Origin of the sequence: Pseudoalteromonas peptidolytica (assembly GCF_012641745.1) — a bacterium.
Lineage (GTDB): Bacteria > Pseudomonadota > Gammaproteobacteria > Enterobacterales > Alteromonadaceae > Pseudoalteromonas > Pseudoalteromonas peptidolytica.
The window spans coordinates 173,014-214,255 of record NZ_WEHZ01000004.1; the positions used below are offsets into that span (position 1 = coordinate 173,014).

The 41,242-nt window shown below is 39.4% G+C and carries 36 protein-coding genes (1 of these 36 cut by a window edge); 33 read left to right on the forward strand and 3 right to left on the reverse strand.

Annotated elements, in window-relative coordinates:
- Together F9Y84_RS04330 and F9Y84_RS04335 are read left to right on the forward strand one after the other, a co-directional pair.
- A protein-coding gene (locus tag F9Y84_RS04330) for a lipopolysaccharide biosynthesis protein (RefSeq protein ID WP_147389403.1) crosses the window boundary here: on the forward strand, nucleotides 1–731 show its 3' portion. Its footprint begins 553 nt before the window's first position; only the last 731 of its 1,284 coding nucleotides appear in the window; the start codon falls outside the window, past its left edge; its stop codon occupies nucleotides 729–731.
- On the forward strand, nucleotides 706–1,860 hold the full coding sequence (locus F9Y84_RS04335; protein ID WP_147389402.1) for a glycosyltransferase: 1,155 nt from the start codon (nucleotides 706–708) through the stop codon (nucleotides 1,858–1,860). Before F9Y84_RS04330 ends, F9Y84_RS04335 begins: the two co-directional genes overlap by 26 nt.
- 11 nt (nucleotides 1,861–1,871) lie before the next feature.
- Here the strand turns inward: F9Y84_RS04335 and pssE are convergent, their stop codons facing one another.
- The 3 genes from pssE to wecA are packed head-to-tail and all read right to left on the reverse strand — an operon-like array spanning nucleotide 1,872 to nucleotide 3,867.
- Complete coding sequence (gene pssE, locus F9Y84_RS04340; RefSeq protein WP_128731069.1) at nucleotides 1,872–2,318, reverse strand: PssE/Cps14G family polysaccharide biosynthesis glycosyltransferase; 447 nt, start codon at nucleotides 2,316–2,318, stop codon at nucleotides 1,872–1,874.
- The gene (gene pssD / locus F9Y84_RS04345) at nucleotides 2,315–2,791 is read right to left on the reverse strand and encodes a PssD/Cps14F family polysaccharide biosynthesis glycosyltransferase (RefSeq protein ID WP_147389401.1); all 477 of its coding nucleotides are present in this window, start codon (nucleotides 2,789–2,791) and stop codon (nucleotides 2,315–2,317) included. Before pssD ends, pssE begins: the two co-directional genes overlap by 4 nt.
- Nucleotides 2,792–2,793: 2 nt before the next feature.
- A complete protein-coding gene (wecA, locus tag F9Y84_RS04350) occupies nucleotides 2,794–3,867 on the reverse strand; it encodes a UDP-N-acetylglucosamine--undecaprenyl-phosphate N-acetylglucosaminephosphotransferase (RefSeq protein WP_208723405.1) in 1,074 nt (357 codons plus the stop codon).
- Between the two features lie 545 nt (nucleotides 3,868–4,412).
- Between wecA and F9Y84_RS04355 the strand changes: the two genes are divergently transcribed.
- The 31 genes from F9Y84_RS04355 (at nucleotide 4,413) to F9Y84_RS04505 (ending at nucleotide 40,839) form a co-directional block, all read left to right on the forward strand.
- Nucleotides 4,413–5,330, forward strand: coding sequence for a Wzz/FepE/Etk N-terminal domain-containing protein (locus tag F9Y84_RS04355; RefSeq protein WP_147389400.1), 918 nt, complete (start codon nucleotides 4,413–4,415; stop codon nucleotides 5,328–5,330).
- Between the two features lie 6 nt (nucleotides 5,331–5,336).
- Nucleotides 5,337–6,539 (forward strand): glycosyltransferase family 4 protein, encoded by a 1,203-nt coding sequence (locus F9Y84_RS04360; protein ID WP_147389399.1) that lies wholly within the window; start codon nucleotides 5,337–5,339, stop codon nucleotides 6,537–6,539.
- Complete coding sequence (locus F9Y84_RS21975) at nucleotides 6,529–7,077, forward strand: DapH/DapD/GlmU-related protein (protein ID WP_244297236.1); 549 nt, start codon at nucleotides 6,529–6,531, stop codon at nucleotides 7,075–7,077. Before F9Y84_RS04360 ends, F9Y84_RS21975 begins: the two co-directional genes overlap by 11 nt.
- Entirely contained in the window at nucleotides 7,077–8,351 is a 1,275-nt protein-coding gene (locus tag F9Y84_RS04370) for an O-antigen ligase family protein (protein WP_147389398.1), read from the forward strand. The genes F9Y84_RS21975 and F9Y84_RS04370 overlap by 1 nt, the downstream gene beginning before the upstream one ends.
- Entirely contained in the window at nucleotides 8,348–9,226 is an 879-nt protein-coding gene (locus F9Y84_RS04375; RefSeq protein WP_147389397.1) for a glycosyltransferase family 2 protein, read from the forward strand. The genes F9Y84_RS04370 and F9Y84_RS04375 overlap by 4 nt, the downstream gene beginning before the upstream one ends.
- 1 nt (nucleotide 9,227) lies before the next feature.
- Nucleotides 9,228–10,313 carry a glycosyltransferase family 4 protein gene (locus tag F9Y84_RS04380; RefSeq protein WP_147389396.1) on the forward strand — a complete coding sequence of 362 codons (1,086 nt, stop codon included), beginning with the start codon at nucleotides 9,228–9,230 and terminating at the stop codon, nucleotides 10,311–10,313.
- Between the two features lie 9 nt (nucleotides 10,314–10,322).
- The gene (locus F9Y84_RS04385; protein WP_147389395.1) at nucleotides 10,323–11,489 is read left to right on the forward strand and encodes a nucleotide sugar dehydrogenase; all 1,167 of its coding nucleotides are present in this window, start codon (nucleotides 10,323–10,325) and stop codon (nucleotides 11,487–11,489) included.
- Between the two features lie 75 nt (nucleotides 11,490–11,564).
- Nucleotides 11,565–12,044, forward strand: a complete 480-nt coding sequence (gene rfaH, locus F9Y84_RS04390) for a transcription/translation regulatory transformer protein RfaH (RefSeq protein ID WP_147389394.1) — start codon at nucleotides 11,565–11,567, stop codon at nucleotides 12,042–12,044.
- 2,295 nt (nucleotides 12,045–14,339) lie between these two features.
- The gene (locus F9Y84_RS04395) at nucleotides 14,340–15,455 is read left to right on the forward strand and encodes a polysaccharide export protein (protein ID WP_147390215.1); all 1,116 of its coding nucleotides are present in this window, start codon (nucleotides 14,340–14,342) and stop codon (nucleotides 15,453–15,455) included.
- An 11-nt stretch (nucleotides 15,456–15,466) separates the two neighbouring features.
- Nucleotides 15,467–15,901 carry a low molecular weight protein-tyrosine-phosphatase gene (locus tag F9Y84_RS04400; RefSeq protein WP_125254061.1) on the forward strand — a complete coding sequence of 145 codons (435 nt, stop codon included), beginning with the start codon at nucleotides 15,467–15,469 and terminating at the stop codon, nucleotides 15,899–15,901.
- A 14-nt stretch (nucleotides 15,902–15,915) separates the two neighbouring features.
- Nucleotides 15,916–18,147: a polysaccharide biosynthesis tyrosine autokinase gene (locus F9Y84_RS04405; RefSeq protein WP_147390214.1), complete on the forward strand. Its 2,232-nt coding sequence runs from the start codon at nucleotides 15,916–15,918 to the stop codon at nucleotides 18,145–18,147.
- 71 nt (nucleotides 18,148–18,218) lie between these two features.
- Nucleotides 18,219–19,133: a sulfate adenylyltransferase subunit CysD gene (cysD, locus tag F9Y84_RS04410; RefSeq protein WP_147390213.1), complete on the forward strand. Its 915-nt coding sequence runs from the start codon at nucleotides 18,219–18,221 to the stop codon at nucleotides 19,131–19,133.
- A 100-nt stretch (nucleotides 19,134–19,233) separates the two neighbouring features.
- On the forward strand, nucleotides 19,234–19,581 hold the full coding sequence (locus F9Y84_RS04415; RefSeq protein WP_147390212.1) for a four helix bundle protein: 348 nt from the start codon (nucleotides 19,234–19,236) through the stop codon (nucleotides 19,579–19,581).
- Nucleotides 19,582–19,655: 74 nt separating this feature from the next.
- Nucleotides 19,656–21,092 (forward strand): sulfate adenylyltransferase subunit CysN, encoded by a 1,437-nt coding sequence (gene cysN / locus F9Y84_RS04420; protein WP_147390211.1) that lies wholly within the window; start codon nucleotides 19,656–19,658, stop codon nucleotides 21,090–21,092.
- Nucleotide 21,093: 1 nt separating this feature from the next.
- Nucleotides 21,094–22,125: an acyltransferase family protein gene (locus tag F9Y84_RS04425; protein WP_147390210.1), complete on the forward strand. Its 1,032-nt coding sequence runs from the start codon at nucleotides 21,094–21,096 to the stop codon at nucleotides 22,123–22,125.
- A 45-nt stretch (nucleotides 22,126–22,170) separates the two neighbouring features.
- Complete coding sequence (gene glf, locus F9Y84_RS04430; RefSeq protein ID WP_147390209.1) at nucleotides 22,171–23,286, forward strand: UDP-galactopyranose mutase; 1,116 nt, start codon at nucleotides 22,171–22,173, stop codon at nucleotides 23,284–23,286.
- On the forward strand, nucleotides 23,279–24,586 hold the full coding sequence (locus F9Y84_RS04435; RefSeq protein ID WP_147390208.1) for a capsular polysaccharide export protein, LipB/KpsS family: 1,308 nt from the start codon (nucleotides 23,279–23,281) through the stop codon (nucleotides 24,584–24,586). The genes glf and F9Y84_RS04435 overlap by 8 nt, the downstream gene beginning before the upstream one ends.
- A gap of 19 nt (nucleotides 24,587–24,605) precedes the next feature.
- The gene (locus F9Y84_RS04440) at nucleotides 24,606–25,664 is read left to right on the forward strand and encodes an EpsG family protein (protein WP_225740770.1); all 1,059 of its coding nucleotides are present in this window, start codon (nucleotides 24,606–24,608) and stop codon (nucleotides 25,662–25,664) included.
- Nucleotides 25,664–26,404 carry a sulfotransferase family 2 domain-containing protein gene (locus tag F9Y84_RS04445; protein ID WP_147390206.1) on the forward strand — a complete coding sequence of 247 codons (741 nt, stop codon included), beginning with the start codon at nucleotides 25,664–25,666 and terminating at the stop codon, nucleotides 26,402–26,404. Before F9Y84_RS04440 ends, F9Y84_RS04445 begins: the two co-directional genes overlap by 1 nt.
- A 1-nt stretch (nucleotide 26,405) precedes the next feature.
- A complete protein-coding gene (locus F9Y84_RS22370) occupies nucleotides 26,406–26,651 on the forward strand; it encodes a DUF4422 domain-containing protein (RefSeq protein WP_147390205.1) in 246 nt (81 codons plus the stop codon).
- The gene (locus F9Y84_RS04455; RefSeq protein ID WP_208723415.1) at nucleotides 26,617–27,159 is read left to right on the forward strand and encodes a DUF4422 domain-containing protein; all 543 of its coding nucleotides are present in this window, start codon (nucleotides 26,617–26,619) and stop codon (nucleotides 27,157–27,159) included. Before F9Y84_RS22370 ends, F9Y84_RS04455 begins: the two co-directional genes overlap by 35 nt.
- Before the next feature lie 518 nt (nucleotides 27,160–27,677).
- The gene (gene kdsA / locus F9Y84_RS04460; RefSeq protein WP_280177908.1) at nucleotides 27,678–28,493 is read left to right on the forward strand and encodes a 3-deoxy-8-phosphooctulonate synthase; all 816 of its coding nucleotides are present in this window, start codon (nucleotides 27,678–27,680) and stop codon (nucleotides 28,491–28,493) included.
- A gap of 17 nt (nucleotides 28,494–28,510) precedes the next feature.
- The gene (gene kdsB, locus F9Y84_RS04465) at nucleotides 28,511–29,266 is read left to right on the forward strand and encodes a 3-deoxy-manno-octulosonate cytidylyltransferase (RefSeq protein ID WP_147390202.1); all 756 of its coding nucleotides are present in this window, start codon (nucleotides 28,511–28,513) and stop codon (nucleotides 29,264–29,266) included.
- 23 nt (nucleotides 29,267–29,289) lie between these two features.
- Complete coding sequence (locus F9Y84_RS04470) at nucleotides 29,290–30,192, forward strand: KpsF/GutQ family sugar-phosphate isomerase (protein WP_244297275.1); 903 nt, start codon at nucleotides 29,290–29,292, stop codon at nucleotides 30,190–30,192.
- Nucleotides 30,193–30,224: 32 nt separating this feature from the next.
- The gene (locus F9Y84_RS04475; RefSeq protein WP_208723414.1) at nucleotides 30,225–31,604 is read left to right on the forward strand and encodes an undecaprenyl-phosphate glucose phosphotransferase; all 1,380 of its coding nucleotides are present in this window, start codon (nucleotides 30,225–30,227) and stop codon (nucleotides 31,602–31,604) included.
- Nucleotides 31,605–31,655: 51 nt separating this feature from the next.
- Nucleotides 31,656–32,954: an oligosaccharide flippase family protein gene (locus F9Y84_RS04480; protein ID WP_147390200.1), complete on the forward strand. Its 1,299-nt coding sequence runs from the start codon at nucleotides 31,656–31,658 to the stop codon at nucleotides 32,952–32,954.
- A gap of 21 nt (nucleotides 32,955–32,975) precedes the next feature.
- A complete protein-coding gene (locus F9Y84_RS04485; protein ID WP_147390199.1) occupies nucleotides 32,976–34,703 on the forward strand; it encodes an SLC13 family permease in 1,728 nt (575 codons plus the stop codon).
- Nucleotides 34,704–34,790: 87 nt separating this feature from the next.
- Complete coding sequence (gene cysC, locus F9Y84_RS04490; RefSeq protein WP_147390198.1) at nucleotides 34,791–35,387, forward strand: adenylyl-sulfate kinase; 597 nt, start codon at nucleotides 34,791–34,793, stop codon at nucleotides 35,385–35,387.
- Between the two features lie 22 nt (nucleotides 35,388–35,409).
- Nucleotides 35,410–36,369: a DHH family phosphoesterase gene (locus tag F9Y84_RS04495; RefSeq protein ID WP_147390197.1), complete on the forward strand. Its 960-nt coding sequence runs from the start codon at nucleotides 35,410–35,412 to the stop codon at nucleotides 36,367–36,369.
- Nucleotides 36,370–36,476: 107 nt separating this feature from the next.
- A complete protein-coding gene (locus F9Y84_RS04500) occupies nucleotides 36,477–38,591 on the forward strand; it encodes a YjbH domain-containing protein (protein ID WP_147390196.1) in 2,115 nt (704 codons plus the stop codon).
- Between the two features lie 637 nt (nucleotides 38,592–39,228).
- The gene (locus F9Y84_RS04505; protein ID WP_147390195.1) at nucleotides 39,229–40,839 is read left to right on the forward strand and encodes a hypothetical protein; all 1,611 of its coding nucleotides are present in this window, start codon (nucleotides 39,229–39,231) and stop codon (nucleotides 40,837–40,839) included.
- Nucleotides 40,840–41,242: the final 403 nt, after the last annotated feature.

Below are 41,242 nucleotides of genomic sequence, written 5' to 3' on the forward strand. Positions count from 1 at the left end.
TATTTATTCAATGGCTATGTTTGCCTTATACACTTTCGTTGTTTAAGGCGCGTAAAGACAACAAGGTTATGCTTTCAAATGCCCGTAAAAAAGAGTTTAACAAGTTTAATTTTACAGTGCATATGACAGCACTTGCCGACATACCGGTCAAGCAATTAGATAATATCCTAGTTGGTGCGGTGGTATCTGTGAGTGCAGCAGGTGCGTATCGAGTGATCAAACAAATTGCCACTATTTCAACAAAGGTAACAGCTCCGCTTAATCAAGTTTTATACCCCGAAGTTAATACACTGCTAGCAAGCAAAGAGTACAGCAAGGTTAAGGGCGCGATGCTAAAAATTATCACCTTGTTGTTGGTTCCTTCATTAGTCGTAGTGGTGCTGGCAAGTGTTTCTACAGAATACTGGATCCCGGTGATGTTCTCTGAGGAGTTATTAGCGTATAAATGGCACATCATCACATTTTTGCTTATTCACGCTATTGCCACCGCATTTACCCCCGTACACCCAATATTTTTGGCATTAGGTTATGTGAAACGCTTATTTATAATTACGCTATTTTCCAATTTGGTATTGTGTGCAGGTATTCTTCTGCTAGGGCCGCAAATTGGACTGTGGGGCATCGTAATCGCAATATTTATACAATATGTATTGACCATTATATGCAAATTACCGCTCATTTTAACCAGACTTGCACGAGAAATGGATGAAAGTACTACATTACATACCTAGCTTTTCTGTTACTACAGAGACTTTTATTTATGATCAAGTCGTTGCACTAGAACGCGGTGGGGTTGAGTCTGCGGTACTGACAGCCAAGCGCTTGAATGTACACAGCCGACCTTTTGATAAGGTATATACCGCTCCTATCAAGTCTATTATTAATCCACGTATTACACAGGCCTTTGCTTTACGTTTGCAGTTACTTCCCTTTATGATTGACTATAAAACATGGGCACGTGTCATAGAAGAATTTAAACCTGATGTGATCCATTGTCATACGGGTAATGCTGTGAAGACATGGATGCATGTTAATGACAAACTGGGTTTTAATATTCCCACTTTGGCATCCTTACATGGTTCAGATGTTAACAGTGAACCCTTGATCCGTCCTAAGTATCGCGCAGTGCTTGAAGAGGCGGGTAAAAAGCCTTTTATCAAATGGACTGTGCCATCTGCATTCTTAAAGCAAAAATGTATGCTTAACTTAGGCACGCCAGAGAATAAGATAAGCGTAGTACACAACGCATTTAATCCTATATTTTTGGCGGAGCAGCAAAAAAAAGCGCTTGATGAGTTAAGGATTATTTCTGTTGGGCGCTTTATTGGTTGTAAAGGGCATACTTTTTTAATTGATGCCTTTTCTTTATTACTAAATCGCTACCCTAATGCAACGCTTACGCTTGTGGGGGGCGGTGAGCTTGAAAGCCAGTTAAAAGCCCAGGCAGAAGCGCTCAATATCGACCAAAAAATTACATTTATAGAGCAAGTTCAGCACGCTCAGCTACCAAAATTACTGGGCTCACATAATGTATATGTGCAGCCCTCAATTAGAGATGAAATTACGTTTCAAGAGGAATCATTTGGTGTTGCTGCGCTAGAGGCGATGGCAGTGGGGTTGGCTACTGTGGTGTCTGAATGTGGTGGGCTTACCGAGCTTGCGTCACTTACAGACACAGATGCCGTTGCCGTGGTACCACAAAAAGACGCCAGCGCGATAGCAACAGCGGTTGGGCAATTATTTGACCGTCAAGCTTGTCTTTCTCCTTCTGAGCGTGACAAAGTTGGTGCGCTATTTTCATCTCAGACGAATACATCAGCTATCTTAACGCTGTTTAACCAGCTTTTATCTGAGAAGTAGCATCACTCGCGCTAGAAAAGCTGAATTAATTCATCAGCCAGTAAGAATGGCTCTTTTCTATAGGTGTTAGGCTGGTAGTTAGGAGCTTGTTCGATCAGTTGTGCAATATGTCTGGTATTATGGCAAACCAAGGCAAAGTTATGCTCGGTAATATACTGTGCCAAGTCTGACTGATGTTTATCAACTCTTTCTACATTGGGTACTACGATACATTTTTTCCCCATCTCCAGCAGCTCAAATACCGTACCTGCACCTGCGTGGGTAATAATAAGATCTGCATTAGCTAAGCATTCTGAAAAACGCTCAGCAAAGCTAAAATATTCACCATTAACTGGGGTATAGCTACCACTACCTATTTGAAATGTTGCGTGACAGTGTGGATATGATTTCACTGTATTATCAACGTCTTTTATTAGGCTATCGAACGAAGAAGAGCCAACGGTTACTAAAATATTCATAATCTACCGCAGTATCTTGCATTTTTGTATAGACGGAGCTGCTCTTTATTTTGTACCCAAAATTCATTACTCAGCTTAGACATTAATTTTCCGGTGAAAGAGCGGGTATAGAAGCGGCAAAAGGTTTCAATAAATACAACTTTTTTACCTTGTAGCCGAAGTAGTAGAGAAGGCAGTATAGCTATGCCTGGACCTGTCGAAATGATCCCGCTTACGCGATATTGACGACAGACTTTTAAGGTCGTAACTATCGCTTTCATCGCTCCATACATGGCCATGCTGATAGATTTAATACGGTTTTGTTTGTGGCGTACATCACCGAGGGTATAATGTTCTACACCTTGGTGAAGAGCAGAAGGGCCCAAAGAGATAAAAGTTAGGTTGGAGTCAATAAGGTGTTGGAAAAGTAGACTCATTTCTTTTTTATGCCCACCTTCACCATAGGCAAGGATGACAACCTTTTGTTTCGACATAGTTACTGCTTTTTACTTAATTTTGTAGTGATCCCAAAATACTTACGTATTTTTACGGTGATCCGCCAAATGCGGCTCATCACATAGAAGTATACGAGATTTGCAGCAATAAAGCTCCAAAACATCACATAATCTGGAATATCAAGTGACTCAGCGATGACCCCAACTGCGGCAAATAGTAAGGCAATGCTACAGATTGTCAGTAGCGCTTGCCTAGATGAAAGCCCTAAACGCATCATGATATGGTGAAGGTGCTCCCTGTCAGGCATAAAGGGAGATTGCCCCTTCTTGATCCGTCTCATTATAGTAGAGAGCGCATCCATGATAGGGATTGCCGCTATCCATAATCCGGTTACAGCACTAAATGAACGCTGCTCACCTTGAGAGCCTTCAATTAACATCCAGACTACAGAAAAGCCTATAACTGTACTGCCTGCATCACCCATAAAAACTTTAAAGCGTTGGCCAAATGGCACACCAACGTTCATCAATATATAAGGAATAGTTGCTATTACAACAACAAAGCAAAAAGACAATAGCTGGGTGTGCCCAGACATAAAAAACAGTACAGACATTGCGCCGAATGTCACTGTTGCCATTCCTCCTAATAAACCATCAATACCATCTACCATGTTAAAAGCGTTGATTGCACCAATTACAGCGATAAAAGTCAGTAAATAGCCAAGATACGGGATGTTGAGCTCAATAGGAGCGATAAGTTGCCCAAGATCAATTAAGATTAGCTCTGCACTTAACATCATCACAAGAGACATTATGGCTTGTATGAGTAACCTGAGTTTGAAACTTAAGTCTTTTAAGTCATCCCACACACCAATTAGCAATAAAAAGCCAGCGCAGCCAAGATAAATATAGGAATGAGAGAGGGTAGTTGGAAACACATATAAATAGCTAAAAACAACAACAAATATTGATAAGCCACCGACCAAAGGGATGGTGCCGGAGTGTACTTTTCTTTCATTGGGGGTGTCTACAAGATTAATCACCTTTGCTAGTTTTCTAAAGAAAAACAAGCTGATGAATGTAGCAAAGAAAACGCTTAAATTATTTATTATCACTTGTAACAGCGCCTAAAGTTAAATTGAGCCAGTTAGTAAAAGTAGTCAAAGCTACTTTGTGGTTCGCTTTAAGTTCTAATATCGCAACAGCTCGGTTAGAACCATTACTGCATTACTAGTAGGTTACCAGTAATAAGTTAGTAAAAAAACTGCTTCCCCAGCGCATGATGGGCTACTTAATTAAGCGAACGGTTATTTTTGCCCTTGATAACACAGCCTACTTATCTCAGGCACCTTGAAAAACGAGTTAACAAGGTATAGTAGCGCATTGTGCTTTGTTAGTCACACTGGTTAGCTGTACTTAATGAGCAAATAGCATACACGAATAATCTAACCGCTTTCGTTTCTTTTTGTAAACAAACTTCAAAAATATGAGCTAACGGTAAGTACATATCGAGTAAAAGAAAAGCGTTAGCATAAATACAAGTCAGCGGCTTTGGCGGTTGCATTTGGCTACACTTAAACACCAAAAATGCTATTTTAATAAATCTTCCGTTTGTTATAATGCCCGCCTTTTAGTTAGCTAAAGTTGGTTGAGAAATTCCATGGAAAGTAATGTTGTAGCCACAGAACAAACGATAAACTTCACATTTGCAAAATTAATGCGATACAAATGGGTTGTGATTATTGGAACACTGCTTTCAGCCGCGCTCTCTGTATTGGTAGCGATGGAACAACCCAATAAATATACCGCTAAAGTTTATTTAGTACCATCTAACGCCAAAGAGGGCGGAGGGCTATCTAAGCTGGCTGGTCAGTTCGGTGGTCTTGCTAGTATGGCGGGAATTTCTCTTGGCGGCTCAGAGGGAAATGATGTTGATGCGGCGATTGAGTTTATGAAAAGTCGTGGCTTTTTGCAGCCATTTATTGACAAGCGCACCTTGCTTCCTGAAATACTCGCACTTGAGAAATGGGATTCAAATAATAACGGCTATATCTACAACCCGGAGCTTTATGATGTTGAGACAAAAACTTGGGTAAGAAGTGCTCCTCCTGGCAAGCAAGTTATTCCATCAGCATGGGAAGGTTATATTTCTCTGTTAGGTAGCATAGATGTTTTATATATGAAGAAAAAGGGTCTTGTAGAGCTAAAAGTCACTACGCTAGCACCTGAATTATCAGTGAATATAACCAACTGGCTGGTTGAAGACATAAATGAATTTTGGCGCACAAAAGATAAACACGAAGCTGAAGAAGCGATAGAGTATTTAAAACAAAAAGCCGCAGAAACCAGTGTTGCAGAGTTACGTACTGTATTTTACGAGTTAATAGCAGAGCAAACCCGTTCAAAATTATTATCGTCTATTGGTGACTACCACTTGGTAAAACCTTTGTCTCCTGTTATCTATCCGGAAGAAAAGTCGGGGCCATCACGTGCTCTGATCTGTTTAGGAATTACCTTTATCGGTGGCTTATTGTCTTTGATTGTTGCATTTATTCTAGCGCTTAGATCAAAGGCATAGTTGGTTATGACAATTACCTCATCCAGAAAACCGTGTGTACTGCTGACAAGCAACCAATATAAGCCAAATATAGGTGGGATTGAAAACTCGCTTTACCATCTTTCTCAAGAATATATCCAATTAGGATATGAGGTTATTATCGTTGCCAGCGATTTAAATCCTGAGAACAAGTCACTGCCGGACGTCGAAGTTGAAGATGGCGTAACTATTTATCGTTATAAAACTGGTCGTGATCAAGGAATTGGACGAGGGATAAAGCATATTCGCAATGCTATTTCACTTTATAAAACCGTACTAAAAAAACATGACCCTGTGCTTGCAGTTTGTCGTTTTCATTTCAATGTAGTGTACCTAAAGGCGTTGGGGTATCAAAACCTTGTATATTTAGTGCCAGGTGTGGTGGAAAATGAAACCAAGGCTAGTTTACGACAGCAAAGTACTATTCTAGGAAAAGTGAAAGGTTCGTTGTCTTTTTCTTTGCATAAATTAATGCAGCGCTGGGCATTTTCTTGCTCTGACAAGCTATTTGTATTTAGTGAAAATATGTTGCAGCAAGTCAGAAAAATTAACAAGGATAAAGCCATTAGAACGTGTAAACCTGGGGTAAGCTTATCACGCTTTAGCCTGGTTTCTCGAAGCGAAAAGCACCAATTAAGAGAACAATTAGGCGTTGCTGATAATGGTAAAGTGTTTTTATGTATTGGCCGGTTTGTAAAAGCCAAAGGCTTTGATACGGCAATTGAAGCATTACAGTTGCTAGACGGTGATGCAACGCTGTGGTTATTGGGGGAGGGAGCTGAAGAGAAGGAGCTTCGCGCCTTATGTAACCGCCTTAATGTGGACGACAAAGTTAAGTTTTTAGGACGTCAAAGTTGCCCCGAGGAGTATTATAAGGCCGCTGACTTTTTTATTATGTCATCAACTTATGAGCCGCTTGGGCAAACCATTCTAGAAGCCTTATCTTGCGGTTTACCGATAGTTGGAGCTTGTGCTAGTGACAAGGTGATCACAGCCACAAGCGAGATCCTATCAGATACTAACAATATACTACTCGACGCACATTCTGCGGAGTCATTTGCCGAAGGGATGAATACCTTTATGGCGCTTGAGGATAGTGATTACGCCGAGCTACAACAGCAAAATAGAGCATTAGCAGAGCAAAAATTTAGTTGGAATAAACTGGCTAGGGAGTTAGCAAGTGAAGACTAAATTACAATACCTCATACTGAAAATTGCGAATCGCTTTATTAGGTCAGCGCTGTTGCAGGAGAAAGTTGATAAGTTAGGTTATACGCTGGTTATGGATAAGTACCGTGCTCAAGGTGCTGAAATTGGTGAAAATACCATCATTATTGATACCAAACTATCCTCATCTAGTAAGGGGGATCGTTTTTTTATTGGTAGAGACTGTACTATTACAGGGGCAACGTTACTCGGTCATGATGCTTCTCCAACGCTTTTTATTAAAGAGCTTGTTATTCATCCTGAAAGTTATAAAAAAGGTTCAAGACGCTCGTATCGGTCGCCAATCACAATAGGCGATAATGTATTTATTGGTTGGGGGAGTATCATTTTACCCGGTGTGAACATTGGCAATAACTGTGTTATTGGTGCTGGCAGTGTTGTAACGAAAGATATTCCTGAGGGGATGGTAGCAGCAGGCAACCCTGCTAAAGTGATAAAAACCACAGCAGAATATGTGAGCACATATAAAGCTACGTTCGAAAAAGAACCCGGTAATTTCTGATGTTGAAGCAGTTTTTTGTCAGTAATGAAGCCCCATCTCTTGCGCATAAGTTGTGCTTGCTGATGATGAGCGTCTACTTACTTGCGGATATTGCTGCGGGCTTTACGGTGATCCAGCTTGGCGTCAACCTTAAGTTGTCGTTACTATATAAACTACCATTAACGGTGTTGATTCTAGTGCTCGTGTTACTGCTGGACGCCAGGTATTTTGTTGCTTTACTCTCTTTGCTGGCAATACTCCTTATTGGCCCTATTTTTCAGCTTGCCAATGAAGCAGATGGTGGAGCGTTCATTAATGATTTTTCAAATGTATACAAGATGCTTATGCCGATATCCATTTTTGTATACTTTGGTCTGTTATCAATACGCTGGAAGTCATTCACTGCCAAGTGGTTAGAAAAGATCCTACTTACCAACTTTGCAATATTATGCTTTAACCTATTACTCGGTGCACTTGGTTTTGGCCGCTCTAGTTATGAACTCAGAGATGGTGAAACAGCAGGTTCCAATGGCTATATTTATGCTGCAAATGAGTTAGGTGCAACAATGGTGGTACTGTTTTCTTTTGTGCTGCATATTTGTTGGAACAACCATCGTCGCTGGTATCCTGTACTTTCGTTGTTTACTGTGCTTTGTGGTTTACTGGTAGCAACCAAAACAGCCATGCTTGCAGCGGCATTACTGGTTTTTGTTATTCCGTTGGCCAATGAAAGAGAGCGCTTTTTTCAGATGACAAAGCTTAAGCTCTACACGCTGGTTCCGATGACAATAGGTGTTGTTATTATTGCACTGGTTATTACCGACTTACTTGAAGCGTTAGGCTTGTATGATCGCTTTATGTGGGTGCTCAGTCAAAAGGGAATATTAGGCATAGTGTTATCCGGCCGAGATGAATATGCACGAGACTTGTTGGTGGTCTATGTTGACTACTTAGCGTTTTGGCAACAGGCCATTGGAGTCGGAACTGCTGGTATTGCTGAGTATCTTCCGATTAAATATGCCGCCGAAATTGATGCGGTGGACGTGCTGGCCTATTTTGGCTTTTTTGGGTTATTAATTTGCTTTGCCTTTTATATATTAACGTTCGTTAAGGCAGCCTCACAGTTTGTTAAATGTGAGGCTGTTTACAGTCCAAGTGTTGTTGTCGGTACATTTATTTTGCTATTTTTAGCACAATTAAGTGGCCACGTTTGGATTTCTGGTACGCTAGGGATATCATTTGGGTGTTTTGTTTCATTATTATGGGTTGATAATGAGAAAAGGAGTAACTCGTGAGTTCATCTTTACCCCTAGTTACCGTATGGATCCCAACTTGTAATCGACTGTCATTGCTGAAACGGGCGGTAAAGTCGGTACAAAATCAAACATACAAAAATGTAGAGCTGTTTATAGTTGATAATGGTTCTACGGATGGAACCGTAGAGTACCTAAAACAATTAGCTACTGATGATCAACGAGTTCGTTATCATTGTTTTGAAACCAATCAAGGGGCATGTTCTGCAAGAAACTATGCCATTCAACATGCACAAGGTGAGTATGCCACTGGACTAGACGACGATGATGAGTTTTTACCGTCGAGAGTTGAAACATTACTCAATGCGTTTGATGAACGGTATGCTTTTGTTTGTAGTGGTTATATTTGGGATTATGGCAAAATTCAGCGAGCGTTATTAGATTCAGATTTGGTAATTAATATCAAAACTCAGCTCAACTTCAATCAAGCATCTAATCAGGTATTAGCAAAGCGAACGCGTTTAATTGAGGCTGGTTTGTTTGATGAGTCTATGGTGTCATCTCAGGATTGGGAACTTTGGACCAGAATGATCTTAAAATATGGTGCGGCTATTCGTATTAGTACACCGACATATATAGTGCATACGGCGCATGATAAGCCAAGAATTACAGACAGTTTAAATAACCGAGTTGTTGGCTTTGAACAGTTTTATGAACGTTATGGGCATTTGATGTCTAACACCAACAAAAAGTGCTTTAATTTTTTGGTGCACTACAGTAAAGGGCAAAGGGTGAGCTTTGGCACTGTAATAAAGTTTTTTACCCCTGCAATTGCAACAAAATTATTAAGAGCTTGGCTTGCCTCTTTGTTTCCCAAGTTGGCAAGAAAGCGCTTAGAGCTGTTTAAAAGGGATTAGAGTGAGTAAAATCTGTTTTATTGCCAATTTATTTCCTTCTGAAAAAGATCCTTCGTTTGGCAGCTTTGTTGGTAAAAACTACGAACAATTGAAAAGCCAAGGAAATGATATCGTAAGTAAAGTCGTGATTGATTATCGTGCTTCGGGTATGGATAAATTACGTTGTTATCTGCGCTTTATTGGCCGTGGTATAAGAGCGATTGCTAAGCGAGATTATGATTATATCTACTTTCACTATCTTACTTACTCCACGCTTTGCTTATTGCCTTTCTTGCTCGTTAATAGACCTAGATATGTGGTCAATATTCATGGTGATGACCTAGTTGGTGATACACCAATACATAAGGTAATGGGATCTACCTCCAAGCTGGTATTGAAATATAGTGCTGCTGTGATTGTGCCTTCTTCTTTTTTTAAAGCGACACTTTTAGAACTACACCCATGGTACGACAAAGACAAAATTATCGTCTCGCCATCTGGCGGTGTGGATTTTTCGCTGTTTAAACCTGAAGCTGTTGCCCCTAAGTCAGGGTTTACACTTGGCTATGTGTCAAGAGTCGATGAGGGTAAAGGCTGGCAAGAGCTATTAGAGGCATTGGCCATATTAAAACGATCGCGACCTGAGATATTAGAGGGCTTTAAGCTAAAGATGTTTGGTACAGGGGCTCAGGTGGATGCACTAAATACTCAAATTGAAGCACTTGAATTAACGTCACTCGTTACTTATTTTGGCGCGTTAAAACCACAAGAGCTTGCCAACAAATACTGTGAGATGGACGCATTTATCTTCCCAACACATAGAGAAAGTTTTGGTTTAGTTGCGGTGGAAGCGCTAGCTTGTGGCACGCCAGTACTCGCCTCTAATATTAGCCCTGTTAATGAGGTGGTGCTAGATGGCAAGAATGGTCTACTCTTTGAGGTTAAAAATGCCAATGCTATCGCAGCAAGCATTACAAATATTTTAACGATGAAGAAGCAAGATTTTGCAATGTTATGTGCCCATACTCGAGAGTCTGTAAAGCACTATAATGCTACGCAAGTTGCTAAACAGCTAGAACAAGAGCTTAAAAAGCGACTATCAACTTAGGAATTACCGATGAAAATTGTAGTGGTAGGCACCGGATATGTGGGCCTTTCTAATTCGATACTATTAGCACAGCACAATGAAGTAGTAGCACTCGATATAGATGAAAAAAAAGTTGCGTTGATAAACGAAAAAAAGTCTCCCATTGTAGATGAAGAGATCAGTGATTATTTGGTGAATAAGGAATTAGACCTCAAAGCCACAACTGATAAAACACACGCGTATCAGGGGGCAAGTTATGTGGTGGTCGCGACACCAACAGACTATGACCCTGACACCAATTATTTCAATACTCAATCTGTTGAATCTGTGATAGCAGATGTGAAGCGCTACAATCCAGATGCCGTTATAGTTATAAAATCTACTGTACCTGTTGGCTTTACAGAAAAGGTGAGTGAACAGTTTGGTATGGATACCATACTCTTCTCTCCAGAGTTTTTAAGAGAAGGTAAAGCACTCTACGATAATTTGCACCCTTCACGTATTATTGTGGGAGAGCGCTCTAAGCGAGCAGAAGTATTTGCAGGGTTATTGCAACAAGGTGCCGTAAAAGCGCATATCGACGTTTTGTTCACTGATTCAACTGAAGCTGAGGCCATTAAGCTATTCTCTAACACTTATTTAGCAATGCGTGTAGCGTATTTCAATGAATTAGACAGCTACGCAGAGTCGCACGGTTTAAACTCTAAACAAATTATTGAAGGCGTTTGTTTAGATCCAAGAATTGGCGATCACTATAACAACCCATCTTTTGGTTATGGTGGTTATTGTCTACCAAAAGATACTAAACAACTGCTTGCTAACTATAAAGATGTGCCGAACAACATTATTCAGGCGATTGTTGATGCAAACACAACAAGAAAGGACTTTATCGCTGAGTCTGTTTTAAAGAGCAAACCTCAAGTTGTGGGGATATATCGCCTAATAATGAAGTCTGGATCAGACAATTTTAGGGCTTCTTCAATTCAAGGGGTAATGAAGCGCATTAAAGCTAAAGGCGTGGAAGTAATAGTTTATGAGCCCGTACTAGAAGCGGAGACTTTCTTTAACTCTAGAGTGATAAATAACCTAGAACAGTTCAAAAGTAGCTGTGATGTAATTATTTCTAACCGAATGGTTGGTGAGTTACAAGACGTTACCGAAAAAGTCTACACAAGAGACTTATTTGGCAGCGACTAGGCTTTACGGAGTTGAAAATATACGTATAATACAAGGCCTACTTAGTTAGGCTTTTTTATTTAGGGAACTGAACGCATGGAATGCTGGTATTTACTCTATTGTAAACCAAAACAAGAATTTAGAGCACAGTCTAATCTAAAAAATCAGGGGATCGTCTCTTGCTTCCCGACTATCACCAAGCGTAAAACCGCCAGTGCAAGGTCTGCTGTGCAGCCGCTGTTCCCTAGATATCTATTTGTTAAGCTAGATCCACATTCTTCACACTTTTCTGCGGTAAAACATACCCGCGGCGTTGCTGACTTTATTCGATACGGTACAGATCTTCAAATTGTACCTGAAGAATTAGTTATGGAGCTCATGAATAAAAATGAAACACCTGTAGAGTGTGATTTCAAAGAAGGTGATCTCGTACAGCTAACTGAGGGATGTTACCGGGATGTGCAAGCAATTTATCAGCAACCAGACGGTGAGATGCGCAGTATTTTACTGATTAAACTACTCAACCAATATACAAAAGTTGTTGTAGATAACTGCACAATAAAAAAGGTACAATAGAAACTTCATCCTTTATTCTTATTTATATGTTGCAAGAAAGGTGTAATCTAACTTCTGCGATACAATATAGTCATGGCTTGAAGTCCCTAAAACAGTGATGTTAAGCCATTTTTCCCTATAAATTAGGTGTGACTTTACCTACCGTTACTAAATTGTGCGGATAGTAGGAGCGAGTTTACCTGGCGATCTTTTATTAGTGAGAGCCTTTATCTCACACCATTTTGTAGTATGGTCGCAATCACGGTAGACCTCACTGTACACTGTTATGGCAGGAGTAGGAGCGAGTTTACCTCGCGATAAAAAGCCGATGTAAAACGGTTCAATACGTGCGGCCATAGAGCCATTCAGCATTTAGGAGCTGCAACCTAAGGGCGGAAGCGTGCCTAAATCTCAGATGCAAAAGCACTTTGTTACTGGCACGGTAGGTGCGAGTTTACCTCGCGATAAAAAAGTCGGTGCAAAACGGTTTAATACGAGATGGCCATTGAGCCAATCAGCATTTAGGAGCTGCAACCTAAGGGCGGAAGCGTGCCTAAATCTTAAATGCAACAGCACTTTGTTAGTGGCATGGTAGGTGCGAGTTTATCTCGCGATCTTTTATTAATGTGAGAGCCTTTATCTCACGCCATTTTGCAGTATGGTCGCAATTACGTTAGACCTCACTGCACACTGTTATGTCAGTAATAGGAGCGAGTTTACTTCGCGATAAAAAGCCGATGTAAAACGGTTTGATACGATATGGCCATAAAGCCAATCAGCATTTAGGAGCTGCAACCTAAGGGCGGAAGCGTGCCTAAATCTTAAATGCAACAGCACTTTGTTACTGGCACGGTAGGAGCGAGTTTATCTCGCGATCTTTTACCATGTTGAGATGCTTTATCTCACAGCTCTTAACAGTAACTGCAGAATACACGAGCCGAACCAACAGTACGCTGTTACAGAGGTCGGTAGGAGCGAGTTTACCTCGCGTCTTTACCATGTTGAAATGCTTTATCTCACAGCACTTAACAGTAAATGCGTAGTACACGAGCCGCTCCAACTGCACGCTGGTTACTGAGAGCGGTAGGAGCGAGTTTATCTCGCGATCTTTTACAATGTTAAGATGCTTTATCTCACAGCTCTTAACAGTAACTGCAGAATACACGAGCCGACCCAACTGCACGCAGGTTACTGACAGCGGTATGAGCGAGTTTATCTCGCGATCTTTTACCATGTTGAAATGCTTTATCTCACAGCTCTTAACAGTAACTGCAGAATACACGAGCCGATCCAACTGCACGCTGTTACAGAGGTCGGTAGGAGCGAGTTTACCTCGCGATCTTTTACCATGTTGAGATGCTTTATCTCACAGCTCTTAACAGTAACTGCAGAATACACGAGCCGAACCAACAGTACGCTGTTACAGAGGTCGGTAGGAGCGAGTTTACCTCGCGATCTTTTATCATGTTGAGATGCTTTATCTCACAGCACTTAACAGTAAGTGCAGAATACACGAGCCGACCCAACTGCACGCTGGTTACTGACAGCGGTAGGAGCGAGTTTACCTCGCGATCTTTTACAATGTTGAGATGCTTTATCTCACAGCTCTTAACAGTAACTGCAGAATACACGAGCCGAACCAACAGTACGCTGTTACAGAGGTCGGTAGGAGCGAGTTTACCTCGCGTCTTTACCATGTTGAAATGCTTTATCTCACAGCTTTTAACTGTAACTGCAGAATACACGAGCTGATCCAACTGCACGCAGTTACAGAGGTCGGTAGGAGCGAGTTTACCTCGCGATCTTTTACAATGTTAAGGTGCTTTATCTCACAGCACTTAACAGTAAATGCGTAGTACACGAGCCGCTCCAACTGCACGCTGGTTACTGAGAGCGGTAGGAGCGAGTTTATCTCGCGATCTTTTACAATGTTAAGATGCTTTATCTCACAGCTCTTAACAGTAAATGCGGAGTACACGAGCCGACCCAACTGCACGCTGGTTACTGAGAGCGGTAGGAGCGAGTTTACCTCGCGATCTTTTACAGCATCGCAGCCGTTAACAGTTATTGTGATATTTGAAGTAATCAAAAAACAAAGCCAAATATAAACAAGTCACAGGTATAACGCTTATCGTCATTAAATAATGAGAAAGCACATAATAGAGTGAGATATTACGTAAAACCCAGTACTCGCTTGCGATTAACTAACGTGCATGCTTTAATTAGCCGACTACACTTTTATTGTCTTAATACTATTTAATAAAGGGCAATAAAAGCAATTAAAAGAAAAGATTATAAAACTTTTGGGAAGATACAATGGCGCTACGCTGTAAAACGATTATTGCTTCGGCAGTACTGTTGACGATGAGTGGTTGTACACTCATCCCTGGTGGTCACTTTGAGGGAATAGGCTCAGGAGAGCAAACTGCAAATCTTGAACGCGATCTAGAAAAAGTAAACATTCACATCATTGACTCACAGTTGGTACAAGAACACAAAATCAAACGTGCCAAAGAGATAGACCGCTCATCACTGGCAGGTGTAGATGTTTCAAACTACGAATATCGCCTCGGAGTAGGTGATGTAATTACCATTGGTGTATGGGATCACCCTGAGCTAACAATTCCGGCTGCAGTTCAAAGAACCGCAGAATTTGATGGCTTCCGAGTTCAAGCTGACGGTACTATCAACTTTGCATACGCACCCAAAGTTCCTGCCGCAGGAAGAACAGTGAGTGAACTAAGAGCTGATATTGCAAAGCGACTAAGCCGAGTTATTGAAGAGCCACAAATCGACGTTAAAGTGGTAGGTTTTAGAAGCCAAAAAGCGTATGTCACTGGTGAAGTAACCAAACCTGGCGTATATCCGATTACAGAAACTCCGGTCACTTTAATTGATGCTATTAACCAAGCTGGCGGTTTAACAAAAGATGCTGATTGGGAAACTGTTACCTTTACTCGCGGTGATAAGACAGAAACGATTCAATTAGACGACTTTTACGCGCAGGGGGATATTTCGCAAAATCGCCTATTAAAGCACGGCGATATTGTACACATTAGCCGCAATGACAAGCGTAATGTATATGTGCTGGGTGATGTGATAAAAGCGGGTAAAGTCGATGTAAACCGCTTTGGCCTTAGCCTTGCTGAAGCGTTGACTGATGCCGGTGGTTTTAACGAACGTACCGCAGATGCAAATGGTATTTTTGTATTACGTAAGCGCGATTTCCAAAAAGATGGTGTGCTTGCAGATGTATACCAGCTGCATGCAAAAAATGTAGCGTCATTGGTGCTTGCCGAGCAATTCGAATTACAACCACAAGATATCGTTTACGTAACCAGTGCGCCTCTTGCTCGCTGGAACAAAGTTATCAGCCTATTATTGCCGTCACTTTCAACAGTGGACGCAATTCAAGATATTGACAACCAATAGTGTGAAAGCTCATGTTTGATAGTGTGTTAATGGTTTGTGCGGGTAATATTTGCCGCAGCCCAACCGCTGAATATGTATTAAAAAGCAAATTAGCGGGTAAAAATATTCAAGTGTCATCAGCAGGCTTAACCGCGCTGGAAGGTAAATCAGCTGACGCGATGGCACAAGAACTGACTAAAGCACAGGGGATCGACATGAGCCCGCACCAAGGGCGCCAGTTAAATAGCGCTCTAGTTGCTCAAAATAGTCTACTCTTAGTGATGGAGCATAGGCATCTTGATGACCTATGCAGCCGTTACCCTCAAGCTCGTGGCAAAACGTTTTTACTCGGAAAGTGGATAGGAGACAAAGAAATTCCCGATCCCTACCGCCAGTCTAAAGAAGCATTTGAACACGTATATCAGCTTATCGACAGCGCCTGTGGTGCTTGGCAACAGTATTTATAAGGAATTAAGAGTATATGAATGCTCAGCCAAATCTAATTTCTGCGCAAAAACCGAAACAAGAAGAATCCCAAGAAATTGACTTAATGGCACTTTTTGGTGCACTTCTCGATGCCAAATGGTTCATTGCAGGCGTAACTGCACTGTTTATGCTACTCGGTGTGGCATATGCCATATTCAGCACACCTATCTACCAAGCAACAGCAATGGTACAAGTAGAGGAAAAGGGGGGCTCAGTACCAGGCTTTGACGACATGTCTGGTATGTTTGAAAGCACATCAGAGGCTGTTACTGAAATTGAGTTACTGAAATCGAGAAGTGTTGTGGGTGAAGCCGTCGATACACTCCAGTTGGATATAGTTGTTGAGCCTAAGCTCTTTCCTTTATTCGGCAATCGCGCATTTCGCAATTTTATAGCGTTGAGTGAGGGCGAAGTTGCTGAACCAAGTTTTGGAGCTAAGTCTTATGCTTGGGGTGGTGAAAAGGTAGAAATCCACCGATTCCGAGTACCTAAAAGTGCTGAGGAGCTAGAGTTCACTCTAAAAGCACAATCTCAAGAAAGCTTCTCACTCTACGATGAGGATGGAGAGAAAGTACTGTCAGGCAAAGTAGGGGAAGAAATAAAATTAGGTGAATTTGAGTTAGTGATTAAAGCGTTAATTGCGCGACCTGAAACCGAATTTAGCATAGTAAAGCGTAACCGGCTACAAACGATACTAGATCTACAAGAAGAAATTTCTGCATCTGAAAAGGGGAAGGATTCTGGGATCATCAATCTAGCGCTTCAAGATAAAAGCCCTGATTATGCAGAAAAAGTCTTAGACAAAGTTGCCAGTATTTATGTTCGCCGTAATGTTGAGCGAAACAGCGCAGAGGCACAGCAGTCACTTGAATTTTTAGAGGTGCAGCTGCCAGAAGTTAAGCGTAGCCTAGAGCGTGCTGAAAAGGCATTTAACGACTATCAAATCCGCCAAGAATCCATTGACATTAGCTTAGAGACTCAAGGTGTACTCGAGCAAATCGTTACGCTTGAAACTAAATTACAAGAACTTGAATTAAAGCGCTTAGAGCTTAGTCGTAAGTTTAAACGTGAGCACCCCTCATATCGTGGTGTGGTGGAGCAAATAGATACGGTAAAGCGCCAGCGCAATGAACTTACTGGTGAGGTACAGGGGCTACCTGAAACGCAAAGAGAGCTACTACGCTTAAAACGTGATGTTGAAGTAAACAATGAAATTTACACCTTGCTTCTTGCTAAGACTCAAGAGCTAGATATAGTGCGCGCAGGCACGGTTGGTAATGTTCGTATTGTTGACTACGCAGAAGTAAATACAACGGAGCCAGTAAAGCCGAAAAAAGCTCTCATTGTGGTTGTAGCGACTTTACTAGGTGGTATGCTCGCTGTTGCCATTGTTTTGATTCAAAAAGCGATGCATAAAGGGATAGAAGACCCAAGCGAAATAGAAGCCTTAGGTATGCCTGTGTATGCAAGCGTTCCATTTTCTGACTACCAAGTAAAGCTGACTGGTTTTGCCAAGGCGCGTAAAGGTAAAATCGCAAAAGCAAAATCTATTTTAGCGATTGATAACCCAGCGGACCTCTCTGTTGAAGCGCTGCGAAGCCTGCGTACTAGCTTACATTTTGCGATGCTAGAGGCTAAAAATAATGTAATAGCCATCTCCGGCCCAAGTCCAGGTGTTGGTAAGTCATTTATCACTGTAAACCTCGCAACTGTGTTAGCGCAAAGCGGCAAGCGTGTATTGGTGGTTGATGCCGATATGCGTAAAGGCTACCTACAAACACAGTTTGGCATGAAGTGGGATGACGGATTAAGTGATTACTTGTCTAGTCGACTAAACTTAGCCCAAGTGATTAAGCCGACTCAGGTTGAAGGTTTGCATGTAATGACACGTGGTCAAATACCACCTAACCCTTCAGAGCTTTTAATGCATCAAAACTTCAGCAAATTAATAAGTGAAGTGAGCAAAATGTATGACTTAGTCATTGTGGATACCCCTCCTATTTTAGCAGTAACTGATCCTGCAATAGTTGGTGCTCATGCTGGTACTACTTTATTGGTGACACGGTTTGGCCAAAACCACATAAAAGAACTTGAAATTACACGAAATCGTTTTGAACAAAATGGTATTGATGTAAAAGGCGTTGTATTTAATGGTGTGGTTCGTAAGTCAATGAATGCCTATGGGTACTATGGCTACTATAACTACGAATATAAGAGCGATAAATAAATTATGATTGGCTGCAGGCTCGAAGCCCGCAGCTTAAAACTTACAGCTTAAAATTTTTAAATGGAATAACAATGGAAATCTCCAAAGCCCGTATGACTCACCTAAAGCAACTAGAAGCTGAGTCAATTCATATTATTCGCGAAGTGGCTGCAGAATTCGATAATCCAGTAATGCTTTACTCTGTCGGTAAAGACTCTGCAGTAATGCTGCACCTAACCATGAAAGCGTTCTACCCTGCTAAACCGCCATTCCCTTTAATGCATGTTGATACAACATGGAAGTTTAAAGAAATGATTGAGTTCCGCGATAAAATGGCTAAAAAGTTGGGTTTTGATTTGCTTGTGCATATTAACCAAGAAGGTGTAGATGCCGGTGTTGGACCATTTACTCACGGCAGTGCTAAGCATACGGATGTCATGAAAACGCAAGGCCTAAAGCAAGCGCTAGATAAATACCAATTTGATGCCGCTTTTGGTGGCGCACGCCGTGACGAAGAAAAGTCACGTGCTAAAGAGCGTGTTTACTCATTCCGTGATAAAAACCACCGCTGGGATCCTAAAAATCAACGTCCAGAATTATGGAATACTTTTAACGGTAAAGTAAATAAAGGCGAGAGCATTCGTGTGTTCCCTCTGAGTAACTGGACCGAGCTTGATATTTGGCAATACATTTACCTAGAAAATATCGATATTGTACCACTTTACCTAGCGGCAGAGCGTCCAGTTGTTGAGCGTGACGGTACTTTGATTATGGTTGATGATGAGCGTATGCCACTAAATGAGGGGGAAGTGCCAATGAAAAAAATGGTCCGCTTTAGAACCCTTGGTTGTTACCCTCTAACTGGTGCCGTTGAGTCTAACGCCACAACACTGCCTGAAATTATCCAAGAAATGTTACTCACCAAAACCTCAGAGCGCCAAGGCCGTGTAATCGACCACGATTCATCAGGCTCAATGGAGAAAAAGAAAATGGAAGGGTATTTCTAGAGCGCATAGTAGTGCTTCGTGCCTCAAGCTATGAGCTGCGAGCTTAAATATACAGTTCTGAATTTTAAGATAGTAACAAAATTGATTAACAGGGATAGTTATGAAATACGAAAATTTAGAAGTTTGGCAGCGCAGTTTTCGCTTGAGCGTAAATATTTATAAAATATTTGAGCACCTAAAAGATTTTGGCCTTAAAGAGCAAATGTGTAGAGCTGGCGTTTCTGTTCCTAGCAATATAGCTGAAGGTTTTGAAAGGGAGTCTGATAAAGAAAAGGTTCGCTTTTTAATAATTGCAAAAGGCTCTTTAGGTGAATTAAAAACACAGGTAATGATTGCAACGGAAATAGCTTATATTTCAAAAGAAAATAGCTTAAGGATTGTTACAGAGTGTGAATTAATTGGAAAAATGCTAGGTGGCTTAATTAGAGCAATCAAGAATTGCTCGTAGCTCGTAGCTCGTAGCTTATAGCTTATAGCTTATAGCTTATAGCTTATAGCTTATAGCTTAAGTAAGGACTTAAAATGACCGACCAAACCAAACCAAACCTTCTTGAAACAGATATCGAAGGTTACTTAAAACAACACGAAAACAAAGATCTACTACGCTTTTTAACCTGTGGTAATGTTGATGACGGTAAATCAACGTTAATTGGTCGTTTATTACACGACTCAAAATTAATTTTTGAAGATCACATGGCGGCAATCAAAAACGACTCAAAAAAATTTAACACTACAGACGAAGAGTTCGATTTAGCATTACTTGTAGATGGTCTACAATCAGAGCGTGAGCAAGGCATCACCATTGATGTAGCATACCGCTATTTTGCGACCGAAAAGCGTAAGTTTATTATTGCTGACTGCCCGGGGCACGAGCAGTACACACGCAACATGGCAACGGGTGCCTCTAACTGCGACTTAGCCATTGTGATGATTGATGCCCGTAAAGGGGTACAAACACAAACTAAACGCCACAGCTATATTGCATCACTACTAGGCCTAAAACATGTAATAGTAGCCATTAATAAAATGGACTTAGTAGTTTACAGTCAAGATGTGTACCGTCAAATTAAAGCGGATTACAAAGCCTTTGCTGAGCAATTAGATATTCCAGATGTGCGCTTTGTGCCGATCTCGGCCCTTAAAGGCGATAATGTTGTAGATAAAGGTAATAACCTTGATTGGTACCCAGGTTCAACCCTTATGCAGCTGCTTGATACAGTAACCATTAGTGACGATAAAAACTTAGATACATTCCGCTTACCTGTGCAGTATGTAAATCGTCCTAATTTAGACTTTCGCGGTTTTTGCGGCACCATTGCCAGTGGCATTATTAATGTTGGCGACCAAATTACAGCATTCCCATCAGGTAAAACATCGTCAGTCGAGCGTATTGTTACTGCCGATGGCGATTTACCAAGCGCCTTTGCTGGCCAAGCAATTACATTAACCTTAAAAGACGAAATTGATATTTCGCGTGGTGATGTAATTGTACGATCAACTGCAGACCAAAAACAGCTACCCACAACCAGTTCAAACTTTGCAGCAACTATTGTGTGGATGGCCGATGCTGCAATGCAGCCAGGTAAAGAGTATGAGCTCAAAATAGGTACTAAAAATACCTTTGGTAAAATCAGTAATATTAACCACCGAATCGATGTAAATACCTTACAGCAAATTGATGCCAGTGAATTACAATTAAATGAAATTGCTAATTGTATTATCGAGACTGCTGCACCAGTGGTTATTGATCAATATAGCCAAGTAGTGGGGACGGGATCGCTCATTATTATCGATCGCTTAACCAATGTAACGGTGGGTGCTGGTATGATCACAAATACGATGCTCGAAGCCCACAGCCCGCAGCCTATAGCCCGTACATATACGGATGCCGAAATTGCCTTAAACAAATATATACGAGAGCATTACCCTGAGTGGGGATGTTGTGAGGTATTAAAATAAAATGCTTGGCTCGTTTCGTTTTCTTTTAGCATTAATGGTTGTGGTGCAGCATTTATTGTCTATACCCCACTTAGGTCACTTTGCTGTCCATGGTTTTTTTATTCTAAGTGGCTTCTTGATGACGTTAATTATGCATAAATCATATGGCTATACTTTAAGTGGAGTAAGAGGTTTTGTAATTAATCGGTTTTTGAGGTTATTTCCTACATATTGGTTCTACCTTATATTAACGCTATTATTTATTCTTTTTGTGGGTGAAGATTTTTCGATACAATATAGGTATTTTATTTATTTTCCTAACTCACTAGCTGAGTGGCTTCAAAATGCAACAATGCTTTTTATTTCCACATTCCCTGGAACAGTTGAACCAAGGCTTTTACCAGCCACTTGGGCGTTAACTGTTGAACTCCTCTTCTATTTTTTTATTGCTATTGGTGCGTCTAAAAGTAGAAAAATATCAATTGTCTGGTTGATCATTAGTTTAGGATACTACAGTTATACGATTGCTTTTAATTTAGGTTATGAGTACAGGTATAACTTTTTCTTTGCTGGCAGCTTACCTTTTTCGATTGGTGCCGTAATTTTTCACTACCATGAAAATTTTAAAAAATATGAGTTAGAAAATAGAGTCGTCAGTTTGTTTGTATTGTTTTTAATAAATATAATAGTGTTACTGCTACTTGATTTGCTTGAGGCGTTTGAAGATTGTTTGGGTTTGTTTTATGTGCTTAATTATGTGATTTCATCGTTAATTATAATCTCACTTTTTAATGTTAAGTTGGGAGGTAAGGAGAGAATAAAAATAGATAAGTTTCTTGGTGATTTAAGCTATCCAATATACTTATCACACTGGTCAGTAGGAATGATTGTTTCATATCTTTTATTTTTAAATCCGTCACAAGGGCGCTCAGCTGAGAATTTAATTGTTTTTATTGTTACAGTGTTCGTAAGCTGTGTTTTAGGCTGGTTCTCTTCAACTTTTATTGACAAAAAAGTGGAAAAAGTTAGAGGAAGTTTCAGAAAGTTAGGTTGAATTTGTCTTGATAAAAGCTAAATATAATTTTTATAGGAAAGAATGATGAGTAGCCAGTTATATGATTATATAATTGTTGGGAGTGGGCTTTTTGGTTCTGTATTTGCCCATGAAATGACAAAAGTAGGTAAGAAATGTTTAGTTATTGAAAAAAGAGAACATCCAGGGGGGAATATTTATACTGAAAAAGTTAATGGTATAAATGTTCATAAATATGGAGCTCATATTTTTCATACAAATGATGAGGATGTTTGGGATTATATCAATCAGTTTGCTTCTTTTAACAATTATGTCAATTCCCCAATAGCTATTTATAAAAATGAACTTTATAACTTACCCTTCAATATGAATACTTTTAGCAAGCTTTGGGGGGTAAAGACCCCGCAAGAAGCAAAAGAGGTAATAAATCAGCAAATTGAAGCATCAGGGATAAAAGAACCGAGAAACCTTGAAGAGCAAGCCATATCTATGGTGGGCACTGATATTTATGAAAAACTAATTAAAGGTTATACAAAGAAGCAGTGGGGACGAGACCCAGTCGATTTACCTTCTTTTATTATCAAAAGACTACCGTTGAGATTTACTTACGATAATAATTATTTTAATGATAAGTATCAAGGTATCCCTGAAGGAGGATACTCAAAAATCATAGATAAGCTATTAGAAAATGTGGAAGTTAAATTAAATACTGACTTTTTAGATAATAAAGAAAGTTATGAAAGAATGGCAGCAAAAATTGTTTATACAGGGCCAATCGACGAGCTTTTTGGCTACCATTATGGAAAGTTGGAGTATAGAGGCCTGAGGTTTGAAACGACTCTACAAAATATTGAAAACTATCAGGGTTGTGCCGTAGTAAACTATACAGAGGAAAGTGTTCCATACACAAGAATTATAGAGCATAAGCACTTTGAGTTTACAAAAACAGAACAAACAATTATCACTAAAGAGTTCCCATCCGAATGGAAGCTTGGGGATGAGCGTTATTACCCTGTAAATGATGAGCAGAACCAAGAGCTGTATAATAAATATAGAAAAATGGCTAAGTCTAATGAAAAGTATATTTTAGGTGGAAGATTAGCTGAGTATAAATATTATGATATGCATGTTGTTATTCGAAGCGCTTTAAACTCGGTAAGGAAGGAGTTGGAATTTGAATAAGCTGTATGTTATGTGCTTTTATGAAAGTAATGCTCGTTACTTTCACCACTCAGAGAAATACTTTATAGAAAAAGCCGTGGAGCTAGTTTATCTGTGTATGTACCCTTCTGCAGCTTATTACTGTAAAATTAATAGGTTAAACTATATTTATGCGCCAGATGCTGCAAGGGAAAATTATAAGAGTGATATAAAGACTTTATCCGAAAAGGAAGTTGAGCAATCTATTGTTTTTCACAAAACACTTTTACCACAACTAGAGAATAACTTTAAATTAACTGCTGAACAATACGCGCAGTTTTATGATGATATTTTCGCAAATGAGAGTTGTTTAGGTGCCGTTATTATTGGTGATGTTAGGGTGTTTTCTTCAACAGCAAAAATAATTTCTCAGAAAAGATCAAAAAAAATTATATATTTTGAACCAGGTCCTTTTGGTACAATGATTTTTGATGAAAAAGGTGTAAATAAAAACATGGAAATATCTAAGTTTGATTGCCATGAAATTACGCTAGGTACGAGTTCTAATGAAATTCTAAGTGAATTTTATACAGTTAATTCTTGTAAGAAATATTTTGAAGGTGATTTTTTCGCATACTTTCGTAAAATTCCAGATGTTTTTTTAAGTGTTCCTCCATTTTTTATGAGAAAAGCTCTTCTTGTCGAATTGCAAACCGGGGAAGGCTTGACTGATTCCTTGCCATATCTAGTTAGCCGTATTGTATCTAAACAGCCGAAAGCTATTAAATATAAATCACCAGATAGATTTATTTTTTTTCCTCTACAAGTACCGTGTGATGTACAGATTATAATGAATAGCCCACATTTTCGGTCGATTAAATCAATGCTTTCGGAATTAATATCAAACTTACCTGATGGTTATAAATTAATCATAAGAGAACATCCTATGAATCTGGGGAGATACGGTAAGGACTTCTATCAAATAATTACAAATAGTGAAAATGCTATACTTGATAACTCAACTTCAATTGATAAATTGATAAAAAATGCAGACTTAGTCGTAGTGTGTAACTCAACTGTAGGGGTTGAAGCTCTTAGAACAGATACTGAAGTGTTTACATTAGGTGATTCATATTACCGTTCGTGTACTCATTTTTATGATCCTACTTATAGCCTGAAGGAGCAGCTCTTATTCGCAATTGAAAACCCTATAACAAGGGAATTTAAAAATAACTACTTGTCAAAATTATATAGAGATTATTTAATAAAGGATAATTATAAAAATGAAAAATATTTTAACTTAGAAAAAATGGTAGAACGTTTGTGTGGTTTTTATGCTTAGTCTGGTTACTCACTCTTCGATGGTTCTCATAAAGTCTGGTCTGCTTTTTTCTTTATTTCTCTCTTTTTTTAATTCTAGAGTGTTGAGCTTTTTACTCTTTTTGTTTTTATTATTGTTTATGGCGATTGTTTTAAATAGCGGATTGATCGTTAGTCATGATTCTGTTGTTTATTACATTCCATTTTTTCAAGTTGAAACTTGGAGAGAGTTTGAACCGGGATTTACTTTTATAAATTACATTTTTAGGTCTGCTGGTTTAAGTGCGGAAAGTTTTATTTACTTTATTGGGACATTTTCACTTTTTATTTTTTTGACTTCAATATGGAAATTGACACGAAGCTTTCCGTTGTTTTATTTGATGTTATTCCTTGCTTTTTGTACGCTTAGTTTTAATTTTTTAGCTACTGGCCTTCTTAGGCAGTATCTTGCATTTTCAATAATTTTATTAGGTTGTTCTTTCTTTTACTTTGGCAAGAAAGTTAAATTTTTCTTATCTCTTTTTGTTGCTACAACAATTCATTTTTCTTCTTGTTTATACTTTTTTGTTATTTTTGTTTTTAAATTAAGGTGGGTTAACAAAATTCTCATTTTAATTTTTGCGTTTTTGTTTTCTTTTTTTTCTAAAGATGTGGTGTTGATTTTATTGAATAACATTCCTTACATTGATAATAACATTTATGTTAAGTCTTTGGTTAGAGTTCTTGGTTATTCTGATAAGAACGTTGTACATGAGGATTATTTTTTTAAATATTTTTTTGTTTTTATATCTTTATTAGCTGTGGGTATGGGAAAAGTTTTTTTTAGCGTTAGTGAAAACGGTGAAAAGTTAATAAATGTTCTGTATTCGTTTTCTGTTTGTGGGTTTTTAGTTTCTTCTGCTTGCTACTTCGCGAGTGAAGCGTCAATAAGAGTACTTTATGGTGTAGCTATTTTGTCAACTTTGAGTTTTGCGGCGCTGCTCATGAATTCTAATTTAAAGAATCGTATGGTTATTGTGGGGTTAGTCTGCATTCCATTTTTTTTCTACTCATTTTTATCCCATAATTGGATTGTTGGTTTTGTTAATAGGTATGTGTGATGCTATTGAAGAGTGTAAAGTATTTTGTTTCTATAAACGGTAGGGTGGAAAAGGTATTTCGAGCATTTCATCACTCCCTTCCTCTACATATTAAGCTAAAACTATCAAGAAGGTTTCAAAGCGCATACACCAGTTTGGAAGATGAAAACAAGATCATCTTTATTCATATACCCAAAGCAGCAGGTAATGGTATAACTCAATCATTATTCGGTAAGCCCTCTTCAGGTCATTACTTTTTACAAAAGTATCATGATGATGATGAATTAAAGTTTAAGTCATATAAAAAGTTCACTGTTGTTAGAAACCCATGGGATAGATTTGTTTCAGCATTTCATTATTTACACTCCGAAAAGGGGGGGATAGGTGTTTGGGATAACGAGTTTAAAAAGCTATATTTAAAGGATATAAAAACATTCAAGGAGTTTATTGATAAGATGATAGCTGACCAGGCTTATAGAAAAAAAGTAATGAACTGGACTCACTTTATCCCTCAAACCGAGTTTTTCATCTTAAACGGTAATGCCGATCTAAGCCTTTTAGATTGTGTGTGTCGTTTTGAATATATAGAAAGTGACTTTGAAAGCTTGAAATCAGCTCTAGGGAAAGATGCTTCTGAACTTAAAAAGGTAAATAAATCTCAGCATAATCATTTCAAAGATTACTATAATGAAGGGTATATGGTGGATTTTGTTGGTGAACTGTATGCTGAGGATATTCAGCTTCTGAATTACGAGTATTAATATGATAGTTGTCGCTACGCATAAAGAGTTTAATACGTCAATATTAAATGATATATATGTTCCTTTTCGTGTGGGAGCAGTTAATAAAAATTCTGATTTTGGTTATTGTCGAGATGATGTTGGTCATAATATATCAATAAAAAATCCAAACTTCTGTGAGTTGACAGCATTATACGCTGCGTATAAAAATAATGCGGATGATTTTGAATATCTTGGCTTGGTTCACTATCGTCGTTTTTTTTGTTAGAAATAATATTTTATCTTTTTTTAATTTTGAAACCAGCGTTTTAAATGATGTTGATATTAAGGAGCTTCTGGTTGAGTATGATGTTATACTTCCTAAAAAAAGGGTGTACCCTTTTATTTCTGCAAAAAAACACTACGAAAAAAATCATAACTCTAATGACCTTGAATTATTGAAGTGTGTACTAAATGAAAAATGCCCGGAGTATGTTGATTCCTTCGATAGGGTGATGAATAGAACATCTATTCATTTGTATAATATGTTTATCATGAATAAAGATAACGCGATAGCTTATTGTGAATGGCTTTTTGATATTTTATTTGAGTTAGAGCTTAAAGTTGATATTGATGATTATGATGCATATCAATCCCGTGTTTTTGGCTTTCTATCCGAACGTTTATTAAATGTTTGGGTTCAACACAATTCGCTAAAAGTTAAAAGCTTAAACGTTTATGAGCCGGATGGTCGGCGCTATTTTGAAAAAATTAAAAAGTTTATCTCAAATCTATAGGTGAGTAACGTAAATATGGAGCAAATTTGCCTAGTTTTATTTGATATAGATAGAATAATGAATGATGGCAGTAGCTATATAGACTAAAGTGGTGAAATTTTTAAAAATTTTAATGTAAAAGATGGTTGTTCAATAGAGCTTCTCCGCAGTCATGGTATCAAAACATACGTTGTTTCTCGTAAGGCTAGCGCAGCATTAACAGAACGTTGTGAAAAGCTAGGCTTGCAACAAGTTGCGTTTGTTGGTGACGATGTGCTTAATGTGCGGGTAATGAATGAGTGTGGTTTTAGCTTTGCCCCAAAAGATGCCCATGAGCTTGTTTTTAGCTACGCTACACATATATACGCTACACACATAACTGAATCACATACCAGTAAATGGGGTAGTAAGAGAAGTCGCAGATAAGTTTTACTATCGCGTTTTGAGTCGCTTGAGCAAATTTATGATGTTCTACTTAGTAAAATCGTCGCTGACGATGTTACTACCGTGGAACAGTAAAATATTCATTTAATAAAATCATAGTACAAGGATTATCCATGTTTTTAATTGCAGGCCCGTGTGTTATTGAATCAGAGAAACTGGTCTTTGAGGTCGCAGAGAAAATGAAAAAAGTGACTGAAGAGCTTGGTGTAGAATATATTTTTAAAGCCAGCTTTGATAAAGCCAATCGCAGCTCAACCTCCAGCTATAGAGGTCCTGGAATTGCAGAGGGCTTACGTATTTTGGCTAAGGTTAAGTCTGACTTGGGGTTAAGAGTTTTAACTGATGTTCATGAAGATACTCCAATTGATGAAGTAGCGAGTGTTGTTGATGTCTTACAAACACCAGCATTCTTGGTGCGCCAAACGAACTTTATACAAAAAGTTGCTCGTGCGGGTAAGCCTGTCAATATAAAGAAAGGTCAGTTTCAAGCGCCTTGGGACATGCATCAAGTTGTTAATAAATGCTATGAAGTAGGTAATAAAGATATTTGGCTATGTGACCGTGGTACCTCATTTGGATATAATACCTTAATTAGTGATATGCGTGGCTTGCCTGTGATGCGAAGTACGGGGTGTAAAGTAGTATTTGATGCAACCCACTCTGTGCAGCAGCCAGGTGGACAAGGCTCAACATCAGGTGGGCAGAGAGAAATGGTACCAGTATTAGCACGTGCCGCTGTAGCTGTAGGTATCGATGGTTTATTTACTGAAACACACCCCAATCCAAGCATTGCACTAAGTGATGGCCCAAACATGATCCCGCTTGAGCACATGTATGAAATGTTGGAAACGCTACTTGAAATAGATGCTGTAACACATAAACGCCCTTTCCTAGAAAGTAAGTTGGTATGATATCGGAATCACTCAAAATGAAAGAGCGTAGTTTAAAAGTAGTTATACCAGCTAGATATGGTTCCTCTCGCTTACCAGCAAAGCCTCTACTAGAAATTAACGGTAAACCAGTTTTTTGGCATGTAGTGCAACGAGTACTAGAAGCTGGTGTCTCAATCAACGACATTATTTTAGCAACTGATGATGTAAAAATTGAAGAGAAAGCTAAATCACTTTCTATTCCGGTAATTATGACGGCGTCAGGTCATATTAGTGGTACAGATCGTGTTCATGAAGTCGCTATCAAACTTGGGTGGCCTGACTCAACGCTAGTGATGAATGTGCAGGGGGATGAACCATTAATTCCTGATATGTTGATTTGCCGGTTAGTTGAGTTTGCGACGCGCAATCAACACTTTAGCATTTTAACTGCGGCAACTAAAATTACACGACTAAGTGAATTACACAACTGTAATGTAGTTAAAGCAATTATCACCGAATATAATGAGGCGCTATATTTTACTCGAGCACCGGCACCAATAGATCGTGATGATCCCAATGATATTTCTGCTGCTAAAAGGCACATAGGTATATATGTGTATAAGGTATCTGCGTTAAAAACTATCTGTGGTTTACCTGAATCTCGTTTAGAAAAGTTAGAAAAACTTGAGCAGCTACGAGCTTTAAGTAATGGTCTTTCCATAGGAGTAATGGATTATGATGGTGAAATTCCTCACGGCATTGATACTATGGAAGATTATTTGGTGGTAAAACAAAAAATGGAAGGCTTATGAGTACGTTAGAAATAGCGCGTAGAGTGATCAGTAATGAAATCGAAGGGTTACATGCACTCGTTGCACAACTTGATCAACAATTTGACTCTGTTGTTGAGCTGATACTCAGCACCCAAGGGCGTACAATTATTTGCGGTATGGGTAAGTCAGGTATTATTGGAAAAAAAATTGCGGCATCTTTCGCAAGTACCGGAACACCAAGCTTTTTTATGCATCCAGGAGAAGCTTTCCATGGTGACTTAGGTATGGTTACTCCTGCAGATATTTTTATTGCTATTTCTAACTCCGGAGAAACGGAAGAAGTACTAAAGTTACTGCCTTTTTTAAAAGATAACAACAATCATATTATTGCAATTACGGGAAACCCCAACTCTACACTTGCAAAAAATGCACATTACCATTTAAATGTCGCGGTCCCCTCTGAAGCTTGTCCTTTGCAATTGGCGCCAACCTCCTCTACAACCGCGACTTTAGTTATAGGGGATGCATTAACTGTAGCTCTTATGGAGTCTAGAAGGTTTCAACCTGAACACTTCGCTCGCTTTCATCCAGGTGGTAGTTTAGGTCGAAAGTTATTGAGTAAAGTTGCAGATGAAATGATCAAAGATGAGTTGCCTGTAGTTACTAGCGAAACACCCTTAGGCGAGGTTCTTAATGTAATGTCTAAAGGTACCTTGGGTTTGACCTTAGTTGTAAATAATGGTGAGCTATACGCAATAATAACCGATGGTGATTTACGCCGAGCTATCGAAAAGTACGGTAAAGATCTATTTGATTTGCAGGCAGAGCATATTGCAAGCCGTTTTCCAGCAACTATAGAGCCAGAAGTACCTATGTCTGTTGCTTATGATAAAATGCAAAATAAAAAAATTAACAGCTTAATTGTTTGTAATGGTAGTGAAGTTGTTGGTGTTCTTAAAAAGTAATTCTTTAGATATTTTTATAGTTCGGGATTTTTATGAGTAAAGGTTTTACAAAAGAAAACCATGTTTTAGTTGCAATAATGCACCGATGCTCTGACTTGTTTGCAATTTTCTTAGGCTTTGCACTTTCAATGTGGCTGATAAACGGCGAAGTCTGGCCTCAGAAAAGCTTTATTTTGACTTTATTTTTGAGTTTTGCAGTTGCTTTTTGGTTATATCCGCACTTGGGAATGTATCGTACTTGGCGTGGAGAAACGAAGTTAAAAGAAGTAGGTTTAGCTGTATATTGCTGGAGTATTAACCAAATTGTATTAGGAGCAATTTATTATATCTCTGATAACTCGTTAACTTATGACAATACTTTATTTGTTTACTGGTATTTAATCGGTTTGTTAGCTCTTGTCGTGATTCGATTTTCTATACGAGTTTTGTTAAATAAATATCGCTCTAAAGGTGGTAATCAGCGCCATGTGTTGATTATTGGAGATGGTAATATAGCAAACCGTATGGTTGCTAAGATTTATAACTCACCTTGGACAGGATATAAAATAGTAGGATCATTTGGTGATGAGTCACTGAGAGATTGTGAGCTTTTGGGTGATTTCAACGAGATTGAAGGTTATATCAATACACACTGCGAAGAAATAGATCAGGTTTGGATTGCTTTGCCTCTATCTGACGAATTATTGGTTGAACGCATTTTGTATAGTTTACGTAATGCAACTCAAACTATACGTTATATCCCAGACATGCGCGGTTTTAGGTTAATTAATCACTCAGTGAGTGATATTGCCGGTATGCCAGTCATTAATTTAAGTATGTCGCCAATTAGTGGGAGTAATCAGCTATTAAAGTCATTGGAAGACAAACTTCTTTCTGGACTGATTTTACTTATGATCAGCCCTGTACTCATTGCTTTAGCCGTTGGTGTTAAGTTAACTTCACCTGGCCCTGTATTTTATCGTCAAGAGCGTGTTAGCTGGAATAACAAAAAGTTTATGATGCTTAAGTTTCGATCTATGCCACAAAATAGTGAGAAAGATGGTATTCAATGGGGGGGAGCTAAAAATAAAACAAATACTAAGTTTGGGCAGTTTATTCGCAAAACAAGTCTTGACGAATTACCACAATTTATAAATGTATTGAAAGGGGACATGTCGATCGTGGGGCCTCGGCCAGAAAGAACCATTTTTGTTCAGCAGTTTAAAGATGAAATTCCAGGTTATATGCAAAAGCACATGGTTAAGGCTGGTATTACTGGGTGGGCACAAATTAACGGTTGGCGGGGGGATACTGATTTAAAAAAGCGTATTGATTGTGACCTTTACTATATTGATAACTGGTCTATTTGGTTTGATATAAAAATAATCTTTCTAACCATATTTAAAGGTTTTGTGAATAAAAATGCCTACTAAATACCTGTAGTATCCTTCATTTTTTGACTCCTTAAATTAACCGAGAATTTAATGCTTTATAAAGTTAAAGCTGTTTTACGCGATGCGGAGCATCGCCATACTGCTATCAATGCCTGCATTGCTCTTGCTATTCGGGTTTTAGGGGCGGGTATGGCTTTTTTATTTAACTTAATTATTGCCAGGCAGTTAGGGGCTGAGCAGTCAGGGTACTTCTTTCTTAGCCTTGCTTTGGCTATGTTGCTGTCTGCGGTAGCTAGGTTTGGCTTCGACAATACGGTATTGCGCTTTACATCAGCAAATGCAGAGTATGGCGATACTGTAAAGGCGATACTAAATTTTGCGTTGAAATACAGCATACCAATGGCAAGTTTATTCGCTATCCTTGTATTTATTTCTGCTTCTTGGCTTGCTGAAAGTGTATTTTATAAACCAGGCCTTGCTGCAAGCTTACAGTTTATTGCACCCGCAATAACTGGCTTGAGTATCGTATTTTTAGTGGCAATGAGCCTGCAGGCTCGGCATAAACTAGTTGCTAGTATACCATGTCAAAATATTGCTCACTTTATGTTATGTGGTTTGGCAGTCATTGTATTTACTATTGAATCAGCAAGTACCGCAGCGCTTTATTTGAGCTTATCGCTAGGGGTAACCTCAAGCTTTTTTTATTGGTTAAGCACCAAGAATTTAAATAATGACGGTGAAAAGCCTAACTCTCAAATGCTTTGGTACAGTGCTAGACCTAATTGGGTCATAGTAATAATGAGTCAAGCTGTACAATGGAGCGCACCAATTATCATAGGTGTATTTTTAGTTGCAGAGCAAGTCGCTTTTTTTAGTGTTGCACAGCGTATCGCTTTATTGACTTCTTTTGTTCTAATGGCTGTAAATCTAGTTGTTGCTCCTAAATTTTCCGCCTTTAATACCAAAGGTGATCTTGAGGGAATTCGTAAAACTGCACTATTTTCAGTGCGGTTATTAGTGGTCAGCGCTTTTCCAATTGTGCTGGTTATGCTCCTATTTCCAGAATTTTTAATGGGATTATTTGGTGAGGAGTTTAAGCAAGGGGCCGCTATTTTACAAATACTAGTATTGGGGCAAGCCGTTAATGTTGTAACTGGTTCGGTTGGCTTTCTATTGCAAATGACTGGTCATGAGCGCGATATGCGTTTGGTCACACTTATTAGCGGTTTTGGTGTTTTAATTAGCGTGCCTATTTTTACAAAGTTATATGGGGCAATTGGGGCTGCAATAGCTACAAGCTTTTTTATAAGCTTGCAAAACTTATTAGCTGTTTATTTTGTTAAAAAACGCTTGGGTTTTAATACCTTAAAGTTTTGGCAGAAGATGTAAATTAGGAATAAGGATGTTTGCATGGTTTTAGAACAATGGTTGATGGTGGTTATTTTTTTATCAACCATTGTGGGGTTAATTAAATATCAACACTTCCCTGAACGAGTATTTGCAGCGGCGAGCTTAACCTGCTTTGCAAATTCATTAGTATCTACCGAACAATTGCTTGCAAATGCCGTCAATCCAGGTTTAGTTACTTTGTTGTTACTTGTGGTGTGTGCATTTGCTTTTGAACGCACTGGTTTTTTGCGTAGGCTTGCCAATGTGCTTTTCAATGGTTCGGTAGTTAAATCCTACGTACGTACTCTACTGGCCACAGTGCTGGCATCTAGTTTTTTAAATAATACTGCGGTGATAGCTACGCTCATTAGCCCAGTTAAAAACAACAAACTAATAGCCCCGAATAAACTATTATTGCCGTTGTCGTATGCCGCTATTTTGGGCGGAACATTAACTCTCATTGGCACATCTACAAACTTGATCGTTAACTCAATGCTGATTGAGCGAGGTGTTGATGGGTTTGCTTTTTTTGACTTTCTTCCCATCGGTCTCACCGCTGTTGCCGCCTGTATGGTAGTTATTGGGTTTACCGTCAAGCGCTTAAATGGCAAAGTTAACGATTCTGCTGAGGTGGCGGACTATTTTGTAGAAGCACAAGTTAATAAAGGTTCAGCGCTCATTGGTGAAACAGTAGAGCAAAATGGTCTAAGAAGCTTAGAATCATTGTTTTTAGTAGAGATTGTAAGAGAGAGTAAGTTGATATCTCCAGTCACTCCTTCGCATATTATCCGCGAAGGCGATAAGCTTATTTTTTCAGGAGATATCACTAAAATTTTAGTGCTGCAGCAGTTTGAAGGGTTAACACTATTTGCAGAAAAAGACGGGTTGCTTCGTGAAAACCTAACCGAAGTAGTCGTTAAACCTGGTGCTGCGGTTGTAGGAAAAACATTAAAGTCGGCTGGTTTTAGGGCTCGATTTGATGCTGCCGTCGTTGCGATTAGGCGAGAAGGAGAAAAGCTTTCAGGAAAGCTAGGTGAGGTGACAATTCAGGCTGGAGACTTTTTAGTTTTGGCCGTGGGCCCTGATTTTGCTAAACGTACTAATCTTACTAAAAACTTTTTTATACTCAGTGGCGTAAAAGCAGAAAATATGCTCTCAGGCATAAAAGAGCGGATTGTTACTTGGGGGTTTGTTGTTACTCTTGGGGGGGCATTAGTACTAAATATAAGTCTATTAAAGTGCTTTATTTTTTATTTAGCGATACTAGTAGCGAGCAGGTGCCTATCTCTTAATGAAATAAAGCGCCGATTCCCTCTTGAATTGTGGCTAATAGTAATGAGCGCTCTTACCTTAGCAACTGCTTTAGATAACACGGGAGTTGCTTTGTTAATAGCTGAGCAGTTTAAATCTCTTTTATCTGAGCAAAGCGCATATGTGGCTTTTATTGGTGTTTTTATTCTCACGCTGTTGTTTACAGAGCTAATTACCAATAATGCCGCTGCTGCATTAACCTTTCCTATTGCCTTTGCTATAGCTCAGGGATTGGGAGTCAGCTATTTACCATTTGTTTTGGCTGTCGCATTTGCTGCAAGCGGTAGTTTTATGAGCCCCTATGGCTACCAAACAAACTTAATGGTATACAATGCCGGAAACTATAAATTAAAGGATTTCGTGCTGTTTGGCCTGCCTGTCTCTATCACATATAGTGTGGTTGTACTGGCTTTAATTCCTATATTCTTTCCGTTTTAAAGGGAAGCTTTTGGGTAATATTGATGAGTCACAGTTACGTAGTTGCAAGTAAAGATCATTTCAAAGAAGCTAGAATCTGGAAAAGCGATGACAGAAAATATTGTATGGCACTCTCGGACTGTATCAAAAGCACAAAAGCAAGCACATAAAGGGCATAAACCCGTATTGCTATGGTATACCGGGCTCAGTGGCTCTGGTAAATCGACAATTGCCAATGCAGTAGAGGCTAGATTATTTGAGTTAGGGTGCCACACTTATCTTCTTGATGGCGATAATGTGCGCTTAGGACTAAACAAAGGGCTAACTTTTAGTGATGAAGATAGAGTTGAAAATATTCGCCGGATCAGCGAAGTCGCCAAGCTTTTTGTCGATGCTGGAGTGATTGTCTCTACTGCGTTTATCTCACCATTTAAACAAGATAGAGAGCAGGCGCGTAAGCTTATGGAAGAAGGTGAGTTTATTGAGGTGTTTGTCGACACTCCTTTAGAGGTTTGCGAGAGCCGCGATCCAAAAGGGCTTTATAAAAAAGCGAGAGCAGGCGAAATACCAAACTTTACCGGTATTGATTCGATATTTGATATACCAACAAGGCCTGAGCTGCATTTAAAAACAGCAGAGCAAAGTGTTAAACAATGCGCAGAGAAAGTTATAAAGTACCTACAACAACAGCAGATTATTACTTAAACTTTTCAAGCTAAGAGCATATATGTACTACGATATATTTAATGGCGATGCCGACGGCATTATTGCGCTGTTACAGCTCCAACTGGCTAACCCTGTCGACAGTATAAAGATCACGGGAGTAAAGCGTGATATTGAATTAATGAAAAAAATAACGCCAAAGGAAGGTGACAATATTCGTGTGCTAGATGTATCTATGGAGAAAAATAAGCCGGACCTCTACCATGCGTTGTCTGTTGGTGCGCGTGTCATGTATGTAGATCATCATAGGGCTGGTACTATTCCAGAACATTGTAACCTGTTTGCTCATATCAACCTGGGTCCTGATGTATGCACGAGCTTAATTGTAAGCGATATATTAAATAGGCGCTTTCATTTATGGGCTATTACTGCAGCATACGGCGACAATTTAATTAGCAAAGCGAATAGAGAAGCTGATACTTTGGGTTTAACAGAGCAAGAAAAGTCTAAACTAAAAGCGCTTGGCACTTACATTAATTACAATGGTTATGGTAGCGATATAACAGACTTGCATTTTCATCCTGTAGCATTATTTAACGCTTTGCTGCCATATACATCTCCCTTCGAGCTAATTGCAGATAAACATTCAGTCTATTATCAGCTAGAGAGAGCCTATAAGGCAGATATGCTAAGCGCAGAGTCTGCGCAAATACTTCATGAATGCCATTTTACCAAGGTGATTCTATTAGACGACAAAGCTTGGTCTCGACGAGTAAGCGGTGTATTAAGCAATGAGCTTGCGAATAAAACACCGCACAAAGCGCATGCTGTTATCACATACAACAATAAGGGGAGCTACACTGTTAGTGTGAGAGCGCCCCTAAGTAACAAACAAGGGGCAGCCCATGTATGCAGCCAATTTACTACTGGTGGCGGCCGCGAGGCTGCAGCTGGTATAAATGAGTTGAAAGTAGATCACTTAGGTCTTTTTATAGAAACACTCGTAGGCTATTACACAGCTTAATCAATTACTAACGTATATTCATTTGTGTTAGTCTAAGTCAAATTATAGAGCCAAGCTTATTTGGCGTAACTTATAAAATTATAATAACTCTTATGTGGACTAGGGATATGCTTAAATCGAACTTTATTATGCTAGGCGGCTTATCAATATGTTGCTTGCCAGCAGTGGCTAGTGAGCGTCTAGATTCTTTTCAGTCTTTTGCAGGGTACACTGGCTTATTCAATACTCCAACTGCTGAGGTTTTAGAGAAAGGGCATGTAAACTTTGGTTACAACAATCAGCTTGACCTTCGTGGTACAAAGTTTGTGGACGGCCATAATTATGCCTTTTCAACAGGCTTATTCGATGGCCTCGAAGTTGGTGGATTTATTGCAGCAGAAACCATGCACGATAATATTTTCCGAGAGGAAGGTAGAGGGCAGCTGAGGGACCTTTCATTTAACATTAAGTATCAGCTGCCTTTTGTTCCTAAAGAATGGTTTAATTTGGCTATTGGCGCTAAAGACCTAGGTGGAGAAGTCAACTTTTATGAAACCTATTATCTGGCAGCCTCTCGAGAGTGGGAGAGTTTTAGGTTTACTGCAGGTATTGCAGAAAATGATCGTGAACATGGTTTAATGAACGGAGTGTTCGCAGGTATCGAGTGGCAGGCTTTCGATTGGTTAACCCTTCAAGTTGAGCATGATGCTGAGGCTGTTAATGCCGGTTTGCATTTAACAGTGCCTAAAGAATGGATTTATGATGTGGGTACACTCACGTTAACCAGCAAGTTTTACAGTAATACTGATCACGCTCAAAAGGACACCTTTTGGGGAGTTAACTTTTCTATGCCGATTTTTGAGCAGGCTAAGCTAAACGACCCTACAGAAGCGGCACCAGCACCGATTTTAGATAACCATAAAAAGCGTGAAGCTGCATTTAAAGCACATTATCAACAGCAACGAGAGTTGGCACAAAAGCCACTTGAAAAAGCTAAAAAAGAAGTGACTGAGCGCGATGAATATAGAAAGTCACTCACGCTGCAAACTCGGGAACTTAAAAATGCATTAATCGACGATGGCTTAGAGGCGATTAGTGTGGGCTTTAATCGAGACCCGCATATTGTTGTAAGCTTTGAGAACTATGTCTTTAATCGTAATGATATAGACGCTATTGGTCTTGTGCTAGGCCGTATAGCTGAACATATAGACGAGCCTGAGGCTAAATATACGATTCAGTTATTAAACCGTGGTATTCCAATGCTTTCTGTGCGTGGTGATATTGATAATTACCGTGAGTTTATCAATACCAGCAGTACTCCCGATATGGATATTCGCCGCGGTGAAATGGATCCGATTGGCAGTGTGTCTTGGGTGGGAATGCCTAAAGCCAACAGTGCTTACTTTAAACCCAGGCTTGCCTTTGGTCCATCTTTAGATTCTCATTTTGCGACCGATCTCGGTGTATATGATTATTCTTTAGCACTGCGTGCAGATATTGATATTCCTCTTTGGTATGGAGGGGGGCTAAGTTTGAGCGGCGAAGCGGAACTTACTAAAACTGATGATTATGAAGAAGGAGAGCCGCTTGGGCGCTTTGCTAGAAGTAGTGGATTAGTTCAAGCGTCTATTTATCAGACATTAGATCTTCCATTTGGAATTTTAAATCAGACACATGTTGGCTTCTTTAGAGAGTTCCATGATTATACCGGTATAAAAAATGAAACGATCTGGTTAAGTGAAAATGGTCGCCATCAAGTCAATGCGGAGTTAGGGTATTACGAGTTTGAGGACTTTAACCTAGATAAAGACACGCAAACTTTATCATATCGGTATAACTGGGTAGAAAAAGATATTAGCTTTCACGCCTCTGCTGGGAAATTCTTTTTTGATGATAGCGGTGTTAAGCTAGAAACTCGCTTCTGGTTTGGTGATAGCTATATTTCGGTGTTTGCTCAAGATACCGATGTACAAGTTGCTGGTATAGCTTTCAGTATTCCACTAACGCCGCGCAAAGATATGAAGACTACTAAATATGGACAAATAAAGGGCAATGAGGCTTGGCATCATCAGGTTAGCACAAGGTTAAATGATACTCTTAACTATTTGGCTATAGGTCGTGCTCATACAGTTAAAACCCCTGTAAATTTAGACAAAACATTCCTTAATCAAGGGCGCTTGTCGAGCAGTTATATTTATAGTAACTTGGCAAGGCTGAGAGAAGCGTATTTAACTCATAGGTAGTACAGAAGGCGCGGGGCAAACCCGCGCTTTTAATTGTTACACTGATAAATATGATGTTGTCTTTCTTGTCGGGGGGGCTGTTCCTACCAAAGTGGTCGTATTGTGGGGCGAGTTTACCTCGCGATATCGTTGATTTGGCTCTCGCCTTTACAGTTCAGTTAGCTATCGGCATTGATAACAATTTACCTTTTATGGCGAGTTAATAAGCCAAGAAAGATAGATACCAGCTAAAAAGATAGGCTTGGTGTGTCTATGGTCTTCACTGCTGTATATTTGTACTTTACCATCGCTACTTTGTTAATTAATAAGCATTAAGTAAGCGTGTTTTTGCCACATATTTGACTTTGTTCATTGTTTATTTAATATGCCACAGGTATCCTACTTTCAACTGATCACAGGCGGTTGGAACTACCGCTTTTCTGTGATAAATTAAGGCAGCTAACTTCGACTATCTGGTTGTTTTATCTCGAATAGGTAAAGTAGCTAAGTTGGCTTTAGTCAGGGAGCGACTTAGTCCCTGTCTGTCTTAATTAAAATGATTTAAAAAACTTAAGCTCATATTGTCCACAATATGGCTTTTTTATGAGTTAACGCGTCATCAAAGCGAAAGTTAACAAAAGGAAAACAAGGACTAATCATGATTACAAATAAAAAATCTCTACTAGCGCTCTCTGTAGCGTCTGCACTAACGCTTTCAGGCTGTTTTAGTGATGACGATAACAACGTTACCATTCCGCCAACAGAGCCTACTGATCCAGTAGTTGTTGCTCCGGAAGCACCAGCAGCACTTTCTGTGGTAGTTAACGGCAGTGTAGTTGACAGCAAGTCAACTAATGTTGTTCCTTCAACCATCGCTTTTCTTGAAAACGGTGAAGCATCAGACAATATCGTAAACACCAAAGGTGAAGTTATTGCGTCTGTAGAAACGGGCGAAGCTGGTAACTTTGTATTCTCTGTTAAAGAAGGTGCAGAGCTTTCTCAAATTACTGCAGTGGTTAGTGCTGATGGTTACTTCTCAAAAAGTTTTAATATTGACTTAACAACAGAAGCAGAAGTAGCAGAGCTAGCGGTTCAATTAGCACTTGTTTCTAAAAACCTAGACACGGTTGTTGAAAAGGTTGTTGAAGCATCAGTAGCTGGTGGCAGCGTTGACACTGCAATTACTGCTGAAGCTGCAAAAGGTAAAGCAGGTGCGGACGTAACGATCCCAGCAGGTATCGTATTACAAGATGCAAATGGTAATCCAATTACTGGCTCTTCAATTTCTCTAAATGTTGGCTCAGCAGATCCTACATCGTCTGATGCTGGTGCTGTACTTCCTGAAGGCCTAAACGCAGGTAGTGCTGCTACTTTAGCGGCACCTGTTGGTGTTGCTAACGTAACCATGACAGATGACAACGGCGTAAAGATTAAAAAGTTCAGTAACCCAATCTCTATCACTATTTCGATTCCTAAAGATACAGTGTTGGCATCAGAAGGTCGTGCAGTACAAACAGGTGATGTATTAGGCCTATCTTCTCACAACGAAGATACAGGTGTATGGACTAAAGAAGAAAACAACCAAGTAACAGTTGGTGATCTAAACGCTGCTGGTACTGCTTACAAAGCTTCTTTCATGACTGACCACCTTACGTTTTTTACCGCAACTGACGAAGTTGATGTTTGTAATGCTGAAGTATCAGTAAATATCAGTGGTGAAGTACCAGCTGGCGGTTTATTCGTAGATGTTCAGTCTTCAGATATTAACGCAACAAGCTCTATTGCGGCAGGTGCGACTACTAAAGTAATTTACACTGCACAAAATGCGGGTAAGAACAACGTGAGTGCAGATGCAACAGCACGTATCGTATTACGTGATGCTGAAGGTACTGTTTGGTTTGATACTGAAGAAGAAGTAGCTGTGTGTGGTACGCCTGTAAATGCAACACTTGCAGCGCCTCAAGTTGAGTACGCAACAACTTCATTCGCATTGACAGGGGTTTGCTCTAATGATGCGACTGTTACTGTTCCAGTACAAAACTCGGTAGTCACTTACCGCCGTGCAGGTAAAGCAACATACCAAGCTGCAAATGCGTCAGGCACGTATACGCTAAACAACTTGGTTGTTGGCCAAGATTACACTGTGAACATCGATACTCTGTCACTAGATGTAGCGTCAGGACAAAGTACGTCGTTCTCATTCACAGCAGGCTCTGATGCTGCTGACCAACAACTACAGATGGTTTGTGAAACCGTAACTGGTGCATAATAGCTAAACTTTAGTTTGCTTATAAAAGCCACTTCAAATTTGAAGTGGCTTTTTTGTATGCAGTTATCTATACACTTGATTATACCAATTTGACTTAATACTTGCTCAATTTGAAGGAGTAAATCTAACGCTAACAGCGTTAAAAATTTCTCATTTAGAACAACTAAATAGCAAAATTTTTGCCTTGCCTATATGGATGTAGGTACCTTAGCGATAGCAGGACGCGGTAGCGGAGTTATCGACAAGACTTTCTCGCCTCAAAGTAGACCACTTAATTAACCCCAGCTCGGGATAAGAATTTAAAAACTAGGGAACTATATGCCTGTTCCAAGATCAGATCTTTCGACCAAAAAAGAAAGTGACCCAGTAAGGAACAGGCATGAATAAGTTAGTTGAGTTGTTT

What these genes read in the sequence shown, in the direction of transcription:
- F9Y84_RS04395 (WP_147390215.1), top strand. Translation starts at nt 14,340, where the DNA reads ATGGCGCTACGCTGTAAAACGATTATTGCTTCGGCAGTACTGTTGACG.
- F9Y84_RS04415 (WP_147390212.1), top strand. Translation starts at nt 19,234, where the DNA reads ATGAAATACGAAAATTTAGAAGTTTGGCAGCGCAGTTTTCGCTTGAGC.
- cysN (WP_147390211.1), top strand. Translation starts at nt 19,656, where the DNA reads ATGACCGACCAAACCAAACCAAACCTTCTTGAAACAGATATCGAAGGT.
- pssD (WP_147389401.1), bottom strand. Translation starts at nt 2,791, where the DNA reads ATGTCGAAACAAAAGGTTGTCATCCTTGCCTATGGTGAAGGTGGGCAT.
- F9Y84_RS04400 (WP_125254061.1), top strand. Translation starts at nt 15,467, where the DNA reads ATGTTTGATAGTGTGTTAATGGTTTGTGCGGGTAATATTTGCCGCAGC.
- F9Y84_RS04385 (WP_147389395.1), top strand. Translation starts at nt 10,323, where the DNA reads ATGAAAATTGTAGTGGTAGGCACCGGATATGTGGGCCTTTCTAATTCG.
- F9Y84_RS04405 (WP_147390214.1), top strand. Translation starts at nt 15,916, where the DNA reads ATGAATGCTCAGCCAAATCTAATTTCTGCGCAAAAACCGAAACAAGAA.
- F9Y84_RS04495 (WP_147390197.1), top strand. Translation starts at nt 35,410, where the DNA reads ATGTACTACGATATATTTAATGGCGATGCCGACGGCATTATTGCGCTG.
- F9Y84_RS04360 (WP_147389399.1), top strand. Translation starts at nt 5,337, where the DNA reads ATGACAATTACCTCATCCAGAAAACCGTGTGTACTGCTGACAAGCAAC.
- F9Y84_RS04505 (WP_147390195.1), top strand. Translation starts at nt 39,229, where the DNA reads ATGATTACAAATAAAAAATCTCTACTAGCGCTCTCTGTAGCGTCTGCA.
- F9Y84_RS04480 (WP_147390200.1), top strand. Translation starts at nt 31,656, where the DNA reads ATGCTTTATAAAGTTAAAGCTGTTTTACGCGATGCGGAGCATCGCCAT.
- glf (WP_147390209.1), top strand. Translation starts at nt 22,171, where the DNA reads ATGAGTAGCCAGTTATATGATTATATAATTGTTGGGAGTGGGCTTTTT.
- F9Y84_RS22370 (WP_147390205.1), top strand. Translation starts at nt 26,406, where the DNA reads ATGATAGTTGTCGCTACGCATAAAGAGTTTAATACGTCAATATTAAAT.
- cysD (WP_147390213.1), top strand. Translation starts at nt 18,219, where the DNA reads ATGGAAATCTCCAAAGCCCGTATGACTCACCTAAAGCAACTAGAAGCT.
- kdsB (WP_147390202.1), top strand. Translation starts at nt 28,511, where the DNA reads ATGAAAGAGCGTAGTTTAAAAGTAGTTATACCAGCTAGATATGGTTCC.
- F9Y84_RS04445 (WP_147390206.1), top strand. Translation starts at nt 25,664, where the DNA reads ATGCTATTGAAGAGTGTAAAGTATTTTGTTTCTATAAACGGTAGGGTG.
- F9Y84_RS04475 (WP_208723414.1), top strand. Translation starts at nt 30,225, where the DNA reads ATGAGTAAAGGTTTTACAAAAGAAAACCATGTTTTAGTTGCAATAATG.
- F9Y84_RS04440 (WP_225740770.1), top strand. Translation starts at nt 24,606, where the DNA reads ATGGTTCTCATAAAGTCTGGTCTGCTTTTTTCTTTATTTCTCTCTTTT.
- F9Y84_RS04500 (WP_147390196.1), top strand. Translation starts at nt 36,477, where the DNA reads ATGCTTAAATCGAACTTTATTATGCTAGGCGGCTTATCAATATGTTGC.
- F9Y84_RS04370 (WP_147389398.1), top strand. Translation starts at nt 7,077, where the DNA reads ATGTTGAAGCAGTTTTTTGTCAGTAATGAAGCCCCATCTCTTGCGCAT.
- cysC (WP_147390198.1), top strand. Translation starts at nt 34,791, where the DNA reads ATGACAGAAAATATTGTATGGCACTCTCGGACTGTATCAAAAGCACAA.
- F9Y84_RS04425 (WP_147390210.1), top strand. Translation starts at nt 21,094, where the DNA reads ATGCTTGGCTCGTTTCGTTTTCTTTTAGCATTAATGGTTGTGGTGCAG.
- F9Y84_RS04355 (WP_147389400.1), top strand. Translation starts at nt 4,413, where the DNA reads ATGGAAAGTAATGTTGTAGCCACAGAACAAACGATAAACTTCACATTT.
- F9Y84_RS04335 (WP_147389402.1), top strand. Translation starts at nt 706, where the DNA reads ATGAAAGTACTACATTACATACCTAGCTTTTCTGTTACTACAGAGACT.
- F9Y84_RS04485 (WP_147390199.1), top strand. Translation starts at nt 32,976, where the DNA reads ATGGTTTTAGAACAATGGTTGATGGTGGTTATTTTTTTATCAACCATT.
- rfaH (WP_147389394.1), top strand. Translation starts at nt 11,565, where the DNA reads ATGGAATGCTGGTATTTACTCTATTGTAAACCAAAACAAGAATTTAGA.
- pssE (WP_128731069.1), bottom strand. Translation starts at nt 2,318, where the DNA reads ATGAATATTTTAGTAACCGTTGGCTCTTCTTCGTTCGATAGCCTAATA.